This is a genomic window from Mesorhizobium sp. M0848 (genome assembly GCF_040319805.1).
Classification (GTDB): domain Bacteria; phylum Pseudomonadota; class Alphaproteobacteria; order Rhizobiales; family Rhizobiaceae; genus Mesorhizobium.
Genome location: NZ_JAMYOM010000001.1, coordinates 221,260 through 278,346, shown reverse-complemented (window position 1 = coordinate 278,346; position 57,087 = coordinate 221,260). Strand labels below are relative to the sequence as shown.

Here is a 57,087-nt window from a genome sequence, read left to right as displayed (position 1 = left end):
CAGAATCCGGATCTAATGGTGCCACCGAGCACGGATTCGGGTGAACTGCCGAATCTGCGCTTCTCGTTCGACGATGCCCATATCCGACTGTCTGGCGGCGGCTGGACCCGGCAGGTGACCGCACGCGAACTCGGCGTCTCCAAGGACATTGCCGGCGTGATCATGCGCCTGAATGCCGGGGGCGTGCGTGAGTTGCATTGGCACAAGGCCGCCGAGTGGGCCTATGTTCTATACGGGAGAGCACGCATCACGGCGGTCGATGCCAATGGCCACAATTTCGTCGACGACGTCGGCGCGGGCGACCTGTGGTATTTCCCGCCGGGCATTCCGCACTCGATCCAGGGCCTTGATCCAGACGGGACGGAATTCTTGTTGGTGTTCGATGACGGCGACTTCGACGAGGACAACACCTTCCTCTTAAGCGACTTTCTGAAACACACGCCTCCCGAGGTGCTCGCCAAGAATTTCGGCGTTCCGGCATCGAGCCTTGCGCACGTCCCCGATCCGAGCGAGCTTTACATGTTTCCCGCGCCGGTTCCGGGGCCGCTCAGCGCAGACAAGATCGCGGGCGCGGTTGAGGTCCCGCACAGCTTCAGCCACCGCATGATGGCACAGGCTCCGATCAAGATGAAACATGGCACTGCGCGAATTACCGACAGCAACGTGTTCCCAGCTTCAAGAACAATCGCGGCGGCCCTGGTCGAGGTCGAGCCGGGAGCGATGCGCGAGTTGCATTGGCATCCGAATACGAATGAATGGCAGTACTACATTCAGGGTCAGGCCCGCATGGGGGTGTTCGCGGCGTCGGGCGCCGCCCGCACATTCGACTTCCAGGCCAACGACGTCGGCTACGTACCCTTTGCCATGGGTCACTACATCGAGAACACAGGCAACACGACGCTGCGATATCTGGAGGTATTCAAGAGCGACCACTTCGCCGATGTGTCACTGAACCAGTGGCTTGCCCTCACACCGCCGGAGCTGGTTCGCGCCAGTTTGCGTGTCGACTCGCAGTTTCTGCACGCCTTGCGCAAGGAGAAGTCGCCCGTCGTGCCGACTTAGCATCGCGCAGCCGGGTGCGCGAGCCGGTGACGCTGCCCTCGCTTCTCTTGCAGTTCTTGTTGTCGTTCCGGACCCGCTGCTCGGACGCGAAGCATAGTCCAGGATGCTCACGACGGCGTGAGGGAGCTCAGTGATGCCCGGTAGGTCGGATGGACTGCCAGACCGCGAACTGCTTTTGCCGGGTCGTCGATCGACGAGCGCTAGGGTGGCGCGATGCGCCGTCCTCTTGGCGCCGATCGTTTTGGCTGCATGCCAGCCAGCGGTTCTCGATCCGCAAGGGACGGTCGGGATTGCAGAGAAAACGATCCTGATAGATTCGCTCGCCATCATGCTCGCCATCGTGGTGCCGACGATCGTCGTCACCTTTATCTTCGCCTGGTGGTTTCGAGCCTCCAACACACGAGCGACCTACCTGCCGAATTGGGAGTATTCGGGCCGTATCGAGCTCATCGTCTGGTCCATTCCCCTCCTTGTGATCATGCTCCTAGGCGGAGTGGCCTGGATCGGATCCCATGAACTCGATCCCGCGAAACCGTTGACATCAGACACGCCACCGCTGGAGGTCCAGGTGGTCGCATTGGATTGGAAATGGCTCTTTATCTACCCAGGCCAGCGTATAGCGAGCGTGAACCATCTTGTCGTTCCTGCCGGCACTCCCATTCATTTCTCGCTGACGTCCGCGAGCGTGATGAATGCGTTCTTCGTACCGCGGTTCGGCAGCATGATCTACACGATGAACGGCATGACAACGGAGTTGAACCTGCTCGCGGACGCTCCGGGCACCTTCCACGGCCTTTCGAGCCACTATAGTGGCGATGGTTTCTCGGACATGCATTTCGAGGTGCAGGCGGTGTCTGCGCAGCGGTTCGCTGCTTGGATTGATGCCACGCGCGGCATGGGGCCAAGCCTCGATGCCAAGAGCTACGCTGCCTTGGCCAGGCAAAGCGTGAACACCACTCCTTCCACCTTCCGTGCGGCCGATCCTGACCTCTTCCAGCAGATCGTCACACAGCAACTGCCGCCTGGACCTGGCCCGCAGACCGGCCGGCCCAATCCGAGCGTATCCCCACAGACGGAGGACTAGGATGTTGGGCAAACTCAGCTGGGCAGCTATTCCCCTCGACCAGCCGATCCCACTGTTCACGGCCGCCCTGGTGGGTGTGGTGATTATCGGCGTCCTCGCATGGGTCACGCTGAAGGGCTGGCTTCCGTACCTTTGGCGCGAGTGGATCACCAGCGTGGACCACAAGCTGATCGGGATCATGTACATCCTGCTCGCAATGGTGATGCTGCTGCGCGGCTTCGCCGACGCGATCATGATGCGGTCGCAACAGGCACTGGCGTACCGCTCCGAAGGCTACTTGCCACCCGAGCACTACGACCAGATTTTCTCCGCCCACGGCACGCTGATGATCTTCTTTGTCGCAATGCCCTTCGTGATCGGGCTGATGAACTTCGTCATGCCGCTGCAGCTTGGGGTCCGCGACGTGGCGTTCCCGACCCTCAACTCGGTCAGCTTTTGGCTCACCGCCGCCGGCGCGTTGCTCGTCAATATTTCGCTGGTCGTGGGCGAGTTCGCGCGCACCGGGTGGCTGCCGTATCCTCCCCTGTCGGAGATAGCCTACTCGCCCGGCGTCGGCGTCGACTATTATCTTTGGTCGCTCCAGATATCTGGTGTGGGAACCTTGCTCACCGGCGTCAACTTCGTCACGACGGTCCTGAAGATTCGTGCACCTGGCATGACCTTGATGCGAATGCCGATGTTCTGCTGGACGACGCTCGCCTCCAACCTGCTGATCGTCGCGGCATTTCCCATCCTAACGGCGACTTTGGCGATGCTGCTGCTGGATCGCTACGTCGGTTTTCACTTCTTCACCAATGAAGCCGGCGGCAACGTGATGATGTTCATGAACCTGATCTGGGCGTGGGGACATCCTGAAGTATACATCCTGATCCTGCCCGCCTTCGGAATATTTTCGGAAGTGATCTCGACCTTTTCCCGCAAGCCGCTGTTCGGCTATCGGTCGATGGTCATGGCGACGATGGCCATATGCGTACTTTCCTTCACTGTGTGGTTGCACCACTTCTTCACCATGGGGGCCGGCGCCGACGTCAACGCGATTTTCGGTATCGCTTCGATGATTATCGCGGTGCCCACGGGCGTAAAGGTCTTCAACTGGCTCTTCACCATGTATGGTGGCCGGGTCGTCTATTCCCAACCGATATTGTGGTCGATCGCCTTCATGGTCACATTCGTCATCGGTGGGATGACTGGCGTCCTGCTGGCGGTGCCCCCGGTGAACTTCGTCCTGCACAACAGCCTTTTCCTTGTGGCCCATTTCCACAACGTCATCATCGGAGGCGTGCTATTCGGTGCCTTCGCCGGCTACACCTACTGGTTTCCGAAAGCCTTCGGCTTCCGGCTGCACGAAGGGCTTGGCAAAGCATCGTTCTGGTGCTGGATCGTGGGCTTCTACGTCGCCTTCATGCCGCTTTATGTCGTAGGCCTGATGGGTATGACGCGTCGCATGCAGCACTACGATATCCCCGAATGGCGTCCCTGGCTGCTGATCGCGGCCGGCGGCGCGGCCATCATCCTGGTCGGAATAATCCTGCAGATCGCGCAACTCGCCATCAGCATTCGCCGGCGAAAGGAACTTCGCGACGAGACCGGCGACCCCTGGAATGGACGCTCGCTCGAGTGGGCGACACCCTCTCCGCCACCATCCTTCAATTTCGCGGTGCTCCCGAGCGTCGAGGGCGACGAGGCCTACTGGGGCATGAAGCAGCGCGCGCGCCAGCAGGCCATGCCGGGCGAAGAACCTCCCTATGCGGATATCGAGATGCCGAGGAACAGTCCCACGGGCTTCATCTGCTCCTTCTTCGCCACCTTCATGGGTTTCGCACTGATCTGGCATATCTGGTGGATCGTGGCCCTGGCTGCGGTGGGCGCGTTCGCAACCTTTGTTGTCTTCGCCTGGCGGGATGAAGTCGAGTATGTGATTCCGGCTGACGTGGTAGCACGCATCGATCGGGCCAACCGAACCGCGCGCGGCGAGACACTCGCCCTATCGGGGACGGCGCCATGAGCGCGTTCGACGCGGCCGGCGGCCGCGACGTCCCGAACCGGGTCGAGCGTGTCCAGATCTCGCCGGGTCTCCAACACACCGCGAAGCATGCGGCCGGTGCGCTGGCGTCGAAGCGTATCATCGCAGGCTACGGCTTCTGGATTTTCCTGCTGAGCGACATCGTCATGTTCTCCGCCTTCTTCGCGACCTACGCGGTGCTGGTTGACGCGACGGCCGGCGGACCGAGCGGGCGCGGGCTGTTCGACCTCGGCATTGTCGGCATCGAGACGGCCTGCCTTCTCCTGTCGAGCTTCACTTGCGGCCTCGCAGGCATCGGCGCCCGGACGCGCAGCGGATTCTGGTTCTATGGCGCGATGGCCGCAACCTTCATACTGGGGGCTGCATTCCTTAGCATCGAGATCCGCGAGTTCATTGGCATGATTGCGCTCGGGGCGGGCCCAACGCGGAGCGCGTTCCTGTCGGCCTTCTTTACGCTGGTTGGCTGCCATGGCCTGCATGTGGCCATCGGCTTGTTATGGCTGCTTACGATGATGGCGCAGGTGTTCGCAAAGGGCTACCGGGCCGACATTCTGCGGCGCCTGCTTTGCTTCAGCCTGTTCTGGCATGCCCTTGATATCATTTGGGTCGGATTGTTCACAATGGTGTATCTGATGGGAGTCACGCAATGAGCCACGCCGAGCAGGACGAAGACTCGCACTACGTCGACACCGCGCCGGGTGACGAGAGCCTCGACGGATACGAGGCTGCCGAAGAAATCAGGACTTACCTGATCGGGCTAGGGCTCGCAACGCTGCTTACCCTGGTGTCTTTCTTTATCACTCGCACCGCGCTGGTTTGGGAACCGAGCATTCCTGTCGCGCTGGCCGTCCTCGCGATCGCGCAGATGGGGGTTCACCTCGTCTTTTTCCTCCACATCACCACAGGCCCCGACAACGTCAACAACGTCTTGGCGCTTGCCTTTGGGGTGTTGATCGTTCTCCTAGTCATCGTCGGATCGCTCTGGATCATGGCACATATGAACCACAATATGATGCCCATCGATGAGATCATGCAGATGCAAAGTTGACCCAAAGCGAGGCGGACGCGATCTATCGAACCCCCATAGATGCTTGGATCAAGGTTGCACCACAGCGGATCCACACACCCCGACCTCCTTCAGAAGCCCGCGCATCTCGACGGGAGCCGCAAGACAGAAGTTCGAAAAGCTTCCAGGAACCCCAAGGGAATTGGAGGCCGCAGCAGACATTACGGCCCACGGGTATTGCAGCGAACGTCCGCGATGAAGCGGCCAATATCGTCGAAAAAAAAGCGTCCAGATAGAACTGTCGGCGGTTCTGGGAACGAAAAAGAAGAGAAGCAGAACTTTGGTGTGCGATTTTTTCACATAATCTTCCGCAACTGGTTATATTCAGTATCTTATCGATCATTGCCACGGTTCGTGATTTTCGACGCTCGGGAATCGATTGGGTATTACTCACGCTGAACGTCGCCGATAGCAAAAGAACGCTCCCTCAATAGTGGGTCTAACGATGTAGCGCTCTCCCGAGCTTCGACGGCCAATTTGGCCGCACAAGTACGTTCGCCGAACCGACACCCTATGAAGAAGTGCGTGATTTCTTCCACTTCGTCGATAATTATATTCACAATCTCGACGTAGCCGCCGAAAAGCTCGCCGCAAGCATAGGCATTCCGGAGCACGATTCGGGCGCAGCGCTTTCCCGTCATTTGGAAAGCCGGCATCGGGTCCGCGTCCTGCATGCCGCGCCCGACGAGGATATACTGAGACGTTACGATCCTGTGTCGCGGGCGCTGTTCCTCAACCCGCCGGCCGCCACGCGCAGCTTCCAGATGGCCTTCCACATAGCTGCGTTGGAAGCCGACGCGGAAATCTCGTCGATTGCGCGGCGTGCTGAGTTTCGAACGACCGAGGCGTATGAAATCTGCCGTATCGGGCTACAGAATTATTTTGCCGGCGCTGCTCACGCTCCCCTACCAGCACTTTCTGACAGTGGCGAAAGAACTTCGTCACGACCTTGAATTGATGGCGACGCGCTTCGGTGCGAGCCTTGAACAGGTTGCGCATCGACTGTCCACCCTGCAGCGGCCGGGCGCCAAGGGTGTGCCGGTATTCTTCGCCCGCATCGATCGCGCGGGAAACATCACTAAGCGTCACAGCGCCGCGAAGCTGCAATTCGCCCGGTTCGGGGCAGCATGCCCGCTCTGGAATGTACATCAGGCCTTTGAAACGCCGGGCCGGATTATCCGCCAACTGGCTGAGACGCCCGATGGCGCCCGCTACCTCAGCATTGCCACCGAAATTGCCAAGGGCAGCGGCGGATTCAACGCGCCGCAACGACACTACGCCATCGCCCTGGGATGCGAAGTGGCCTATGCGCAAGACTTCGTCTATGCTGATGGGCTGGACCTGAACAAACGCACGACCTTCGAAACCGATCGGCATTTCATGCCGGATTTGCGAGCGGGCGGCTTGTTCTCAGCGGGCCGTACCGCCGCTCAAGGCCCGCCTTGTCATCGACCACCACAACCGTAAGGTTTTGCAGTACGAAATATCGTGATGGTGACGGCCTTGCGTTTGGCCCTCGTCGGCGACAGGAGACCGATTCTTCAAGAAGAGATGCAAGAAGAATGCGCCGCGGCTCGGTGAGGTTAGGGTGGTTTTGAAAGCTGGTGCGGGTGGCCGGGGTGGTACCGGCACTCCTTTCGGAACTGGATTTTGAGTCCGATCGTCTACCAATTCCGCCACGCGGTACATTGCCGCCGATCCTATCCTCGTTGTGCAAATGGGAGTCGCGCGACAATAACGGCGTCTGGCGCGGCCAACCTTTGGCGATGCGTCACGTTCTCCAGGGAGAAGTCAGTTGGGTCCCTGCGAATATGTTTCGCATGGGAGCGGATACTCGGCTGAACGAGCAGGCACGCCGCACTGCGAAATCGGCTGGTAGCAATGTGGTTGCAATCCCGTCGCGTCTAGCACCCCTTCAGCAGGGGCCGAACCATATCTCGTTGATAATATTGGCGTTTTTGGCGCACCCGACAAGATTCGAACTTGTGACCTCTGCCTTCGGAGGGCAAGACCGCCGCTTCCTCGGCTTCGGAGATAGGCTGGGCTCGCTGCACTCATCGGGACAGGCGCACCAGCGCGGAGGTGCCGGCGCCCACATGCGGCCAAAGGCCATTCTTGTCTCGTCGATCTCGGCAGCCATCGACAAGGCAGCGTCGTGTCATCAGCTTTGAGTGGGAGCAGATGACATATGTCTTGGAGTCCCATTTCTGGGCACGCCAGACAGAGTGGTCGAAAATGCTTAGTTTTTTACGTGGAGATTAAGTCGTATGCCACCGATAGCAAAGAACGCCTCTTCGATAGTGGGTCTCGCGACGTAGCGGTCTACCGACTCGAGCCCCCGAACATTTTTGATGCGGCTAATCCTTGTCGCCCATCAGCTCAGAAAGTAGGCCCCTGCTGGGAAGGACGGGCCAGGCGCGACGCCACGTTTTATCCCCTCGCGACCGACCGGCTCGAACATTCGACGTGAAATGGCCTCCTGCTGCTGGCGCAGGTGATCGCTCAGCAGCTTGTTGCGTGTGATGTAGCCCGCATTAACTCCCGGGATCGAGTGGTTCATCAGAAGGTGAACGTCCAGCTCCGCAACGCCCGCGGTTTGAGCGATTGTGCGGAAAGTCTGCCGCAGGTCGTTCCCCCATTTCGACAGATCGCTACGCTTTTCTTTGTGCTCGATAATGTGACCGCTTTTGCTGTCGGCCGGGAACAGCCATTCACGCGATTGCTCGGCGTAGAGAGCTCGGCCAATGCGCATCACTCGAATCAGACAGCGGACCATTGCTCGCGAAAGCGGTATGTCGAATGCTTTGACCTCGCCGCCTTTCGGCCTAGGTATGTGCAGGACACGGGCGCGAAAGTCGACATGCTCGACCCGCGCCTTCCTGATCGCTTCAGGGCGATGGCCCGAGAGCAGCATGAACAAATGGAGCTCCCGACGAACTGGGTTCTTCAATGCTGCGAGTTGGGTGAACCAGCCCTCGAGATCCGAAAGCCCGAGCGCGGTATTGCGCCGATGTTCGGCATTCCAGTCTATGGCTGAGACCGGGTTGTCCGCCGGCAGTGTGCGGGCGACCTTGCGAGCGTGATTGTAGACGGCGCGAAGCGTTCGCATGCAGCCGTTGGCGATGTAGGCGCCGTTCTCCTTGGTGAGTTTCTCGTGCCGCACGGTCACAAGGGAAGGATCGTCGCCGAGCTTGGAAAGGGGCTCGTCTAGCCAGGCGACCAAGAGCCGCTCGATGTGATCACGATAGTTGTTGATCGTCCCATCGCTGCGGCCTTTGTTCTTCATATGCCCGTCGCGATAACGCTCCCAGGCAGTGCGCAGCGTGGGGTTCGAGATCGAGGGTAGATCAACCTCAGCAGTATCGCCGCGCGACTTGCGCGTCGAGGCGCGAGGGTCCACGCCGTTGGCGATCTTGCCGAGAATATCCTTGGCCTTCGCCCGCGCCGCACGCGTTGTGAGTTCTCCAACTTCGGCAACCTTCATCCGGACGGAAAGACGCTCGCCCGCCTTCATTCGATCACCCTGGACGACGAACGTTTTTTTGCGTTTGCCTACAAGCACCATGAAGCCCGGCAGGTCGGTGTCCCGAGCAAAATATTGACCTGAAGCCGCCTGGTGAAGGCATGCTACGGCGCGGTCTGTAAGGGCGATTCTAAGGTCTACCATGAGAACTAGTACGGGATTAGTACGGCAATTGCGCCATGTTCGATATGTTGGTTTCCCTACGCTATCATAGCAGCGCAGTACGAAAACTACAACAACTTGAATAAGTTACACCACCAGAAATCGCACAACGACCGGCATTGGGAAACAATAAGAAAGACCTTATGACAAATTCCTAATCTGTAGGTCACAGGTTCGATTCCTGTCGGGATCACCACGCTTTTCAAAGACTTGGTGAGCCGCCATACTTCTTTGCGAATTGGCCGCTGGAGCGGATGAAACCATCACGCCCTCCTTCTTGCATTTGACAAGAGTCGGGCTTCGGATGTGAAGGGGAACCCTCGCCTGCGCTGGCATTTCGGCATTCGTCTGTTGCATTGGCTCACCGTGATCGCGCTCGCGGCGCAAATCGCCATTGCCTTTGGGCCGATGGACGGGCCGGGTATGGCGACGATGAACTGGCTTCCGCTTCACATGTCGATCGGCGTGACGATCCTTGCCATCATCGTCCTCAGACTTTGCTGGCGCATCTTTACCCGCGCCCCTGTCAGGCAAGCCTCAGAGCCCATGCGGTTTGCGACGGCTTTCTTCCATATGTTTCTCTACGTTGCGATTCTCGCCGTCCTGATAACGGGATGGCTGGGCTACCGACCAATGCCTTTCATGCCTCCCGCGCGGCTTTTCGGAGTCTTGCCTGTACCATTGGCGCCCTCCGTCGGCGCGGCAAGGGCTTTCGCGTTCATCCACGCAAAGCTGGTCTGGATACTGCTTGGATTCGTCGGCGTTCACATCCTCGCAGCATTTGTACATTTCGTGCTGCTTCGCGATGATGTCATGTACACCATGCTCTTTGGACGGCAGAACATCGCTTCGCGCAAAGAGAAAGCGCCGCTTGCTGTCGACGATGAAGCCGGCAGCTCACGCAATCGCCCATAATCCTCCCGCAATGACAGCCGCGTATCGCGCCGCCTTGCCCAAGGTGACGAGAACTACGAACACGCCGAGATTCACCCGTGCCGCGCCTGCCGCGATGGTGAAAGCATCTCCGACAACCGGAAGCCAGGCAAACAGCAGCGTCCACTTGCCAAATCGTCGGAACGTCCGGCTTGCCTGCTCGTAACGATCGGGAGTGACAGGAAACCAGCGTCTGATCCGCAGCGAATCGACGCCACGCCCCAGAATCCAGTTGACCACGGAGCCGAGCGTGTTACCGATCGTGGCGACTGCCAGAAGCAGCGCCGGATCACCACGACCCGATACGATCAGGCCGGCAAGGACCACCTCCGACGAGGCCGGCAGGATGGTTGCAGCGAGGAACGCGCTGACGAACAGCGCGCCATAGAGCGTCACCACGCCGGACTATGCCTACACGTCGACAGTTGCCCGTCATGACGAGCTGCTCTTGCTCGAGGATGTGGCAGTGGGTACATTCTTGGCCCGACCGGTCCTGGCGCGGGGGGTAGCCCGTACCGTCCCTCCGCGCGACATTGACAGCCTGTTTCAGCCAACCCTGACGACAAAATGCTTCGTCACCGGCTCGATGATCTTCCAGATTCCCTTGAAATCGGCTTCCACCACGAAGGCATCGCCGGGGCCGACCTCGACCGGCGTGCCGCCGTCCGGCGTAATGATGATGCGGCCGGCGATCATGTGCACGAACTCATAGTCGGTATAGGTGGCGTGATAGGTGCCGGGCGTCGCGCGCCAGGTGCCCGACAACACCTTGCCGTCCTCGGTCGTGTGCTGGACGGCGGTTTGCATGGTCGGCTTGCCCTCGACGACGATCCAGCCAGCCAGATCGCCGGCGTCCGCGTGTTCGACGGTGCCGAATTTGAGGATTGTCTCGCGTGTCATGTGCTGGGCTCCGTTTGGTGGATTGCGTGGCGTTGTTTGCCTGGCCGGTCAGATAACCGATGCACCTGCCGCGAGCAATGCCGGCGCCATACGGCCGGCACCTTGGCTTACGGAGCATCAAACGAAAAACCCGCCTGTGCGGCGGGTCGCTGGCGCAAATCAGCACCATGGGCAAAAATGTACCATAGCTGAGGTCACCGAGTCAAGAAAAAATTCCTATCTCGGCAAAAATGGCGGGACAAAAGCTGTCAGCACTGGCTGCCACGAGGCCTCTGTTAATCCGGGTTCGGAACCCTGCCCTCCGGCGCACGCCGCGTCCTTGGGCTCTCGACGGGCGGGTCAGGGTTTGTGCCGCGCCGAGACGAGTTCCGCCTTGCGCCTTGCCGTCTCCATTCCCAGACCGATGAAAGCACGCGCGTGCTTGGCCAGCGCCATGTTGTCCGTCCAGAGATTGCGCCAGATCGCGGTCTTCTTCGACAGGTTCTCATCGACGATTTCCGAAGAGAAGGATTCGAAGCTGAGGTCGTCGCTGTAGCCGATGGCCGTCAGCGCATCGAAGATCGCGGCGAAATCGATATTGCCGGTGCCGAGGAAACCGCGATGGCTCTCGCCGATATGGACATAGCCGATCTTATCGGCGGCATGACGGATGGCCAGCCCGACATCGGCCTCCTCGATGTTCATGTGGAAGGTGTCGAGATGCAGGAAGATGTTGTCCGAGCCGGTGTCCTCGATGAAGGCCAGCCCTTGCGCGGCGGTGTTGAGCAGATTGCTTTCGAAGCGGTTGACGATCTCGAGGTTGAGCGTGACGCCGGCCGCCTTGGCTGTCTCGGCAACCTTGGCCAGCGTGCCGGCACTGCGCTGCCATTGATCGCGCGTCGGCGCCTCGACCTGCAATCCGTGGCTGGTGGAGAGAATGCCGGCGACCTTCCGGCCGCCGAGATCGCGCGTCAGCGCGATGGTGTCGTTGAGGATTTCGACGCCGCGCGCGGCAATCGCCTTGTCGGCGCTCGAAATGTTGCCATCAACAGGCAATCCGATGCTGATCGCCACGCCGAGGCCAAGATCGGCGATGCGCCTGGCAAGCCCGCCGATGTCGACATTGGCGGGGTCGAGATAGGAGAATTCGATGAGGTCGAAGCCGGCCTCCCTGGTGTTGGTCAGCGTGCGCTCGAGATCTGCCTGAGCCGAGCTCGCCGACCAGACGAAAGAATGGATTCCAATACGCGACATCATCGTCTCCGGTGCTGACAAGAGGTGCGGCCGGGTCATCCCGGCCGCACCGGCCTTGGGAGGATTTAGCGGGCTGCGGTCCAGCCCTTGTAGTCCTTCAGGTTCTCGGCCGTGATGAGCTTCGGGTCGAGCAGGACGGTCGGCTCCGCCGGCTTCTTGCCGGCCAACAGTTCGGCCGCCATCGTCAGCGACTGGCCGGCCATCACATAGGGATCCTGCGAGGCCGAGGCCTTGATCATCGAGGTGCCGGAGGAGAGTTCCTTCTCGATATCGGGCGCGCCGTCGACGGCGGTGAAGATGAACTCCGAGCGGTTGAGCTGCTTGGCGGCAAGCTGGGCGCCGATCGCCGTCGGATCGTTGATGGCAAACACCGCATCGATCTTGTCGAAGCGGGTGAGCAGCGACTGGAACACCTTCAGGCCGCCGTCGCGCGAGCCTTCGGCATTCTGGTCGTCGGAGAGGATCTTGATGTCGGGATGCTGCGCCAGCACGTTCTTGCAGCCCTTCACCCGCTCCAGAATCGACGACGATGCCGGTCCGTTGAGGATGACGTAGTCGCCCTTGCCGCCGGTGTGGTCGACCAGGTATTGGCAGGCCTCTTCGCCGGCCTTGACGTTGTTGGTCATCACGGTCACGTCGGCGCCCGGCGCCGAAACGTCGAAGGCGGCAACGACGATACCCGCAGCCTGTGCCTTCTTCACCGCCGGCGCGATCGCCTTGGCGTCGACGGCATTGAGCATGATCACGTCGACACCGGCGGCGATGAACGAATCGACCTGCGAAACCTGCTTGTTGAGGTCATAGTCGGCCGACACCGAGGTCACCTCGACCTTTGGGTTGATCTTCTTGGCCGCGTCCTCGATGCCCTTGATGGTGGCGACGAAGAAGGGATTGCCGAGCAGGCCGACCGAGATGCCGACCTTATTGAGGTCCTTGGCCGAAGCAGGCGCGATGGCGAGCGACGCGAGTGCGACGCCGCAGAGCAGTTTGGCGATGGTCTTCATTGCTTTCCTCCGATTGCCCCGCGCCTCTCACGGTGCGTTACATGAAACCGGTCGTTGACGCCGGCGACTAAGGTCAATCACGTTCTTGCTCCTGCCTGGAGCCTGTAGCGGTCGAGGGCGACCGCCACGATGATGACCAATCCCTTGATGATGTACTGCCAGATGTCGGAGACACCGGCCAAGATGAGCCCGTTGGAGAGCACCGCGATGATCAGGCCGCCGATCAGCGTACCCCAGATCGAGCCGACGCCACCGACGAAGCTGGTGCCGCCGAGGATGACAGCGGCAATGGCGTCGAGTTCATAGGACTGCCCGAGCTGCAGCCCGTTGGCGGCATAGAGCCGGGCCGCCGACATGGCGCCGCCAAGGCCGGCCAGCAGGCCGGAAATGCCATAGACGAAGAGCAGCACCAGCGGCACCTTGATGCCGGTCAGCCGCGCCGCTTCGGCATTGCCGCCGACGGCATAGATCCAGGTGCCGAGCACGGTGCGCTTGAGCACCAGCCAGGACAGCACCACCACCGACAGCGCGATGATGACCAGCCACGGAATGCCGAACAGCGAACCGTTGCCGATGAAATCGAACGGCAGGTCCGAATTGAACACCGTGGTGTCCTGGCCGAGCAGGCGGGCGACGCCGCGCACCGCGGTCAGCGAACCCAGCGTGACGATGAAGGGCGGCAGCTTGATATAGGCGATGAGCAGCCCGTTGATGAGGCCGAAGCCGAGGCCGACCAGAATGGCCGCCGGCACACCGAGCAAACCCCAGTCGGGCACCAGCGACACCATCACCGCCACCATCGCCGATGCGGCCAGGATGGCGCCGACGGACAGGTCGATACCGCCGGTCAGGATGACGAAGGTCATGCCGGCCGCCAGCACGATGTTGATCGACGACTGCTGGGTGACGATCAACAGGTTGGTCTCGGTCAGGAAGCGCGGGTTCAGGAACTGGAAGCCGGCCGCCAGCAGGATCAGCACCGGCAGCATGCCAAGGGCAGCGAAAGCCGTGCGCAACCGTCGGCTGGTGCCGGTGGCCTGGCCGCCTGCGCTGATCTCGGTCGCCTTGTCGGTCATTGCTGAGCCGCTCCCGTTGCAAGTTCCATGATTTTTTCCTGGCTTAGCGGTTCGCCTTGCGATGCCGTCACCTCGCCCGATATCGTGCCGTCGCGCATCACCAGCACGCGGTCGGCGACGCCGATCACCTCGGGCAGTTCGCTGGAGATCATCAGGATGGCGATGCCCTGTTTGGCGAGATTGTCGATCAGCCGGTAGATTTCCGATTTCGCCCCGACATCGACGCCGCGGGTCGGCTCGTCGAGGATGACGACCTTCGGCTCGGTTTCGAGCAGGCGGGCGAGCAGCACCTTCTGCTGGTTGCCGCCCGACAGCGAGCCGGCATTGGCCTGCACCGAACTGGTGCGGATGGAGAGACCGGCAACGGCCTTGGAAGCGCGCCTTTCGGCGGCCGCGAAGTCGCGCAAGCCGCCGGCGCGCGAATCCCGCGCCAGCACGCCCATGCTGATGTTGTCGGAAATCGACATGTCGAGGAACAGGCCGAGTTCCTTGCGGTCCTCGGTCAGATAGGCGATGCCGGCATCGAGCGCCTCGCGCGGCGAGCCGATGGTTACAGGTTTGCCGTCGAGTTCCAGCGTGCCTGACACGCGCCTGTCGGCGCCGAAGATCAGCCGCGCAAGCTCGGTACGGCCGGAACCGACCAGACCCGCCAGCGCCAGCACCTCGCCCTTGTGCAGGTCGAACGAACAGTCTTTCAGGAGACGGCCGTCGGACATGCCACGCACCGAGAGCGCCACCGCGCGCTTTTCGTCCGGCGGCCGATGATCCTTCTTGTAGAAAGCCGACAGATCGCGGCCGACCATCATCGAGACGAGGCGCGAGGCGCTGAGGTCGGCACGTTCGAGCGTACCGACATAACCGCTGTCGCGCAGCACGCTGACGCGATCGGCAAGCTGGTAGACCTCTTCCATGCGGTGACTGATGTAGATGATGGCGATGCCTTGCGATTTCAGCGTCGCGATGACCTCGAACAGCCGGTCGGTCTCGCGCGAGGTCAGCGACGTCGTCGGCTCGTCCATGACGATGATGCGCGCATTGGTCGACAGCGCGCGGGCGATCTCGACCAATTGTCGCTCGCCGAGCGACAGGCTGGAGACCATGTCGCGGGCCGAAAAGGAGACGCCCAGACGCGCGATGATCTCCCTGGCGCGCCGGGTGCACTGGTCACGATCGACGATGCCGAAGCGTCGCGGCTCGTTGCCGAGGAAGATGTTCTGCGCCACCGTCAGATTGGGCGCCAGCGACAGCTCCTGATAGATCACCGCGACGCCGCTGGCGCGCGCCTTGATCGGATCGCCGGTCGCGGCCGGCATGCCGTCGATCAGGATCTCGCCACCGGCATCCGGCCGATAGGCGCCTGAAAGCACTTTCATCAATGTCGACTTGCCGGCGCCGTTCTCGCCCATCAAGGCGTGCAGCTCGCCGGCATGGACGCTCAGCGAGACATCGTGCAAGGCACGGATGGTGCCGAACGTCTTGGAGATGTGGCGCATCTCCAGCACCGGCTGGCGCACCGTCTCGGCCTTGGCAATCGCACTCATCGCGCGCCTCCCGCCACCGCACCAGCGACGCCCCGGTCCATGGTGGCGGCACGCCAATTGCCGCGATAGCCTGCCAACCCGGTGAAACGCGACGCGCGCACCGGCTCCGGAACTTCGGCGGCGAATTCGCGCCCAACGCTCTCGAAGGCGAGCGCCGCTGCACCGGTGGCACTGCCCTCCAGCGTGGCGCCCTGCAGGAAAGCCTGGTCGGGACGCAATTGCGCCAGCAGTCCGGCGAGCAGACCGCCCGTATTCAGCCCGCCATCGACGATCACCGTGTTGTTCGAATGGATGAGGTCGAGGCAGAGATCGACCATCAGCGCGACGTAGAGCAGCGCCGTAGCCGCGCGTTCCTCGACATTGGGCGCGCGCCCCGCCAGTCGGCCGGAATGCCCCGTCATCGGCCCGCCCGGCGCGAAGCTCGGCAGCGCCATGATGCCGGCATCGATCACCCGCTGCACCGCCGGGCCGGCGATCTCGCCTTGCCAGCCGGCGCTGATGGTTGCGAATTCACGCCCGCCCATGAAGCGGATGGTCGGCACTGGGCCGCCGCCGACATCGACATTGACCAGCATGTCGCGATCCCGGTCGAGCGCGTCGAGGGGACAGGACGGATTGAGCACGACGACCCAGGTGCCGGTAGAAACGACGGTGACCGGGCCAAGCTCCTGCCGGCGATAGGCATGCAGCGCCGCATTCGAGTCATGGACGCCGTTGTGGATGGCGATCGGGCTTGCCGCAGCGCCGAGGCGCTGCTCGCCGATAACGGTGCCGGCGCGCTCGAAGGCAGGCATCCGGTCACGCCAGCCCTGCGCGTCGACCAGCGAGGAAAAATCTTGGCGGCGCGGCGCCCACAAATGCGAATGGCAGCCGAGATAGGATACTTCCGAGACCGCCCGTCCGCCAAGGCGCCAGCTCCAGTATTGCGGATAGCCGAGGATCGATTTCGACGCAGCGAACGCGTCCGGATCGACCTCCTGCAGCCACAGCATATGGCGGCCGTAATTGAAGCCGAGCGGCAGCCGCGGCGAGAACGTCTCGGAAAAGTCAGGAATGCGGCGGTCGATCCGCGCGGCAATCTCGGCCGGCGGCTCTTGCTCGTAATCGAGGAGAGGATGCGTCAGCGCCGCCTCGTCCACCAAGGCAAAGGTGCAGCCATGGCCCGACACCATGACCCCTTCCACTCCATGACCATCGACCGCATCGGCAACGGCGCTGAGCGCCCAATGGTGGAGCGCCGCCTCGTCGAGCACGCTGAAGCCGTCTTGGCGCACCCATTTCGGCTGTGTCCGGCGCTCGTCGATGATCCGCCCGTCCTGGCCGAAGACGAACAGCTTCGAATTGGTCTTGCCGAAATCGAGGACAGCCACCTTCACTGGATGGCTCCCGAGGCTATCCGCACCATGACGCCGGCATCTTCCAGCATGCGCGCATCGGCGTCGGAGAGGCCGTCATCGGTGACCAGCGTGCCGATGCGGGAAAGCGGCAGCGCGACATTGCGAGCGTGGATCGACAGTTTTCGGCTGTCGGCCAGCACCACGATCTGGTCGGCGCAGAGGCTGAGATCGACGATCGAGCGTACCAGCAGCGGGTGCGATTCCATCACGCCTTCCTGGCCAAGGCCTTGCGCGCCGAGAAAGAATTTGGAGGCGTAGAAGGGCACGGCCTGGGTGAGCGAATGGATGATGCCGGGTTCGCGATGCAGATCACCGCCCGCAACCGTCAGGCTGCAATGGCCGTGGTCGCTGAGATAGGCCGCCAGCGGCATCGAGTTGGTGTAGAGGCGGATGTTGCGCTCGGCGAGCTTGACCCCGAGATGGAAGCAGGTCGAGCCGCCATGCACGATGACGGCGTCGCCGTCCCGCACCATGGTCGCCGCGAGCGCGGCGATCTGCCGCTTTGCCTCGACCGCAAGGTCGCGGTTCTCGTCATAGGGCCGGGCGTAGGCGACACCGGCCTGGGAAGCGCCGTCGAGCGCCGAGATGCCGCCATAGACCTTCCGCGCTTCGCCGGCTTCGTCGATCCTGTCGATATCGCGCCTGACCGTCGCGGCCGAAACGCCAAGCCGTTCCTGCAGCTCGCGCACCGAAGCGAACGGACGATCCCGCAGCAGTTCGACGATCTGACGCTGGCGGCCGGAGTCGCTCAATTCTTTCCTCCCGGATGCCATTTCCATGGCAGTTGGCGCAACTTACTCAACATTAGCCGGATTGCAAGCGGGTTTTGATGATACTAGATCACTATTGACGTAGATCACTCGTATCTGCGATATCAGCGCCAATTCGACCCCGGCAACGGGATTTCGCGCAGGACACGGCCGAGCCGTTGGAGGAAAAGCGCCATGGCGACCCAAGCTGACGCGCAGGAACTGGCGGCCTTGCGGGCGCTCTCGGCCAGCATCGGGCAGAGCCCGCATCTGACCCAGGCGGCAGGCGGCAACACCTCGCTGAAAGCCGGCGACACGCTGTGGATCAAGGCCTCCGGCACCTGGCTGAAGGACGCGCTGGTCGATGACATCATGGTGCCGGTGGCGATGGCGCCGTTGCTGAGAGCCGTCGAACAGCGCGATCGCGCCGCCGACCAGCCGCAGGGTTTCACCATTGCAGCGCTCAACCCGCGCGGCCTGCGGCCGTCGATCGAGACCACGGTGCACGCCCTGATGCCGCAGCGCGTGGTTCTTCACGTCCATTGCGTCGACACCATCTCGCTTGCCGTGCAGGCCGATGGCGAGGCCGAGGTCGCCAGGCGGCTCGATGGCATCGACTGGGCCTATGTGCCCTATTTCCGGCCCGGCCTGCCGCTTGCACGTGGCATTGCTGAAAAACTGCGGCCTGGTGTCGACGTGCTGATCCTTGGCAATCACGGGCTGGTCGTCGCCGCCGAAACCGTCGCCGGGGCGGAGCTTCTGCTGCGCCGTATCAGGTCATTGCTGGCCCGGCCGGCGCGCGCGACCGCCGCACCCGACCTCGATGCCTTGGCGGCGCTTGCCGGCGGCAGCTTCTACAGATTGCCGGCCGATGTCGAAGCGCATGCGGTTGCGCTCGACCCTGAGAGCCGCCGCATGGCGCAGGCCGGCAGCCTCTATCCGGACCACGTCATCTTCCTCGGCCAGGGCTCCATCGTGGCGAAACCAGGCGAGGCGGTGGCCGATGTCATTGCACGACTGGACACGTCGCCTGCGGCGATCCTGTTTCCCGGCGCAGGCGTGCTGATGCGCGGCGACGCCAGTGCCGGCGCCGATGCCATGCAACGCTGCCTCGCCGACGTGACCGCGCGGATCGACGTCGCAGCGCGGCTGAACTATCTCACCGCTTCCGAGAATGACGAACTGGTCAACTGGGACGCCGAGCAATATCGCCAGAAGCTCAACGCGGCTGGCGGCTAGCATGGACATGATGCCACTTGTCATCGGCATCGACCTAGGCACATCAGGTGCGCGCGCCGTCGCCATGCGCCCGGATTTTTCCATAGCCGGGCATTCGGCCGTTCCACTCGACAGGTTTGGCCGCGATGACCGAGCCCCCACGGCATGGTGGCAAGCGGTCAAGGCGGTGCTGACGGACCTGCTTTCCGGCATCGACCGCACGGCGGTCCGCGCCATCGCCATCGACGGCACCTCCGGCACGCTGCTGCCGGTCGACGCCGCCGGGCGGCCGCTGGCCGAACCGCTGATGTACAACGACAAGGTCGATGACGACGACATTCTGGCCGCGATCGACCGCACCGCGCCGGCTGCAAGTGCAGCGCACGGAGCGACATCCGGCCTCGCCAAGGCCCTGCGCTTCCAGCATCTGCCGGGCATTGCGGCGGTGCTGCATCAGGCCGACTGGATTGCCGGAAACTTCTCCGGCCGCTTCGACGTCAGCGACGAGAACAATGCCCTGAAGACAGGCTATGATGTCGAGGCCCGCCGCTGGCCGGAATGGATCGCCGCGACCGGAATGCGCGTGGAGTTGCTGCCGCGCGTGGTCGAGCCGGGCGAAGTCACCGGCGCCCTCACCGCGGAAGCCGGGGAACTGTTCGGCTTGCCGCGCGATGTGGCCGTCGTCGCCGGAACCACGGATGGCTGCGCCTCGTTCCTGGCGACCGGTGCTGCCGCGATCGGCGACGGCGTCACCGCGCTGGGATCCTCGCTGACCATCAAGATCCTGTCCGACCGGCCGATTTCGGCGCCGCGCTTCGGCATCTACAGCCACCGGCTCGGCAACGCCTGGCTGGCAGGCGGTGCGTCGAATTCCGGCGGCAAGGTGCTGGCTCAGCATTTTCCGCTCGCCCGTATCATCGAACTCAGCGCAAAAATCGACCCGGAGACCGACACCGGCCTCGATTACTATCCGCTTCCCGCCACGGGCGAACGATTTCCGATCGCCGATCCGGCGCTGCCGCCTCGCCTTGCACCCCGGCCGGCGGACGACGCCGATTATCTGAAAGCGATGTTCGAAGGCATCGCCGCGATCGAAGCGCTCGGCTATGACAGGCTTGCCGAACTCGGCGCGCCCGCGCTGATATCGGTCAGGAGCGTCGGAGGCGGGGCGGCGAACCCAGCCTGGACGGCAATCCGGCGGCGCAGGCTCGGCGTCGATTTCCTGCCCGCGCTTTCCGACGAGGCCGCCGCCGGCACGGCGCGGCTGGCGCTGATGGGTGCAAGCCGGGCAGGACTCCTATGAGCGCGAAAACGATCGAACGTCTCGACGGCATCGGGCCGCTGGCGGAGCGCTACGACGTGTTCCTGCTCGACCAGTTCGGCGTGCTGCATGACGGCACACGGCCCTATCCGGGCGCGGTGGCAGCGCTGTCGGCGCTGAAGCGCGCCGGCAAGACCGTGGTGCTGGTTTCGAACTCCGGCAGGCGGGCACGACCCAATGAAAGCCGGCTCATAAAACTCGGCTTCGAAGCGGGAAGCTGGGATCATTTCGTTTCTTCCGGCGAGGTGGCGTGGCGATCCTTCAGGGACATGGCGACGTCGGGGAAGCTGCGCCCAGGGACAAAATGCCTGCTGATCAGCCGTGAAGCTGACCGCTCCGCGATCGAGGGCCTGCCTTTTGTGCTGACCGGGTCCGGCGATGAGGCCGAACTGGTGCTGATCGCGGCCAGCGAGGGTGACCGCTTTGACCTCGAGCATTATCGCAGGCTGTTCGCGCCGGCTGCAGAGCGGCGGGTGCCGTGTTTCTGCACCAATCCCGACATCATCATGCTGACGGCCGTTGGCCCTCGCTTCGGCGCCGGCCGTCTGGCCGATCTCTATGAAAGCCTGGGCGGCAGCGTTACCCGCATCGGCAAGCCCGACAAGGCGATTTTCGACGCCGCGCTGGCGCTGGCCGGCGAGCCGGACCGCGGCACCGTGGTCTGTGTCGGCGACAGCGTCGAACACGATATATCGGGGGGAAACAGCACCGGCATCGCCACCGCGCTGGTGCTGAGCGGAATACTGGCGGACACACCGGATCTCGCCGCTGTTTTCGACGAACAGCAGGCCTGGCCGGACTACATCACGGACAGCTTCAGCTTCCGCTGACCGCTTCCAGCATGCGCCGCGCGCTCTCCTCGTCGGTGATCAGGATGGTTGGGGCGATGAGGGTCATGGCGCCGAGCAGCGCTTCGGTTTTCTCCTCGCCACCGGAGGTGAGGATACGGATCGGCGCCTTGCGCAGACGATCGACATCCACCGACATCACGTGGCTGTTGACGGGATGGTCGACCAGATCGCCATTGCGGTCGAAGAAATGGAACAGGAGGTCACCAACGGCGCCACGCGCAAGCAAGGCCTCCCGATCCGCCTCCTTGAGAAAGCCGCCACGAGAGAAGGTGGTGGCGGAGGCGATCCCGCCGACGCTCAGCAGAACGGCATCGAGCACGTCGGCCATTTCGAAAATCTCCTGCAGGCCGCAGCGCTCGATCAGTGCGATCTTGGTCTCGACGCTGTCGACGACGGCTGGTGTCGGCATCAGATAGCCGTCGCCCTGGAATATCTGAGCGAAGCGCCAGGCGAACTCGGCTGGGTTGACCCGGCGCACGACGCCGACACCGCCAAGCAGCGAAATCACCTTGAAGTCGGTGAGCGACTTGGCGCTGATGAAGGGCAGGCTCGAGAACAGCGTCTGCCCCCAGCCGACGCCGACCCGCATCCCGGACTTCATCGTGTCCGACAGGAAACTGCCGGTCTTGGCGCTGATCGCTGGTATCGGATCAGCGTTGGGTGCCGAAAGCGGCGCCACCAGCGCCTGCTGCAGCCCGAACGTCTTCTCCAGCGCGCGCTCAAGCCGCACGATTTCCGACAATTCGCTCTCGATGGTGATCTTCACTTCGTTGCGCGCCCGGGCATCCGCCAGCATGCGCACGATGGTGACGCGACCGACGCCGAGCACGTCGGCGATCTCGTTCTGCGTCATCTGTTCGACGAAATACATCCAGGCGGCGCGAATCCTGAGGCGATCCGTCCGGCTTTCGCTGGCGACCTGCTCGGTTGCCTCGCCTCGACCGTCTTCGCTTTCGCCCTGTCGTCGTCTGCCCAAGTCTGTCTCTCCCCCTGCGGCGACGGACGAGCGCGCTGCCGCCGATTCTGCATGCTGGTCTAGTATCGCCTATTGATCTACCAATCGATAGGAACAATGTAGAGAGTGGCGGCTGCCCCGGTTGGCGGCTATCCGCAGCAAATTTCAAGGCGATCCGCGATGCTCCGACAAATCTCCGAAGATGTCCGCGTCAATCTGAAGGACCGGCTGCGGGAAGTCCGCGAAATCATCCGCCAGAGCCGCCATGACGGCAGCGGCGATGCCAGCATCCTGCGCGAAGCAACCAGCCATCTGCCGCCATTTCCAGGCAAGGGCATCGAAGGCCTGCTCAGCCATGCCGCGAGTGCCGTCGACGAAGCGCTGTCGATCGCTGAAGCTTTCGTCCCGCATGAGCGCCCGATCAAGGTGGACGGCACGACGGTGAAGGGCCTCGGCACCTATTTCCCGGTCGGCAACGAGGATCGCCAACTGGACGCCGAACGCCTGTTCCGGCGCGATATGTATTATCTGACCAAGGCGGTTCTTGCCGGCCTGAACATCGACAATGCCCGCATCCACGAAGCCGATTTCGCGGCCGTCCATGCCACGATGCGCAAGCGGCATGGCGATCTGCTGGCCGCGTTGGCCGCGCCAGGTGCCGGACTGCAGGCAATCGCGGCCACCTGTTCGGCGCTGCTGGTCGAGTGCCTCGGCCAGCGTCCGGTCCGCTTTGCCGAAACGATGTCCGAAACGCCGGCGGTGGTGGGCAGCAGCGCGCTTGACGTAAGCTGCCTGGCACCGCTCGCTTTGGCCTGCGGCCTGGCGACCGCCGGCAGGGACGGCGCGCCGGAGCCGGATATGCTGGAGATCGCGATACTGGCGGCGGATATTCGCCACGACCGCATCGTTCAGGCCTGCGCCAAGGCAAACCCGATCGCTGAACTGACACCGGTGTTCGCCACCTTGCTTGCCCATCTGCCGTAGTTGGCCGGCCTGGGCTAGCCTTCAGCGGCCATGGCCATGATCGCTTTCTTGGCGCGCTGGATGGAAGCCGGGCTCATCGAGAGTTCGGTCAGCCCCATCTTCACGAATGTCGCAATGAGATCCGGACGGCCGGCCGCCTCACCGCACATGCCGACCATGATACCGGCGGCGACGCCGGCTTTTGCCGTCATTTCGATCGCCGACATGACGGCTGGATTGGTGACATCGTTGAGCTTGGCGACGGTCGGATTGAGCCGGTCCGCGGCCATGATGTACTGGGTCAGATCGTTGGTGCCGATCGAGAAGAAAGCGACCTCCTTGGCCAGCGTCGGGGCGATCAGCACGGCGGCCGGGGTTTCGATCATTACGCCGAGATCGAAGGTCGCATGCGGCACGCCTTCGGCTTTCAGCTCGGCCGTGCATTCGTCAACCAGCACGCGCGTCTGCCTGACCTCCGAGAGGTCGGACACCATCGGCAGCATCACCTTGATGTTGCCGTGCACGGCTGCGCGCAGCAGCGCCCGCAGTTGGCGCTTGAAGATGTCGGGCCGGTCGAGACACATGCGGATGCCGCGCCAGCCGAGGAAGGGGTTTTCCTCGTCGGGAAATTCGATGCCGGCAATCGGCTTGTCACCGCCGATGTCGAGCGTGCGTACAATGACCGGATAAGGCGCAAAAGCCTTGGCCAGCGCCGCATAGGTCTCGGCCTGCATGTCTTCCGAGGGCAGATGCATATGGCGCATGAACAAAAGCTCGGTGCGGAACAGGCCGATGCCCATGGCACCAGCCTCTTGCGCCGCTTCGATTTCCTCGAGTGAGCCGATATTGGCCGCGACCTCGATGATCCTGCCGTCGGCGAGCTTCGGCGTCACCGTCTTGAAGATGGTCAGGCCGGCGCGCTCCTTTGCCGCCGCTTCGACGCGGCCGGCGAAATCGGCACGGGTCGCCTCGTCGGGGTCGATGATCACATGGCCGGCATTGCCGTCGAGCGCGACGTCTCGCGCGGTGCGCAAGGCATTGACCTGGCCGCCGAGGCCGAGCACTGCCGGAATGCCGTGCGAGCGCGCGATGATGGCGATGTGCGAGGTGGCGCCGCCATGGCCGCACACCACGCCGCCGATACGCTTCAGCGGCGCGCGTGCCAGATCCCAGGCGCCGATGTCATCGGCAATCAGGATAGCCCCTTCGGGTATGTTTTCGAGGCTGACATCGTCTTGGCCCAGCAACACGAGGCAGATCTGCCGCCCGACCGCATGAACGTCATCCGCCCGCGCGTTGAGATAGTGATCGTCGACCGCGCTGAATTCGGCGGCAATGGTGGAGGCGGCGGTGATGACGGCGGAGACCGCGTCATTGCCGCCCTTGATCAGGCCCTCGGCCTCACCAGTCAGGCTATCGTCGGCGGCGATATCCCTGAGCGCGGCGACGATGCCGCGGTCTCCAGCCGACAGGCTGTCCTGCGCCAACGCATTATCCATACGGGCCTGGACCGCGCCGACGGCCGTGCGGAACCTGTCGATCTCGCCTTCTATCTCCTCGGCCCGCAACACGCGGCCCTGTCCGGCGATATCGGGTGGAAAATGCGCAAAGGCCGGGCCGATGGCGAAACCTTCGCTGGCGGCCACGCCACGCAGGCGGTTTGCCCCGTCAGGTGCCGCCGGCACGGATCCGGGCGCGGGTGCCGCTTCCTGCCCGGCATCGTTCGCCGGGCTCTGCGCCTCCGCTTCATCATCGAGGCCGGCCCGCGGATTCTCGAGATAGCCGATCAGCGCCTCGAGTGCCTCGATGGCATCGGCGCCATTCGCCCGCACCGTGACTTCCTGGTTCTCCTTGACCGCCAGCAGCATCAGCTTGACCGAACTCTTGGCGCTGACCGCCTTGCCGTCCTTGACCAGTTCGACGTCGGATTCGAAGCCCTTGGCGAGCTTCACGAACCGCGTCGCGGGACGGGCGTGCAAACCTTCATGCACTCTGACGATGGTCGAGCGTTCCATGGCAATACTCTGGTTTTGGGCGCCGCTCCCAACATAGGCCACGGCGCGAATGCTGTCAGGCGGCGATGGTGATGATTGCGCCGGTCTTCAGGGCGGCCACCAGCGCTTGCGGGTCGACTTGCGACGCACAGATCTCGCCCGGCCTCTCGGCCTCGGTAGCGCCGTTGAACGAGATGACGACATGGCCCATTTCCAGCACCTTGCTCCACGCGCTGGAGCCGACCGCTGTGATAACAGCGACAACCGGGCCGAGGGTGATCGAAGCGCCCTTGGCGGGCGCTCCGTCACTTGGTCCCTGCTCCGCCTTGTGGAGCACCGAAACCTCGGCAAGCTCCGGCGGCGAGCCATCCGCAAACAGGATGACCACGCCCCCTTCGGCAAGGTCCGCCACTTCGGGGCCGATGGCAGTGACCCGTGTTCTCAACAGAACCGTCATATGGCGAACCTCATTTTCTCAACTTTCCCTAGAGCGGTGAACCGCTCTAACTCTTTGTTTTGACGCAATTTCCAAGGGAAAGCATTATGCGCTTTTCCCAGAGTTGCCTTAGAACACGATCAGGCTGACGACCCAGGCGATCAGCACCGAGACCGGCCCCATGATCTGGCGGCTGATGAGCACCGCCGGAACGCCGATTTCGATCGTCTTCGGCTTGGCCTCACCGAGCGCCAGGCCGACGGGGACGAAGTCGCAGCCCACCTGGGTATTGTAGGCAAACAGCGCCGGCAGTGCCATTGCCGGCGAAATCGTGCCGTTGGCGATCTGCGGGCCGATGATGGCGACGCCGATGACCTGCGCGATGACAGCGCCTGGCCCGAGAATGGGCGACAGGAACGGCAGGCCGCAGATCGCCGAGATGATCAGCAGGCCGACGATGTTGTTGGCCAGCGGACCCATCGGCTGCGCCAGCACATCGCCGATGCCGGTATACAGGATCAGACCGATGAGCATGGTCACGAAGGCCATGAACGGCAGCACGTTGCGGATGACCTGGTCGATGGTGCGGCGGCCGGCATTGAAGAAGATGCCGACGATACGTCCCATGACCCGGCCGATCGTGCTGATGAGGCCGATCAGCCCACCCTCGCTCGGCAGCGGCTGTGGTGCCGCGGCCGCATTGTTGCTTGAACTCATCGCTGCTGCTCCCCCTGCAGTCGTGACCGTTTCGGATCCGTCCGCCATTGTGATGTTGGCCGGCTTCACGCCCGAAACGTAGATGTCCTCGGTGATGAACTGGGCCAGCGGCCCCGATTGACCGACCGGCGTCAGATTGACGGTCGGGATGCGCTTGCGCGGATAGACGCCGCATCGTGCGGTGCCGCCGCAATCGACGACCACCACCGCCATCTCGCTTTCGATCGGCGGCGCCCTGAAGCCGTCGACGGCTTCGCCACCGGTCATGTCGGCAATAAGCTGTGCCACCGGGTGGATGCCACCACCGGTGACGGAAACAACCTTGCTGCGCTGTTCGGTCGGCTCGATCACGAGCGGGCCACCCCAACCGGTCTTGCCCCGGGAGATGCGTACGGCTTTATATGTCTTGGCCATGATGTCCTCCCCGCCCTTACAGCTCGACGCCCTGGCGGCGTGCCATGATGGCGGTGATGCGTTCGGTCAGCATGCCCTTGAGCAGGATGACGACGAGACCGACGATTGCGTACCAGATCGCCACCTTGACGTGGTAACCGGCAACGACGACGCCCTTCTTTTCCAGCTCCAGCAGCGCAACGAGAATGCCGCCCCAGACGAAATACTCGCCGGGATTGATGTGCGGGAACAGGCCGAGCGGCGGGTGCACATAGGACACGGCCGCGTCATAGAAGGCCGGCTTGTGCTTTTCTTCCAGGAACGATCCGAACGTATAGGCCATCGGATTGGTGAGGAAGAACACCGCCAGCAGCGGCAACAGCGTGTAGCGCGTCAGCGCGATCCGGCCGGCGCCGCGCGCCAGGCCATGCACGCGCTCTTCGCCGACCAGTTCGGTGACGGCGTAGAAGGCCGTCATCAGCACCACCAGCGTCGGGATGATGCCGGTGACGAAGCCGGCGAAGACCTCGCCGCCCTTCTGGAAGATGCCGATGAAGTACTTGCCGATGGCGGTCAGCCAGCCGAGCTGCTCTTCCTGCTGGACGTCCTTCAGCTTTTCCTTGAACTGATCGACGGTGATCGGTCCGCTGTCCGCTTGTGCGAGGACAACGAGATGGTCGGAGGCATGCTCGACTGCGAGCTTGCCATGCAATGCGGCATCCGAGACCATGGCACCTGCGACATGCAGATTGTGCACGGCCATGTCGGCATGCTGCGCCAACAACGAAAATACAGACATTTCTCCTCCTTATGCCACCCGCCGGTTGATCCCAGTCGGTGCGCGGCGTCCTCTATCCCTTTGATTTAGAGCCCGAAATCCTGCGGCCCTAAGCCCTTGCTATGTTCAAGCCGGACAGGCCCGGCTTCTTCCCCGGCTCCGACCGTGTCTTGTCGATCTGCTCGATCGCCCGTTTCACGGCCTCGGCCACACCGGGTTCCCCCTCCCCCATGATTGCAGGGTTGGACCGGAGTTTATCGAGGGGAACACCCTCGAATTCTTCATGTCTTTTGAATTTGGTGAAGACGGAACGGCCGCTCATCACCATCAGGCGGCGCACGACCAGATCAGGCGTCACCACGACGAGCGCGATGGTGCCCTTGGCCAACCGGCCGCGAAAATTGCCGGCTCCGACGAAGCCATCCTTGTACTGGTCGGTGACGCCCCTGAAGACATCCGAATAGTGCCGCATCTGCAGCCAGACGCCGAGCGACTGCAGCGCCCACACGATAACCAGCAGAAGCAGTCCCCACTGCCAAATCGCCATTCGGTTCTCCTCCCGAAGCCTCAGTTGAACCGCACCTTGGACCGGCGCGTGACAACAGCAAAGTGAGAACATTTGTTTCCGAGAATGTCAATATGTATGATATTGGCCTCGGCTGCGGTCATCTACAAGGGCGCTGACCGATTTCGGCCGTGGCGCTGTTGTGCTAGGCTGACCGGGAAACAGGATACGAGGAACATGGAGCTGCCCTTCAGGGACGAGCTGGCCTTGATGCCGGATCTTCGCCATCGGCTGCGGCAGCTGCGCTGGTTCCGCGCCACCTTTCGCGGCAGCGCCAAGGTGGTCTCGGACACGTTCGGCGTGCGCTTCGAGATCGACGAGGCCAAGCTCACCAGAGCCTTTCTCGACTGGGTCGAGATCATGGAAGCGCAGAAGCGCTTCGCCGCGATCGACCGCGCCGACTTCATCGTCTTTGCCGCCGGCCTCGTGCTGCGCGAGTTGATAAAACAGGCGCCGGCAAAAGAAATATCCGGCCTCACCCAACTGATCGAGACGGAAACGAACGCCGGCACGCTGGAAATCGTCCGCTTCTGGCCGGAGGGTTTCCTCTACACCAACTACTGCGTCTCGGTGATTTCGGCGATCCACGAGCAGGAATTCGGCACGGCACCCGGCATCGACAAATGCGCCGACGATTTGCGCACATGGTGGTCCTATCGCGAGAATGTGACCGAGATGCCGGCCTATGCGGTGGCTTTCCTCGACCGCTTTCTCGGCGCCGAACCGAACTGGATCACCCCAGATCGCGCGCAGTCCCGGCAAGCCATGCAACGGGCGCTCGGGTCGTCCCGTGCGAGCGATGCGTTGCGCCAGCTTTGAGCCCGCTCTTCGCGCCCCCAAAACGCACGCGCTATTGAACATTTGACTTTTTGCCGATAGCGATGTGCGAAAATTGACTCGAGAGGGAAACGCGTGGCGCGACCAAGGCCTATTATTTTCGATTGCGACGGCGTTCTTGTCGACAGCGAGCCGCTGGCCGCCCGCGCCTATGAGCGCGTCTACGAAAAGCACGGCATGCCCGGTGTCAACACCAGCATCATCGCCCAATGCGTCGGCATGAAGCAGTCCGATATCATCGCCAGGATCAAGGAATTGACCGGGCACCAATTTCCGGCGGCGGCGGACGGCGACATCTGGGCCGAGACCAAGGTGCTGTTCTCGCAGGAATTGAAGCCGACACCGGGAATCACTGCGTTTCTCGCGACGCTTGCGGGCGACCGCTGTGTCGCCTCGTCCTCCTCCGTCGAGCGCATAAACCACAGCCTTGCCGTGACCGGGCTGGCGCGTTTCTTCGGCGACGCGATCTACAGCTCCTCGATGGTCAAGAACGGCAAGCCCGCGCCGGACATCTTCCTCTTCGCGGCGGACAAGATCGGCGCCAATCCCGTTGACTGCATCGTCATCGAGGACTCGCCCTTCGGCATCCAGGGCGCTGTCGCCGCCGGCATGACGGCGATCGGCTACACCGGCGGCGGCCATACCTATGCCGAGCACGCCGCGCGGCTGACAGCTGCCGGTGCCGATTTCGTCTGCGCCGACTGGCAAGAAGTTAGCCGGCAATTGGCTAGGTTTGGTGTGCCGGCCTAGTTTAGGCGATACTTTGTGAATCCACGGCTGGCCCATTCGCCAGGCGGCACCAATGAGCCCACACGGAAGTTGAAGGACAGGACCTTGGTCGCATCGGCGTCGACTTCGCATCGGAAATTTAGGTTATACCAGGCGTTTCTGGTGCTGAAGGCGGCCTGCGGAGGATTGAGAACATTGCCTTTGTCCAGCGTGATGGTTGGCACCCATTTGACCGTATAGTCGGCAGTTTGCAATTCCCGGCTCAGAACGTTGCCGCAAAGGGTGGCCACGCGCTGACCGCGCGGCACATTCTCCATGGAGCTTGTAGCGAACGCATTGCCGGTGGCCCCTTGCGAGTAAAGCTTTCTGACGCCCGGAAGGCCGGAATAGATCGGTGATCCTGCAACGTCGTTGTTGGTGGGATTTGACCTTCCAGCATTCCCGATCGGCGCTTTGAAAGCTCTTGCGGGTTTGAACGTCATTGTCTTGGCAGGCTTGGCTTTGGGCTTTGCCTTTTCGGTCGAGGCTGGAGGCGCCGGCTTGTCACCGGTCTCAGCCGCCAATGGCTTTGGCGTCACGACGGCGTGCTTTTCGGCGGGTTGCGGTGCGAGTTCTTGTTTGTCCGGCTGCTGTTTGTCAGTGTCCTCGGTCGCCTGCTTCTCCTCGCTTTGCGCGGGCTTTTCGTCCGGCGCAACGGTGGCTGGCTTCTCGTCAGACTTGCTGGGCTCTGCCTTCTGCTGTGGCGTTGCAGCCGGGGCGGGCTGGGTCGGCGCGGGTGTCGGTGCTACAGGCGGCTTCGGCGCCTCATCCTTGGCCGGCGACGGCGTGTTGGGTTTAGCGCTGCTTCCGTCGAGCGATTTCTCCGGCCCGGTATCTTTCTGGCCGTACTGGAAAACGCGCTTCAAAACCTGGTCGTCTGGCGGTTTCGGCGGTTCCGGAGGCGGCTTTTGTTCAGGCGGCTTTTCAGCCTTCTTTTCAGGTGTCGGCTCCGGTGGCTTTGGAGCAGGTTTCGGCTTGGGCTTTTCGGGCGGGGGCACGATCGCGACATTGACGGGCTGTTCCTGCTGAGCCGGCTGCTGCTCGGGTCTCGGCAGGCCATAGACCAGAAACGCCGCGATGAGTGCATGCAGGATCAGCGATGCGGGCAAAGCCCACAGCAGATGCCGCCGCCGTTCTCCTGTTTCGCCCTTCATCCGCACCGATGTGGAATGAAATGGCGGCGGCTTCAAGCATAGGTAGTGGATTGGCTTGATTTAACCGCTGACAGGTTGGTGATCGGATGACGACGCGCGGATCAGCGCCGGTGAGATATGGCGCGACTCAAACCACCTCCACAATCCGATTGAAGCCCTGAGGTCAGCCAGTTTGCCGCTGGCGCGCGATCCCGTCCAGAAACCGTTCGTCCAGCCGTGTCTCGCCAAACCAGTTCAGCCGAATGATGCTGATGAAGCCGGCATCGATCGCCTCGTTCTCGTCGCCCGGCTGGCTGTCATGAGCCCGACCGCGCGGCACCGTGATGACAGTGCGATCGCCGTCGCTTTCAACGATTTCGGCTCTGCGGGCGATCTTGTCGCGACCGATGCGCGGCTGTCGGATTTCGGCCGGCAGCAAGGTCGGCAGGTTGATGCTCAGCCAATGACCCTCAGCGGCCCAGTCGGCGCGCGATTGCCACAATGAAGCGATCAGCGCGCCAAGCCATTGGTCGTCGCCATCGGTGAAATCAGGATTCTTCACGCGGGAGAAGCCGATGGCTGGAACGCCCCAGAAAGTCGCCTCCCGCGCAATGCCGAGCGTTCCGGAATAGGCAAGGTCCTCGGCAACGTTGCGGCCATCGTTGACGCCCGACAGCACAAGGCCCGGTTTCTCGGAATCGGCGAACAGCCAGGTCATAGCGCTTACCACGCAATCGGCCGGGGTGCCGGAACAGGAGTACCAGTTCGGCTTGACGCGCCGCATGGTCAACGGCCTGGCAATCGTTAATGACGAGCTGGCAGCGGTGCGCTTGCCGTCGGGCGCGACCACCCAGACATCGTCGCTCAACGTGCCGGCGGCCTTGACGAGACGGGCAAGCCCCGGCGCTTCGATGCCATCGTCGTTGCAGATCAGAATTCTCATCGTTTTCTTGCCTCCGACACCACTATGCGCTGGCCGGTGCGGCACTGCGTGCGCAGCGACGGGATGTTAGTTTGCAGATCGCCGAGAAGGTCCGGCGTGCAGGAATGACCGAGTGCTGCGGGACGGCCGGCCGTTTCCCAGATGTCGACATTGCCCGACAGCGTCGGATGGGTCGGCATGCGCACCCAGTCCGCCCGGCCGGCCTTGTGCAACAGATCGCCCGGCGAACCTGACGGCAGATGGCCGGTAAGCAGCACCGGAAAACCGGAATGGTCGGCACGCGGCAAGAGGCGCGACGACGGGCCGGCCTCACCCATACCGTCATCCGCCAGCAACGGCATTGGCGGCAGGGGATCGGCATCGGTCCAGTCGGCTGCGTCTTGCAGGCGGCGAAGCAAGAGTTCTGAGACACCTGGCAACAGGGATGCGGTGGCGCCGATCTGCGCTTCCAGCGACGAACGCATGCCGGCATGGATCGCGAACGGCCCAGGCAAGGCCGCGATCAGCTCCAGCGACCGACCCGAGAGCGGCGTCGGCAAAAGACACCCGCCCGAATGCCTCGCAACCCACTGCGAGATTTCGAGCGCCCGCGCCGCCCCCGGCACCGGATCGGCGCCATAGGAAGCATCGAGGACAAGCAGGTCGCAGTGCGGGATCGTGTCCATGACGAAGACATTGCTGTCCGGCACCACGTCGGCGGAATAGGCAACGCGGCTCTCGCCATCGTCCACGGCAAACCAGACGCCGCCCACGACATGCCCGGAGCGTCCCGTCCGGATCGTGAGGTTGCCGCTCTTCAGCGTATCGCCGGGTTCGAACAATTCGATGCGGTCTTCGGGAAAAGGGAACCGCCTGAAATCCTCGGGCTCAGCATAGCCCGCGAGCGTGGCAGGCGCCTCATTGCGGGTCTCGGCCGTCATGAAGATCGGGCCGGCATAGCCGCGCGACAGCAGCCAGCTCAGCGCGCCGATATGATCCTCATGGGCATGCGATACGAACAGCGCGTCGATATCGGTGACCGCCCCCTTCAGCGCCGGATGGTAGTCCGCGCCCGACGCGCCGACCTTGATGCCAACGTCGAGCAGGATGCGATCCTTGCCGCTGCTCACAGCAAGACTGGTGCGGCCCTTTTCGCCAAAGCCGCCGAGCAGGTCGAGCATCATCACGATGCCGCCCCCACCGCCGGGATCAGCCAGCCGGACCTTATGCGCAGACGCGCCCGGGACCCGCTTTCCAGCATGACTGGGTCGGGCTGTTCGAAGTGCAAGGTGATGTCGGGACTGGTCGAAGGCGTGAATTCGATACGCGCCGAGCCACCCTGATAGATCACCCGCTTGACCAGGCCATCGAAGCCGGGACCATCCGGCGACACCTCAAGATCGGCTGACCGGCAGCAGATCTTGGCGCCAGCGCGCGGCCGCTCGCCAGGCCGGCAGCGGACAACCAGTTCCGCGCCGAGAACCCGGACCTTGCAGTGGCCTCTTTCTTCCACACTCAACACATCCGCAGGCAGCAAAATGCCTTGCGAAATGAAGGATGCGACCATTTCATTTGCCGGCTCATGATAGAGCTCGCGCGGCGTCGCCAGTTGGGCAAGGCGCCCGCCATCCATCACCGCGATGCGGTCGGCCAATGCCATCGCCTCGGCCTGATCATGGGTGATGTAGACGATAGTGGTGCCGGTGCGCTTGTGGAAGGATGCGAACTCGTCCTCCATCGATGCCCTCAGATGCACGTCCAGATTGGCGAGCGGCTCATCGAACAGCACCAGCGAGGGCGCGGCGACAAGGCAGCGCGCCAGCGCCACGCGCTGGCGCTGGCCGCCGGAAAGATTGGCCGGCCGACGCTCGCCCAGCCCTTGCAGATCGACAAGGGCCAGTGCGTCTTCAACCTTCCGGCGGGCGACGGCCTTGTCGAGCTTCGCCACCTTCAGCGAATAGCCGATGTTCTCGGCCACCGTCATATGCGGCCACAGCGCATAGTTCTGGAAGACGATGCCGACGCGCCGCTTTTCCGGCGCGACGCTGCCGCTCTTGCCCGACACGACCTCGCTGCCGATGCGGATTTCGCCCGACGTCACTTTCTCGAATCCGGCGACGAGCCTCAGCAACGTCGTCTTGCCGCAGCCGGAAGGGCCGAGCACTGCCAGGAACTCGCCGTCGGCGACGTCGATCGACACGTCCTTGACGGCATCGAAATTGGCGAAGCTCTTGGTCACATTGTCCAGGCTCAATCGCGCCATGGCAGCACTCCGGTCGGAAGGTAGGGGGCAAGCAGATTGGTCACCAGCATGAGCACGAAAGTGACCGCCACGGTGATGACCGACATCGCCGCCGCATAGTTGGAATCGCCGCCCTGCTCGAAGGAGAACATCACCACGCCGATCGTTTCCGAGCCCGACGACCACAGCAGTGCGGAAACGGTAAGTTCGCTTAAGGCCGTCATGAAGATCAGCAGGCCGCCGGCGATCGCCGCCGGTGCCACCAAGGGAAAGATGATCGTGCGCATGCGGGTGAACAGCCCGGCGCCTGCCACTTGCGCCGCTTCCTCCAGCGCCCGGTCGATCTGGTGATAGCCGCTGATGGTTGGCCGCAGCGCCAGCACCAGGAAGCGGGCGAGATAGGCGTAGAGGATGATCCAGACCGTGTTGTAGAGCTGGATGCCGGTCAGCGGGATCGGCCGCAGGAACATGAGCAGCGAGGCGATCGCCAGCACCACACCGGGCAGAGCATAGGGCAGTTCCACCGACAGATTGAGCAGCCGCACCCAGCGCTGCTTGCCCCAGGCGATCAGATAGCCGATCGGCACGGCAACCAGGACCGCGAAGAAGGCAGCGGCGATCGACAGCCAGAAGCTGTTGAAGAAGGCGCGACTGGCAGCATCATGCTCGAACAGCACGAAGCGATAATTGTCGAAGGTTGCCGTCTTGGTGGTGAGCGCAACGCCATAGCCCGGCACCAGCGATGTCAAGACTAGCCCGAACAGCGGCAGGAACAGCACAACAACGATCAGCAGCCACATGCCAGCCTGCACGGCGGGCCGCCAGCGGCCGAGCTCATAGGGCTCGGCCGAAAGCGACGTGGAGCTGATGCGATAGTCGCGGCGGCGGCTCATGATCTCCTGGGCAAGGATGCCCGCCATGGCGATGATACCGATCAGCACTGACAGGAATGCGGTTTCGCCGAGCACGGCGGGGCCGCCGCCGGCCAGCTTCTGATAGATCAGCGTCGGCAGCACGAGATAGTTGGCGGGAATGCCTAGAAAGGCCGGGATGCCGAAATTGCCGACGCAAGAGACGAAGGCGAGTGCGGCGGCGGCCATGATCGAGGGCGTCATCAACGGCAGCACGATGGTGACCAGCATGGTGAACCAGCCGGCACCGCCCGCCCGCGCCGCTTCGATCAGTTCGCGCGGCAGCTTGCGCAGGCCGGCGCGCACCAGCAGGAAGACCAGCGGGCCATACTGCACGCCGAGCAGCAGGATGATGCCCGAGGTGGAGTAGAGCGGGTTTTTGGTACCGAGCGGCGGTGCCGCCCCGAACAGTTTCAGGAATGGACTTGCCGGGCCGAACAATTGCAGCCAGGCCAGCGCCGTCACCTGCGGCGCGATCATCAAGGGCATGACGTAACAGAGCACCATGGCGCTGCGAGAGCGGATATCGGTCAGGGTGACGAGGACGGCCACCAGCGTTCCCGACAGCACCGCAAGCAGGGTGCCACCGATGCCGACGACCAGCGTGTGCCAGGTGGCGATCCAGGTCGCCGGGCTGGCGAGACCCGCTTTTATCGCGACGGTCGAGAGCGTGCCGCCGGGCGCCACGATCTCCTTGATCAGGCGCAGCATCGGCAGCAGCGAAAGCAGCACGATGACGACGGCCACCGCCGCCGTCAGGGCCATTTCCTGGCCCCGGCTTTCCCTGATCCGTGTTGACATGATTGTTTTTCCTGGGATCGATCGGCCGATGCGATCGGGTTTCGCCCGTCAGGGATGCCGCTGGGACGGCATCCCGCCGGGAATGCCGGCTCAGCCGCCGAACAGTTCCGAGAACTTCGCCTTGTCGGCGTCGGTCGTGGCGACGATTGCCTTGGTGTCGAACGGCATCACCTTGACCTTGACGCCTTCCGGCAGCCATTCGGGGCGGCCGACCGAAGCACGCGCCGGCAGATAGCCCATCGAAAGCGCCAGCTTCTGGCCGTCATCAGAAAGAATGAAGTCGACGAACTTCTTGGCGCCGTCCACGTTTTTGGCGGTCTTCATGATGGCAACCGGCTCAGTGACCGCCGGCACGCCTTCTGAGGGGAACACGAATTCGACCGGCGAGCCTTTCTTCTTGGCGTTCATCGCCATGAAATCGACCAGGATGCCATAGGGCTTCTCGCCTGATGCCACCGACTTCAGCACGGCGCCATTGCCGCGCACGCTGACGGTGTTGTTGGTCTTCAGCTTCTGGAAGAAGTCCCAGCCATAGTTGGCGTCGCCGACAAAGCCCGAAAGCAGGTAGGCGGCCGCACCCGAATAGAGCGGGCTCGGCATGACCAGGCCATCGGTATAGGCCGGCTTGGCGAGATCGGCCCAATGCTCCGGCTTTTCGGCTGCGGCGGTGTTGTAGACGATGCCGGTGGTGATCAGCTTGCTGCCGAAATAGGTCTTGTCGGCGTCATAGGCATCCGCCTCGATGCCATCGAGCTTTGCCTCGGGATAGGGCAGCAGCCGGTCGTCCTTCTTCAACAGCTCCATGGAGACCGCGTCGGCGATCAAAAGCACATCGGGCTGCGGGCTGCCGGCGGCAAACTCTGCCGCCAACTTGGTCAGGATGTCGCTGGTTCCGGAGCGATAGATGGTCACGTCGATGCCGGGCTGCGCCTTCTTGAACGCATCCACGGTCTTGGCCGCGTCGGCTTCCGGCTGTGATGTATAGAGCGTCAGCGTTTCGGCGTTTGCCACGCCGGCAAACAAAGTTGCCGCGAGCGCCAGCTGGCTGGCCAGCAGCTTGATGAAATGCGTCTTCATGAGACCTCCTGTCTTGTCTGTGCATGACCGGTCCGGCTCCTGGCCGGTCCCCGTCTCTTCCTCCCTGCACGGCGCATATGACTGGTGGATGACACAGCGCGTGAAACCCACAAAATATGTTCATATGTACAATGTCAATTACAAATGAACAGGATTGTGCGACAATCGCGCGCCGGAGAAAGCCGGTATCAGTTGACATCAGGCCGGCGTTTCTCCGATGAGGCACCGGTCAGGCCACGGCTCATGAGGGACAGGAACCGATGACCACCGAAAAACCCCGACCGGCTCGCCCGGGATTGCCGATGGTCTCGTCGGATCTCAACGTCAAGACGGCTTGGCTCTACTATGTCGAAGGTTTCACGCAGGAGCAGATCGCCGAAAAGCTCGATGTCTCCAGGGTGAAGGTCATGCGCACGCTGGCCGCCTGCACCGCCGAGGGCATTGTCGTCACCATGATCAACGCGCCGACTGCCGGGCAGGTCGCGCTCGAACGGGAACTGGAAAAGCGCTGGGGTCTCAACGCCGCCGTCGTCATCCCGACGCCTTCGGTGCATGACCATCTGGAGAAGGCGATCGGCCATGCCGTCGCGGCCTATCTCGGCGAACAGATGCAGGACGGCATGACGCTGGCGATCGGCGGCGGCGCGACGCTGCATGCCAGCCTCGGCTTCCTTGCACGCCGGCAGTTGAAGCGCGCCTCGGTGGTGGCGCTCGTCGGCAGCCTGCCGCACTCGCAATGGATCAATCCATCCATCGTCGCCGCCAAGGTCGCCGATGTCTTCGAGGTCGACAGCTATCAGATCACCGCGCCGGTGATGGTGGACAACTCCTCGTTGCGCGATCTGCTGTGGGCGCAACCGACCCTGCAGGATGTGCGTCAACGCGCGGCCGCCGCCGACATCGCGCTGCTTACAGTCGGCGACATGTCGCCCGACGCCACTATCTTCCGGCACGGTATCGTGCCGTCGTCGCTGATCGCTCCGCTGAAAGCGAAGGGCGCGGTCGCCAACATGCTGTGCTATTTCGTCGACGCCGCCGGCAGGCTGGTCGACCACGAGGTCAACAAACGCGTCATGGCCATCGATCTTGATGTGGTCGGCCAGGTGCCGAATGTGGTTCTCGCCGCCGGCGGCAAGCGCAAGGTTGCGGCGATCCTCGCCGCGCTGAAGGCCGTCAGCACCAATGTCCTGATCACCGACAGCGATACGGCGACGGCACTGTTGGCCAGGAGCGGCTGAGCCGGCTCTCGGTTTAGATAAGCCCGCGCTCGCGCAAAAAATCCTCGACGCCGACATGGGTCATGGATTCGAATTCGGCGACCGCCTCGGCCACCCGCTTGCGCTGCGCCGCCAACAGCGTGAAAACCTGCTTCATCTCGCCGGAAACACCAAAACGGCTCCAGCGCTCGGCGATATGCGTGGGCAAGCCGATATCGGCGCAGAACGCGTCCAGGCTGTCATAGCCGAGGCTGGCGACAAGCTGCCTGGTCTCCTCCGCCGACATGCGCGGCTCGAAGGCATGATCGTGCAGGCGCTGCGCCACAAGCTTGATGTCGGATGGCGACGCGCCCATGACCTTGCCGAACAAGGTTTTGACGTCAGACGGGTCGAATGCAGGCATATTTGGCCTCCCTGGGTCGCAGTCCAGATAGAACATGGGTCAAGGGTTGGCGCCTGACAAGTCGTTTCTGTTTGTGAGCCGGCGCATGATTTGGCACCGGCTCCCGACAGGACCTAGACCAGCATGCCCATCGGATTCTCGATCAGGCGCTTGAAGGCGACCAGCAGTTCGGCACCCAGCGCGCCGTCGACGGCGCGATGGTCGGTCGACAGCGTCACCGACATCACGGTGGCGATTTTGATCTCGCCGTTCTTGACCACCGCCCGCTCCTCGCCGGCACCAACGGCCAGGATCGTCGCATGCGGCGGATTGATGACGGCGGCAAAATCCTTGATGCCGAACATGCCGAGGTTGGACACCGCCGTGGTGCCGCCCTGATACTCTTCCGGCTTCAGCTTGCGGCTGCGCGCGCGGCTGGCCAGATCCTTCATCTCGTTGGAGATGGTGGACAGCGTCTTCTCATCGGCCTTGCGGATAATCGGCGTGATCAAGCCGCCCGGGATCGACACCGCGACGCCGACATCGGCATGCTTGTGCTTGACCATGGCGCTTTCGGTCCATGAGGCATTGGCATCCGGCACCGCCTTCAGCGCCATCGCCATCGCCTTGATGACCATGTCGTTGACCGACAGCTTGTAGGCCGGAGCGTCGCCCTTATCGGTCTTCTTCACCGGGGCAGCCGCATTGATTTGCGTGCGCAGCGCCAACAGCGCATCAAGTTCGCAGTCGAGCGTCAGGTAGAAATGCGGGATGGTGGTCTTGGCCTCGACCAGGCGCCGCGCGATGGTCTTGCGCATATTGTCATGCGGGACGAGGTCGTAGGAGCCCTGTTCGAACAGCTTCAGCACCTGATCGTCCGACATCGCCTTCACCGCAGGCGCAGGAGCGCCAGCAGGAGCCTTGGCGGCAGGCGCCGCCTGGGCGCCTCCACCGGCAATCGCCGCATCGACATCCGCCTTCACCACCCGGCCATGCGGGCCGGTGCCGGCAATGCTGGCAAGGGCAAGACCCGCCTCGCGGGCCAGGCGTCGGGCAAGCGGTGTTGCACGGCCGGCGGATGGGGATTGGCCAATCTCCCCCCTTGTGGGGGAGATGCCAAGTGGCGGCAAAGAGGGCAGGGCAGAGGGGGGCGTGACAGAATGCGACGTTGGCTGGGCAGCGCCCCCCTCTGTCGGCTTCGCCGACATCTCCCCCACGGGTGGGGAGATTGGCGCTTTGTCCTGCTTTGTCGCAGCGACATCAGCCCCATAAGCCTCATCGTCAGCATAAATCCACGCGACGGCAGCGCCGACCGCAATATCGACACCTTCCTTGCCGCTGACATCGCGCAGGACGCCGCTGGCCGGCGCGTCGATCTCCATCGCCGCCTTGTCGGTCTCGATCTCGAACAGCACATCGCCCTTCTTGACGCGCGCGCCCTCCTCGGCGAACCAGCGCGAGATCTGTCCGGTCGCCATGTCCATGTCGACCTTGGGAAGAATGACTTCGGTCGGCATTTCTCAGCGAACCCCTTTCACGAGGTCGCGCGCGGCGGTGATGATGTCGGGAACCTGCGGCACCGTCGCTTTCTCAAGTTCCGGATTGTAGGGGATCGGCGTTTCGGCGCCGCCCAGCCGCACGATCGGCGCATCGAGATAATCGAAAGCCTCGCTCTCGGCGATCATGGCACTGACTTCGGCGCCGATGCCCAGCGTCTTGACCGCTTCGTAGACGCATAGCAGCCGCGACGTTTTCTTGACGCTGTCGATGACGGTCTGCTTGTCCATCGGCCGGATGGTCCGGAGATCGACGACTTCGACGTCGATGCCTTCGCTCTCCAGCGCGGCAGCCGCGTCGAGCGCCTTCTGCACCATGATCGAGGTGGCGACGATGGTCAGGTCCCGGCCCTCGCGGCGGATATCGGCCTTGCCGATCGGCACGGTGTAATAGCCTTCGGGCACCGGTCCCTTCATCTTGTAGAGCAGCTTGTGCTCGAAGATCATGACTGGATCGGGATCGGCGACCGCCGCCAAAAGCATACCCTTGGCATCATAGGGGGTCGCCGGCTGGATGACTTTCAGACCCGGCACATGGCCGAGCCAGGCCTCGAGGCTCTGGCTGTGCTGAGCCGCCGCACCAGTCCCGGAACCGGCGGGAAAGCGCATCACCACGGGAACCGAAACCTCGCCGCCCAGCATGAAGCGCATCTTGGCCGCCTGGTTGACGATCTGCTCCATAGCAAGCGTGGCGAAATCGGAAAACTGGAACTCGAAGATCGGCCGCATGCCGGTGAGGGCAGCGCCCACCGCAACGCCCGCGCCGCCCAGTTCCGAAATCGGTGTGTCGATGACGCGGTCAGCGCCGTAACGTTCGACCAGGTCGCCGGTGACCTGGAAGGCGCCGCCATAGACACCGATATCCTCACCCATCAGGAAGACGCGTTCGTCCATGTCCATGGCGATCGCCATGGCTTCCTGGATCGCCTGGGCGTAGCTCAGTTCACGCACCATCGCGTCCATCACGCCTGCTCCGTATACACGTAATTTCCGGTCTCGCTGATATCGGGCGATGGGCTCGCCTTGGCGAACTCGATGCCCTCGGCGATCTCTTGCGCCACGGCATCGCGAATGGCCTCGATGCCCTTGTCGTCGATGAAGCCGAATTCCCTGAGCTCGCTTTCGAACAGGGTGATCGGATCGCGGTTCGACATCCAGTCCTCGATCTCTTCCTTGGTGCGATAGCGGTTGCGGTCGCTTTTGGAATGGCCGCGATGGCGGTAGGTCTTGGACTCGATCAGCGTCGGCCCCTCGCCGGCGCGGGCTCGGGCGATGGCCTGATGAGACGCCTCGGCGACCTCGGAGAAGATGTTGCCGTTGACGATGACGCCGGGCATCGAATAGGCGGCGGCGCGCTCGGCGATGTTCTTGACGGCGGTCGAGCGGGCCGTCGATGTCGACATGCCATAGCCATTGTTCTCGCAGACGAAAATGACAGGCAGCTTCCAGACCGCCGCCATGTTGAGCGCCTCGTGGAAAGCGCCTTCATTGTTGGCGCCATCGCCGAAGAAGGAGACCACGACCTTGCCGGTCTTCATCATCTTGGAGGACAATGCCGCCCCGACGGCGATCGGGATGCCGCCACCGACGATGCCATTGGCGCCGAGATTGCCCTTGCCGACATCGGCGATGTGCATCGAGCCGCCACGGCCCTTGCAATAGCCTGTGGTCTTACCGAAGAACTCGGCGAACATGCGCTTGACCTCGGCACCCTTGGCTATGCAGTGGCCATGACCGCGATGCGTCGAGGTGATCTGGTCATCCTCAGCAAGCGGCATGCAGATGCCCATGGCGCTGGCTTCCTGGCCGATCGACAAATGCATGGTGCCGTGGATGAGACCGCGCGTGTAGCACTCCTCCGCGCCCTCTTCGAAGCGGCGGATCAGGTACATCTTGTGGAGCACCTCCCTGAGCTGCTCGGCGCTGTAGTGGCGGTAGACGAAGGGCAGATTGGCGCGACTGTCAGTGACGGCTTTGCTGGCTGTGGCCATGATCACGCTCCCACGGCCCCATAGACAAGCTTGTCCTGGCGGGCGCGCAGTTCGGCGATCTTGGAGCCCGCCGCGGGCGCTGCATTCGCGTAGGTTATGAGCTCGCCCTTCTTGATCGGCGCGGTGACCGAGCCGCCCTGCAGCAGGCCGCAGGGAATGGCCTTGGCGGCGCGCGCCTCAGGCGTCGTCATGATCCAGGCACGGTAGCAATATTCGCCGATCGCATCGAGCTTCTCGCCGGGCTTCATGTCCTTCTTGGCCACGGCGGCGACTTCGGCCACCGGTTTGGCCAGCGGCACCATGTCGGCCTTGCCGTAGAGCACGACGCGGGCGCAGGTCAGCGGCACTTCGAGCGAGGTAAGGTGATAGGGACGATGGAAAGTGAAATACGGGCCTTTGCCCATCTTCAAATCTTCCATGCGCTCGGAGATACGCGGATGCGACATGTCGGCAACGACGAAGACGCCTGGCGCGACACCCTTGCCGATCGAATAGTCGACGACGCCGACCCTCGACAGCACGCCGCCATCCTTCTGCGGCACCAGCACCTTGGACAGTTCGCCAAGCGTCGCCGCCGGGCCATGCATGCCGGCCTTGTCTGGAACCAGGCCGGTGGCATTGGCGATTGCCGCCATCTCGACCATGGTCTTGGAGCCGTCGACGAATTCGACCAGCATCCGCACGTTCATGTGCCGGCGCTTGGCTTCCTCCTCATAGTCTGGGGGAATGGCGTCGATGTTGAGCGGATTGTTCTTGCCCTTGCCTGCGGCAACGATCGGATGGCCCATGGCCGAAACGAATTCGATGAGTTCCATGCAGGAGGACGGCTCGTCGCCGGCGCCCAGCGAATAGGTGACGCCGAGCCGGTCGGCCTCGCTCTTCAGATAGGCGCCGATGGTGACGTCGGCCTCGACATTCATCATCACCAGATGCTTGCCATGTTCCATGGCGCGCAGCCCGATCTCGGCGCCGACGGCGGGAACCCCGGTGGCGTCGATGACGACGTCGATCAGATCGTTGTTGATGACCAGATTGGCGTCGTTGGTCACCGCGACCTTGCCGGCTTCCATCGCCGCGGTCATCGCCGAAGCGTTGGACACTTCGCGCGCATGCCCGGTTTCCTGGAAGGCGATATCGACCGCCTTGCTGGCGGCAGGCAGGTTCAGTTCGGAAATGGCGCCGATCTCGATGCCCGACATATGGGCGACACGGGTGACGATGTCGGTTCCCATCTCGCCCGAGCCGATCAGGCCGATGCGGATAGGCTTGCCCGACTTGGCGCGTTCCTCGAGATCGCGGGCAAGGCCCGTCAACGAAACATTGGAAGCCATACCGCTCGTTCCTCCCAAAAATGCAGGCTTGTTCGATTGCCTGACGGGTATTGAACATCTGTATTTCTGTCAAGACTAATGTCCAAAATCGATGCCTTTTTGACACGCTTTCGGGGAGGCGCGGCGACCCCAGGCAAAGGCGGCCGCACAGCGGGGTGCATACCGGTGGGCAGGCGCGGGGGCGAGTTTCCTGACGCACGGAACAAGGAGACCGGTCCATCCTCGTAACGATCGCCATGACGGCGGCCACCTCAAATGCGGAGGGCCCTACGGAGCTCGATCAGGTGCCGGCGCTGACGCCATCACGCGCTGCCCCACGGCCTGACTTGTGAGAAAGTAGGCTTCGGCCTAATAAAGCCGCAGCTCATTCAGAGCCTGGGGGAATTGTATGAGCTGGAACCCGAGGAGGGTCCTTATCGATCTGCTGAACCAGAACCGGCCTGTCAGAGCCGCCAAGGCATTGCGAAATGCCTTGATTGAACGCAACGTCCGCGGACGCGGTGTTGCGGAAGGCCTGAAGTTCGCCGACGAAGTCCGGCGAACCGGTGATCGGCGATTTTGTTTTGTCATTGCCTTCAACACCCCTTGGGTCATCGACGCGATGGCCCGCTCCTGGGAGCTGTATTCGTCCGGAATGACGCTGGTCGTTGTCGACAACTCTCCAAAGCAATCGGCTCGCACCCGCATCGAGGAAATCTGTCGAGCGCGAGGCGTCGCCTATTTCAGCTTGCCCCGAAACTGGGAGCGTCATCCCAATCGGTCGCACGGAACGTCCATGAACTGGATCTTCCACAATATCATCCGGCCGATGCAGCCGGAGCTGTTCGGCTTTCTGGATCACGACTGCTTTCCGATCATCCCCGTGGACATTCCCGCGACGATGGAAGGAAAAGCCGTCTATGGCTCAAAGCGCTGGTCAACTTCGGATCACCAAGCGTGGTTTTTGTGGGCAGGGTTCTGCTTCTTTCGCTTTAGCGCCATGGAGAACGTGGACATGGACTTTAACCCCCGCTTCATCCACGGGATGGACACCGGCGGAGGCAATTGGGCTGGGCTCTATCGCCTGCTCGGCGAAAACGACGTAGTGGATGTGCCAGCCACTACGGCTCATCTGAACCTCGGCGAGGCCGACTCCGGTCATCAAATGTTGGGCAGCGCCTTTTTGCATATCGGCGGCGCTGGCTACCGTAAGTTGGTTAACGCCGAGCGATACCGGCGGCTGGTCTCCAACTATTTGTGGGAGACCTATCTGCAGGGCGATGAGAACCGCCTCGTCAAGGAACTTTGACCAAGCTCAGGCTGTAGCCTTTACTTCGCCAGCCTTTGCTGCGCCGTCCAGCCGCCGTCCCCTGACAGGGTGGTCTGCAAGGCTGGATCCCAAATACCGGACCGCGTCAGCACCGCACCTTGACCGATCATGAAATAAAAATACCGGAATATAAAACTATAAAATTTATCTTTCATGGCGTCTTCTCGCGTGCTAGCGTCGTGCCACGACTGGAAATGGAGTGCGCTTCCTGGGGTGGCATTTTCCGGTCTGTTCCAAATAGGTCTGCCAAGGGACGTGCGGTCGATGAAGACGAAAACGCCTGGCGGGAAGGCTGTGTCCGGAGAGACCGAGGTGGCCAGTGCGCTGGAAGCCAGGTTGCGTGAGGGCTGGCTGGATTTCGCCCGGACCGAGCAGGCAATCGCGCGATACCTGCTCGCCAACATCCATGACATTCCCTTTGAAACTGGCGCCACCATTGCCGTCGGCGCCGGTGTAAGCGAGGCAAGCGTCACCCGTTTCGTACGGCGTCTCGGCTACACCGATCTCAAGGAAATGAAGCGTGGCCTGCGCTCCGCACCGAAAGCCGGAGGCCCGGGCCTGGACAGTGCCGAGTTGCGTTTCCGCATCGGCGGCGAAAAGCGGGAGCGGTTGGCTCGCAGCCTGGAGATGGAGCAGCAGGCCTTGACCGCGGCCTATGGCCTTGCCCAGGGCGAGATGTGGTCCGAAATCGTTCATCTGCTGAGCACCTGCGATCGCGTGAACTGCGTCAGCTTCCAGGCAGTGAAGGGATTGGGGCTCGATTTCGCGACGCGTCTGCGCTGGGTGCGGAGCGATGTCCGCTTTGCCGAAGGTTTGGGCGGCACGTTCTCGGAAATCCTCACCGATAGCGGCGAAAATTCTTGCGTGCTGCTGATCGACACGGCGGAATACGCAGCGATGAGCTTTCGGCTGTGTGCCCAGATCAAGCGCCGGAAGATTCCTCTGATCATCGTTACCGACAAATACAGTCATTGGGCATCTGAATACACAAAACTGGCGCTCGAAGTATCGACGCGCGTCGACCTGTACTGGGATTCGACGGCCGCGATAAGTTCGGTTCTGAACCTCCTCACGCATTCCGTTGCCGAGAAACTCGGCAAATCGGCCGAGACGCGGATGAATGAGCTGGAGGATATCGCCGGGATCCTGCGAACCTTCCACAAACCGCCACGGCGCGTCGCACGGCACATCAAAGAGGAAGAAGTCGAAGAATGACGATGCATCACCCGTTGCTGAAACCGTGGACTGTCAGGGCAAGCGCATGAAGTTGACGGAATACGCCGCCTATGACGGCGTTGGTCTGGCCGAGCTCCTGCGCAAGCGGGAAGTTACGCCGCGCGAACTGGGAAACTGCATCATTTCAGGGATCGCCGCGGTCAATCCGCAGCTCAATGCCGTGATCGAAACCTATGCCGATGCGATCGAAGCGCTCGGCGAGGTCCCCGGACCCGCACCTTTCCACGGCACGCCGACATTGACCAAGGATTTCCCCATCGAAGCTGGCCGGCCGGGAGAGTTCGGCAGCGTTCTCGCCAAGGGTTTCATCTGCGGCGACGATCACGCCTTCTGGGTGAAAATGCGATCCGGCGGCCTTGCCAATATCGGGCGTACCACCACGTCGGAATTCGGCATAGCGGCGGCAACCGAATCCTCCCTCTATGGTGCGACACGCAACCCCTGGGATACCAGCAGGGGTGTTTCGGGATCGAGCGGCGGCGCAGCGGCAGCCGTTGCCGCCGGCATCGTTCCTTTCGCGCAAGGCGCCGATGGTGGCGGCTCCATCCGCACCCCCGCCGCCTTTTGTGGTGTCGTCGGCCTGAAGCCCTCTCGTGGCCGGATCAGCGGCGCGCCGGAATCGAATGCGCCAATGCTGGGTCTCGCCATTTCATTCATGCTGACACGCTCGATCCGCGACACGGCGGCTTTGCTTGATCTGGGGTCTGGTGCGCTTCCCGGCGACAGCTATGAGATCGTCCCTCCAACCACCAGCTATGCCCAGGCGATCAAGACGCCACCCAAGGCTTTGCGCATTGCCCTGTGCACAACGTCCTGGTCCGGCTTTCCGCTCGACACCGAGGTGAAGGCGGCAGTTCTCGAAGTGGGCAAGAGGCTGGAGCAACTGGGCCACAAGGTCGTCGAAGCCGGGCCTGTGTTCGATTATGAGCGCTATCTGGCGGCACAGAAAGTGATCTGGGCAGCTTCTACGGCGCAGTCGCTCGACGAGTTGGCGGGCTTGCTGCGACGGCCAGTCGAAGAGGCCTGCCTGCAGCAGACGACACTTGCTGTCTATCGCCATGGCCGAACGCTGGACGCGGCAAGCCTGATCGCGGCCCTCGCTGTTTATGACCAGATCACGCGGACGGTTGGCGAATTCCTGGCCGTCCATGACGTGCTGGTGACGCCGACTTGCGCGATCTCGCCGGAGTTGCTCGGCACGTACAACCCGGATCGTCCCGGCCGCGACATCGATACGGTGTTCGCCGATCTGGCGCCGAAGGAGACGTTCAGCGCGCTCTTCAACGGCACTGGATCGCCGGCGATATCCCTGCCGCTCGGCTGGACGCAAAACGGCCTGCCGATCGGCGTGCAGTTTGTCGCCGCATTCGGACGCGACGATCTGCTGCTACGGCTAGGTGCGGTGCTTGAGGCCGACTACGCCTGGCACCAGCGCAAACCACCTGCCCACATCACCAAGACTGCTTGAACCAACAAGGACTGCTTGAACCAACAAGCATGGAACCGCCCCGGGAACATCATCAACGAAAATGGGAGATTGTCATGGACCGCAGAGTATTCCTCAAAAGTGCGGCGTTTGCCGGCTTCAGCATCGCGACGTTGCCGGCCACATTGCTTCGAGCCAATGCTGACGGCAGCAAGATACTGCGTATGGCCTATGGGGCCGAGGTTCTCACCCTGGACCCGATCAAAACCACTTACGGAGCCGATATCCTTATCCAGGGCATGATGTATGCACGCCTGCTGCATGCCAATGCCGATCGCACAGAAGTCGGCCCGGGCCTTGCCGAGAGCTGGGACATCGCGGATGACGGCAAGACCTATACCTTCCACCTGCGCGAGGCCAAATTTTCCGATGGGTCGCCGATCACGGCCGAGGACGTGGCGTTCAGCTGGAACCGCATGCGCTTCCAGAAGGATTCCGCCTATGCGGCGCCGTTTCAGCCCCTGACCAAGGTCGAGGCAAAGGACGCCAGGACAGTGGTGATGACGCTCGACCGCAAATTCACGCCCTTCCTGACGCTGACCGAAATCTGGAATACCGGCATCGTGCCGAAGGCAGCGGTCGAGAAAATGGGCGACGACGCTTTCGCCAAGGCGCCGGTCACATCAGGGCCGTTCAAATTCGTCGAATTGAAGCCGGGAGACCGCGTGGTCCTTGGCCGCAACGAGCATTATTACCGCCAAGGCGAGCCCAAGATCGACGGCGTCGAATTCCGCTATGTCCCGGACGACAACACCAGGGTCTCGATGTTGCAGGCGGGCGAACTCGACGTCTGCCTCGCAGTTCCGGCCCCGCGCATGGCCGAGTTGAAGGCCGCCGGCTTCCGGGCCGACCCTGAACCTTCGAGCACCACCTATGACATGCTGATCAACCATTCGGCAGAACCCTTCAACGACCTCAAATTCCGCCAGGCCGTCAGCTATGGCATCGACCGCACGGCCATCAATGCCGCGGTGACGCTGGGTCTCGGCACGCCGGCCAGTTCCATCATGAGCCCGACGCTCGATTTCTTCGACAAATCGCTGCCAGTCATTGCCCGAGACGTCGAAAAGGCCAAGGCCCTGCTGGCAGAATCCGGCAAGACCGGAGCCAGTTTCGAACTCATCCAGAATGCCGGAAGTGCCGACGAGGAAAAGGCGGCGGTGCTGATCCAGGCGCAGTTGGCGGAAGTCGGCATCACCGTCAACATTGCCAAGATCGATTCAACCCAGGCATGGACCCGCCTCGCCGATGGCGAGTATCAGGCGGAAATGAACTGGTGGTACAACGAGACGCGAGATCCCGACAACGCATTGCGCTGGTGCGTCTGGGGCGCGGGCGACAACAAGTCCTACTACACCCGCTACAACAACGAAACGGTCGACAAACTGATCGATGAAGCCTCGGGTGAGGCGGACAATGCCAAACGGGCCGAGCTCTATGCCCAGATCCAGAAGACCGTGGTGGACGAGGTGGCGCAGGTGGCGCTCTATCACCCGACGTGGCTCAACGCCTACGCCCCGAGCGTGAAAGGGTTGGTCCTGAACGTCGGCCTGCAATTCTCGTCCATCGGCGGGACCAGCCTGGATTGATCAGCACAGGATGCGAGACGGGGACGAGACACTTCGTCCCCGTCTCGCATCGATTTGACACCAGGATCCCGACCATGAATCGATTCTCCTTCGTGCTTAGACGGCCGATACAGTTGATCCCCGTGCTGCTGGGTATCAGTGTGATCACCTTCCTGCTGCTGCAAATGACACCCGGCGATCCGGTTCGCCTCATGCTTGGCCCCAAGGCCAGTCAGGAGGCGATCGAATTCGTGCGGGCGCGATACGGTCTCGATCAGCCCATCCCCGTGCAGTATTTCTATTACGTGCTGAATTGCCTGCGCGGCGATTTCGGTCAGTCGATCGCCTTCCGGGGTCCCGTCAGCGGCGTCATCGCGGCACGGATCGCGCCAACGGTTTTCTTGATCCTCTACGGCCTCGTGATCTCGCTGCTGTTGACATTCGCGCTCGCGGTCACCGCTGCCCGGCAGCGCGGACGGTGGATCGATCACCTCATCCGTCTCGTCTGCGTCGCGGGCGTCGGCGTGCCGTCCTACTTTGTCGGCCTGCTGTTGATCATGGGCTTCTGCCTGCGGCTGAAGATTTTCCCGGTATCCGGTTACGGACCGACCTTTATCAACAATCTGTGGCATCTGTTCTTGCCGGCCCTGACGATCGGTATCGGGGTGACGCCGATCCTCGCGCGCAATCTGCGCGCGACCTTCATTCAGCAGCTGGACAAGGATTATGCGATCGCCTGCCGCTCCAGGGGCCTGCCGGAAAGCTACATCTTTTCCCGGCATGTGTTCTGGAATTCCCTGTTGCCGACAGTCAATCTGCTGGGCGTCGTGGTCGCCTTCCTGATCGGCGGGACGGTCGTTGTCGAAAATGTCTTCAACATTCCAGGGCTCGGCAACCTGCTCATCCGCGGCGTTCTCACGCACGACCAGTTCGTCGTCCAGGCAGTGGCCCTGCTGCTTGCCGTAGGTGTCGTCATTTCGAATTTTGCCGTCGATGTCTTGACCGCCATTCTCGACCCAAGGGTGGAATTATGAGCGATGTGATGCAGGGCAGCGGCTCCTTGGCCATGGCGCGGATCCGGACGATGCCGGCAACCTTGGCCATCGGCGGCGCCATCACCTTGGCCTGGATCGTCGTGGCCATTCTGGCGCCGGTGCTGACCAGTTTCGACCCGATCAAGGTCGATGTGATGCAGGCGCTGAAACCACCTGGCGCCGAGCATTGGTTTGGCACCGACGCCATCGGCCGCGATGTCCTGGCGCGGACACTGTTTGCCGCACGCTACGATCTCGCCATGGCCTTCTTCGGCGTCGTCGGTCCGATCATCCTGGGGACGATCATCGGCCTTATCGCCGGCTATCTGGGTGGCCGGATCGATGCGGCGCTGATGCGCATCCTCGAGGTCACCGTATCATTTCCCTATTTCGTCCTCGTGATCGCCATCGTGGCCGTGCTGGGGCCCGGCCTCAAGAGCTACTTCATCTCGCTCACCTTGGTGAACTGGGTCAGCTATGCGCGACTTGTGCGGAGCCAGGCGCTGGTGCTGCGCGGCGTAGATTTCGTGCTGGCGGCACGTGGCATGGGTTTTGGGCATTTGCGCATCATGCTGTTCCACATCCTGCCGAATGCCATCGTCCCATCGATCGTCTTCGTCATGACCGATGCCGTGCTGGCCATCGTGCTCGGATCATCATTGGGTTTTCTCGGCCTCGGCGTACAACCGCCGACGCCCGAATGGGGCGCCATGATCGCGGACGGGCAGACCTACCTGACGACCGCATGGTGGATTGCGATCTTCCCAGGCATCGCCATCTGCCTTCTGGCGCTGGGCCTCTCGTTGACCGCTGATGGTCTCGCCCGCCTCCTGAACACGGAATCCTGAGATGAGCGACCTCGTCAGCGTCGAGAACCTCACCATCGACTTCGCCACCAATTTTGGCGACGTCCACGCCCTGCGCGGCGTCAGCTTTTCACTAAAAGCGGGAGAGGTCCTTGGGATCGTCGGTGAATCCGGATCGGGCAAGACGGTGGCCTGCAGGGCCATCCTCAAGCTGATTGCCGGCAACGCACTGGTGAAGTCGGGCCGGATCATGTTCGAGGGCAGCGACGTCCTCGCCATGAAGGATGCCGAGCTGGGCCGGCTGCGCGGCGGGCAAGCGGCGATGATCTTCCAGAACCCGTCGACGCATCTTGATCCGATCATGACGGTCGGGCGTCAGGTGGGCGAGGCGATGGTGGTCCATCAGGGCATATCCTGGCGGCAGGCCAATGCGCGGGCGGTCGGACTGCTCGAAGACATGCATATCAAGGACGCGTCAAGGCGCGCGGGCGCCTATCCTCACGAGCTGTCCGGTGGCATGCGTCAGCGGGTGATGATCGCGGCGGCCCTTGCCTGCGAACCGAAACTGCTGATTGCCGACGAGCCCACGACGGCGCTTGATGTCACGGTGCAAGCTCAGATACTCGACCTGCTCCGCGGCATCCGGCGTGAACGCAACCTGTCGGTCATTCTGGTCTCTCACGACCTTGGCGTGATCGCGGAAATGTGCGACCGCGTCGTCGTCATGAAGGACGGTGCGGTGCTGGAAATCGGCTCGGTCGATCAGATCCTGCGTGACCCCGCCCATGAATACACGAAGCGCCTGATCGCTTCCCAACCCTCGCTGATGAAGCCGACCACGCATGCCTGCCCCGTGGCGACGGAACCGCATCTCCTGGTGAAGAACCTGTGCGTGAACTTCTACCCTGGGCAGAGCCTTGCGGCCTGGGCGACGCGCAAGCCGCCGCAAATCGTGCGCGCCGTCGACAATGTTTCGCTGGCATTGCGGCGCGGTGGGGCGCTGGGGATCGTCGGCGAGTCCGGTTCCGGCAAGAGCACCATAGCCCGGGCTATTGCAGGCCTTGTGCAGCCGCAACAAGGAGAGATCGAGGTGGACGGCCAATCGCTCGATCGCGCACTGAGGCAGCGCCGACCGGAGCAGGTTCGCAAACTGCAGATGGTGTTCCAGGACCCGTTCATGTCCCTCAACCCGGCGTTTACGGTTGCGCGAACTCTGGCCGAACCGCTGCGGCAACAGAACATCTGCCCGGAAAGAGACATCCCGGAGCGGATCCGTGAGCTGATGGAAAAAGTGGAATTGCCACGCCAGTTGCTGGACCGACGCACCACGCAGCTTTCCGGCGGCCAGCGGCAGCGCGTCGGCATCGCCAGAGCCCTGGCGCTGGAGCCCGAGATCTTGATCGCCGATGAAGTCACCTCCGCTCTGGACGTCACCATCCAGGCCCAGGTGCTCGGCCTCTTTGCGCGGCTGCGCCGCGAATTGTCGCTGACGCTGATCCTGATTTCCCACGATCTGGGCGTGGTGCGTTATCTCTGCGAGCACGTTGCGGTCATGCAGCACGGCAAGCTGGTTGAGTATGGCAATACGGAAGACGTTCTGGATCGTCCGCAGCAGGCCTATACCCAAGAGTTGATCGCCGCTATCCCGAAACTCTCGCGTCGAACGAGCAGCGGAATCCAACCAGGAGACACCCCGCTACTGGCCGCCGGAAGCAAATGCTAGACTAAAGCCTTCAGGGCCGAGCGTGATCGAGCACGGCAGCGTCAGCACTCAGGCAAGCAGCAAATTGCGTCGGGCGTTGCCGGAACGATGGCGGCGAACGGTTCCGGCTGCAATGGGGCGGCGCTGCGCACGCCGAAGGCGGGCAGGAACCACTTCGCACTGCCCGATTGTTCCAGCGGATGATCCGGTCTCGGAATGCCCGCCTCGCTGGAACTATACCACCATGTCCCACTCCAGATGCATTGCAGCAAAGAACTGGGAAGAACGCTATGGCCGCACGATGAACCCTGTGTGACGCCGGCGAACCGCGTTGACGCACAGGCCTGGCCGAAAAGCGGGTGGGCGACCTATTTGGCAATCTCGAGCAGGGACGATACCAACAGCTCGCGCTCGTCTTTCGACAGGACATCCGAATCGAAGAGGTTCATGCTGCGCAATCCCTCGATGGCGAGATAGCAGATCAATAGCGATTTGAGATCCGGCGTTTCGCCCTTCAGCCGCTCGAAAAGCTGCCGCTTGAAGGTCTTTATCGGCATCATGAAATCGGGATCCTCGGCGATGGCCGAGAAGATCCAGGACGCCGACGGCTGCTTTTCCTCGCAATCATTGGCCGACAGCCTGATGTAGACGGCCAGGGGATTTTCGTCCTTGTCATTTGTGCGGGCGGATTCAAGCGCTTGCTCGAACTCGCGCAGATAGCCTTCGACCAGACCCTGCATCAATTTGGCCTTAGTCGGAAAATTGTAGAGAAGCCCGCCCTTCGATACACCGGCGCGGCTGGCGACCGCTTCCAGCGACAGGCTGCCGGGTCCGGATTCCCGCGCAACATCGGCCGCCGCAGCGAGAATCTTCTCGCGCGAGTTCGTTCGTTGGGCTCTCATGGCGCCTCCCTTCGCAAGTCTAGGCCCAATTGACAAGACCGTCCAGACGGTACAGTAAGACCGCCATTGTTTGAAATCGGGACCCGCAGTCGATATGTGTCCCGATATCCGCGCTTTGCGCCGGATTTCGACTGAGGGGACTTCCTTGTTCAAGCGCATACTCCGTATCTTTATCATCGTTCTGGTTCTGGCCGTGCTCGTCGTCGTGGTCGGCGGCATCGTCGGCTTCAACTTCCTGCGCGACAACGGCATCAAGCAGTATTTCGCATCGATGAAGCCGCCGGCGGCAACCGTTTCGACCACCATCGCCAAGCCTTCGGCCTGGACGCCAGGCGTCGAGGCTATCGGTACGGTCAAGGCTGTGCGCGGTGTCGACCTGGCGGTTGAGACCACCGGCATCGTCAAGGACATCCTTTTCCATGCCAACCAGAAGGTGGCCGACAATGCGGTTCTGCTGCAGCTCGATGACGCTGTCGAGCGCGCCGATCTCGACGCCCAGAAGGCGCAGGCCGCGCTCGATCAGGCATCGCTTGCCCGCGCCATCGAACTGACCAGGCGTGGCGTTGGCTCCGACTCGACGCTGGACACGGCGCGTGCGGCGGCCTCGGCCTCGGCGTCTCAGGTCACCAAGCTGCAGGCCGTGCTCGAGCAGAAGCAGTTGACGGCGCCTTTCGGCGGCACGGTGGGCATTCCGAGGATCGATATCGGCCAGTATCTGGCGCCCGGCACCGCCGTGGTGACATTGCAGGATCTCGACACGATGCGGGTCGATTTCTCGGTTCCCGAACAGCAACTCGCCTTGCTCAAGATAGGCCAGACGATTCGATTGGGCTTTGGCGGTGAGGACAGGCCATTCGCAGGCGCCATTCGCGGCATCGACCCGAAGATCGACTCGTCCAGCCGGCTGGTGAACATCCGGGCGGAAGTCGCCAATCCCGATGGCAAGCTGACCCCCGGCCAGTTCGTGCAGGTGCGTGTCGAGCTGCCCGAAGAGCAGAACGTGCTGACCCTGCCGCAGACGGCGCTGACGACAAGTCTCTATGGCGACTACATCTTCGTGGTGCAGCCAGCCAAGCCCGCCGAGGCGGCGCCAGCTGCCAAGCCGGAGGAAAAACCCGCCGCGCCGGCAGCCGACAAATCGGCTGATGCCAAGCCTGCGGACACCAAGCCGGCCGATGCCATGAAGCCGGCGGCTGATGCTGCCAAGCCCACCGCCGATGCGGCAAAGCCGACTGACCAGGCTCCCGATGCGGCCAAGCCGGCGGCGGAAGGTGACAAGCCCGCGCTCGTGCTGTCGCAGGTGTTCGTCAAGCCCGGCCGCCGCAATCAAGGCATGGTCGAGATCGTCGAGGGGCTGAAGGCTGGCGACGAAGTCGTCACCGCCGGTCAGAACCGCCTCTTCAACGGCATGTCCGTCGTTGTGGACAACACCATCGACCCGACCAAATCGGCAAACAAGCAGGCCGACCAGCAATGAGCATTTCCGATCTCTTCATTCGCCGGCCTGTTCTTTCGACGGTCCTTGGCTGCATGATCCTGCTTCTGGGTTTCCAGGGCATCTTCAACCTGTCGATCCGGCAGTATCCGAAGGTCGACGAAACGGCGATCACCATCACCACGGCCTATCCGGGCGCCAGCGCCGATCTGATCCAGGGCTTCATTTCCGCCCCGATCGCGCGCGCCGTCGCCTCGACCGAAAACATCGACTACGTCACCTCGTCCAGCCGCCCGTCCTCCAGCACCGTGACGGTGCAGATGAAGCTCGGCTCGAACCCCGACGTCGCGCTGACCGAAGTTCTGTCCAAGGTCCAGGGCGTGCGCGGCACCTTGCCGGACGCATCGAAGGACCCTGTCATCGTCAAGGGCACCGGCCAGCAGTTCGCGATGATGTACATCTCGATGCAGAATCCGAACATGACGAAGGAGCAGCTGACCGAGTATATCGAGCGCGTCATCAGACCGCGCATGTCGACGGTCGAAGGCGTCGCCGACGTGCAGATCTTCGGCGCCCAGGAATACTCGATGCGCGTCTGGATCGATCCGGTCAAGCTTGCCGCGCGCGGCGTGACGGCCTCCGAACTGCTGACGGCGATCAACAATTCCAACTTCCTGTCGGCGCCCGGCAACACCCAGAACGAGTATGTCGTTTCCTCGATCACCGTGCGCTCGACATTGCAGACGCCGGAGGCCTTCGCCGAGCTGCCGCTGCGCTCGACTGACGGCAATGTGGTGCGGTTGCGCGACGTGGCCCGCGTCGAACTCGCCGCCGAGAACACCGACACCAGGGTCTCGTTCAACGGAAAGCCCGGCACCTTCCTCGCCATCTTCCCGACGCCGGCGGCCAATCCGCTGACCACGGCGGCTGCGCTCACCAAGCTGGTGCCACAGATTCAGGAGACACTGCCGAAGGGAATGACGATCGAGGTCGTCTACGATGCGACCGGGCAGATCAGCGCCTCGATCGAAGAGGTGTTCAAGACCATCGCCGAGGCGGTTGCCATCGTCATCGTCGTCATCCTTCTGTTCCTTGGCTCCTTCCGGTCGGTGATGATGCCTATCATCACCATCCCGTTGTCGCTGATCGGCGTCTGCTTCCTTTTGTTTGCGGTCGGCTACTCGATCAACCTGCTGTCGCTGCTGGCCATGGTTCTGGCGATCGGCCTGGTCGTCGACGACGCCATCGTGGTGGTGGAGAACATCCATCGCCATATGGAAGAAGACCACATGTCGCCGATGCAGGCCGCGTTCAGCGGTATGCGCGAAATATCGTCGGCCATCGTTGCCATGACCATGACGCTGGCCGCCGTGTTCGCGCCGCTGGCCTTCACCGGCGGCCTGACCGGCGCGTTGTTCCGTGAATTCGCGGTCACGCTCGCCGGCTCGGTGGTGCTGTCGGGTGTCATTGCCATCACCATCACCCCGATGATGTCGGCACGCCTCTTGAAGTCCGGCACGCCGGGCCGTTTCCAGCGCATTGTCGACGGCACCTTCGCGCGCGTCGAGCATGGCTATGAACGGGCCGTCACCGGATCACTGAACTATCGCCCATTGACGCTGATCATCGTGCTTGCGCTTGTCGGCGTCACCGGCTTCATGTTCACCAAGACCTCAAGCGAACTGGCGCCGGAAGAAGACCAGGGCTTTCTGCTCTCGATTGTGACGGGGCCGCGTTATGCGACCTCCGATTACACCGAGACATACGTCAACCAGATCCTCGGCCTGGTGAAGGATATTCCCGAAACACGGGCGCAGTTCTCGGCCGTGGCCTTCGGCGGCACGACAAACAGCGCCTTCGTCGGCTATGCCTTCAAGGACTGGGCGGAACGTAAGCGCAATTCGAAGGAACTGCAGGCCGACATTACGGCCCGTATCGCCAAAGTGGCCGGTGTCGAGGCTTTCGTCTTTGCACCGCCGACGTTACCGGGCTCCGGCGGCGGCCTGCCCATTTCCATGGTGGTGCGATCGACGGGCGCTTCCTCGGAGGTGTACGAGGTGGCCGAGCAGATCAAGAACAAGGCGCAGGCCTCCGGCCGCTTCATCGTCGTGCAGAATTCGATGGCCTATGACGCGCCGGAGGTGACGGTGACCATCGACCGCGACCGCGCCGCAGCGCTGAACCTGCCGATCGCCGATATCGGCCGCACGCTGACCTTGCTGGTCGGCGGCGCCGAAGTGGCGCAGTTCGACCGCGACTCCAACAGCTACGACATCATCCCGCAGGTGCCGCAAGAGTTTCGCGACAACCCCGACAAGCTCGGCGAATACTTCGTGCGCAGCGTGACGGGCGAGATGGTGCCGCTATCGGCGGTGGTCAAGATTTCGACCAATGCGGCGCCGGCGGCAATCGAGCAGTTCAACCAGCTGAATTCGTCGACGATTTCGGCGCTCCCGCTGCCCGGCGTCACGACCGGCGACGGGCTGAAGGCGCTGGA

General features: G+C 62.6%; 50 protein-coding genes, 1 tRNA gene and 1 pseudogene (2 of these 52 cut by a window edge). 23 read left to right on the top strand and 29 right to left on the bottom strand.

Annotation, left to right across the window (positions count from 1 at the left end):
- From NKH95_RS01430 to NKH95_RS01405, 6 genes and pseudogenes are all read left to right on the top strand, one after another.
- Positions 1-1,062, top strand: the 3' portion of a protein-coding gene (locus NKH95_RS01430) for an oxalate decarboxylase family bicupin (protein ID WP_352890674.1). It extends 165 nt beyond the left edge of the window; only the last 1,062 of its 1,227 coding nucleotides appear in the window; its start codon lies beyond the left edge, outside the window; the stop codon is at positions 1,060-1,062.
- A gap of 226 nt (positions 1,063-1,288) precedes the next feature.
- Positions 1,289-2,146: a ubiquinol oxidase subunit II gene (cyoA, locus tag NKH95_RS01425; RefSeq protein WP_352890672.1), complete on the top strand. Its 858-nt coding sequence runs from the start codon at positions 1,289-1,291 to the stop codon at positions 2,144-2,146.
- A 1-nt stretch (position 2,147) separates the two neighbouring features.
- Positions 2,148-4,151 (top strand): cytochrome o ubiquinol oxidase subunit I, encoded by a 2,004-nt coding sequence (gene cyoB, locus NKH95_RS01420; RefSeq protein ID WP_352890670.1) that lies wholly within the window; start codon positions 2,148-2,150, stop codon positions 4,149-4,151.
- Positions 4,148-4,819 carry a cytochrome (ubi)quinol oxidase subunit III gene (locus tag NKH95_RS01415; RefSeq protein ID WP_352890668.1) on the top strand — a complete coding sequence of 224 codons (672 nt, stop codon included), beginning with the start codon at positions 4,148-4,150 and terminating at the stop codon, positions 4,817-4,819. The genes cyoB and NKH95_RS01415 overlap by 4 nt, the downstream gene beginning before the upstream one ends.
- Positions 4,816-5,217 (top strand): cytochrome o ubiquinol oxidase subunit IV, encoded by a 402-nt coding sequence (gene cyoD / locus NKH95_RS01410; protein WP_352890666.1) that lies wholly within the window; start codon positions 4,816-4,818, stop codon positions 5,215-5,217. Before NKH95_RS01415 ends, cyoD begins: the two co-directional genes overlap by 4 nt.
- Positions 5,218-5,690: 473 nt before the next feature.
- Positions 5,691-6,727 (top strand): annotated as a pseudogene (locus NKH95_RS01405) (helix-turn-helix domain-containing protein); the annotation flags it as partial.
- Positions 6,728-7,194: 467 nt separating this feature from the next.
- Here the strand turns inward: NKH95_RS01405 and NKH95_RS01400 are convergent.
- Both NKH95_RS01400 and NKH95_RS01395 read right to left on the bottom strand, forming a co-directional pair.
- A tRNA-Arg gene (locus tag NKH95_RS01400) sits at positions 7,195-7,305 on the bottom strand.
- 304 nt (positions 7,306-7,609) lie between these two features.
- Entirely contained in the window at positions 7,610-8,902 is a 1,293-nt protein-coding gene (locus tag NKH95_RS01395) for a tyrosine-type recombinase/integrase (protein ID WP_352890664.1), read from the bottom strand.
- A gap of 324 nt (positions 8,903-9,226) precedes the next feature.
- Between NKH95_RS01395 and NKH95_RS01390 the strand changes: the two genes are divergently transcribed.
- The gene (locus tag NKH95_RS01390) at positions 9,227-9,835 is read left to right on the top strand and encodes a cytochrome b (RefSeq protein WP_352441764.1); all 609 of its coding nucleotides are present in this window, start codon (positions 9,227-9,229) and stop codon (positions 9,833-9,835) included.
- Here NKH95_RS01390 and NKH95_RS01385 read toward each other — a convergent pair.
- The 8 genes from NKH95_RS01385 to NKH95_RS01350 all read right to left on the bottom strand — a co-directional run bounded on the left by NKH95_RS01385 (position 9,818) and on the right by NKH95_RS01350 (position 17,756).
- The gene (locus NKH95_RS01385; protein ID WP_352890662.1) at positions 9,818-10,252 is read right to left on the bottom strand and encodes a YqaA family protein; all 435 of its coding nucleotides are present in this window, start codon (positions 10,250-10,252) and stop codon (positions 9,818-9,820) included. The two genes, NKH95_RS01390 and NKH95_RS01385, sit on opposite strands and share 18 nt — an antisense overlap.
- 147 nt (positions 10,253-10,399) lie before the next feature.
- Positions 10,400-10,753 (bottom strand): cupin domain-containing protein, encoded by a 354-nt coding sequence (locus tag NKH95_RS01380; protein ID WP_352890660.1) that lies wholly within the window; start codon positions 10,751-10,753, stop codon positions 10,400-10,402.
- Between the two features lie 339 nt (positions 10,754-11,092).
- Complete coding sequence (locus NKH95_RS01375; protein ID WP_352890658.1) at positions 11,093-11,986, bottom strand: sugar phosphate isomerase/epimerase family protein; 894 nt, start codon at positions 11,984-11,986, stop codon at positions 11,093-11,095.
- Between the two features lie 65 nt (positions 11,987-12,051).
- A complete protein-coding gene (locus NKH95_RS01370) occupies positions 12,052-12,990 on the bottom strand; it encodes an ABC transporter substrate-binding protein (protein ID WP_027038073.1) in 939 nt (312 codons plus the stop codon).
- 77 nt (positions 12,991-13,067) lie between these two features.
- Positions 13,068-14,066, bottom strand: a complete 999-nt coding sequence (locus NKH95_RS01365; RefSeq protein ID WP_352611812.1) for an ABC transporter permease subunit — start codon at positions 14,064-14,066, stop codon at positions 13,068-13,070.
- The gene (locus NKH95_RS01360) at positions 14,063-15,607 is read right to left on the bottom strand and encodes a sugar ABC transporter ATP-binding protein (protein WP_352442064.1); all 1,545 of its coding nucleotides are present in this window, start codon (positions 15,605-15,607) and stop codon (positions 14,063-14,065) included. The genes NKH95_RS01365 and NKH95_RS01360 overlap by 4 nt, the downstream gene beginning before the upstream one ends.
- Complete coding sequence (locus NKH95_RS01355) at positions 15,604-16,983, bottom strand: FGGY-family carbohydrate kinase (protein ID WP_352722413.1); 1,380 nt, start codon at positions 16,981-16,983, stop codon at positions 15,604-15,606. Before NKH95_RS01355 ends, NKH95_RS01360 begins: the two co-directional genes overlap by 4 nt.
- A complete protein-coding gene (locus NKH95_RS01350; RefSeq protein ID WP_127266683.1) occupies positions 16,980-17,756 on the bottom strand; it encodes a DeoR/GlpR family DNA-binding transcription regulator in 777 nt (258 codons plus the stop codon). The genes NKH95_RS01355 and NKH95_RS01350 overlap by 4 nt, the downstream gene beginning before the upstream one ends.
- A 192-nt stretch (positions 17,757-17,948) precedes the next feature.
- On the opposite strand from NKH95_RS01350, the gene NKH95_RS01345 reads away from it, so the two are divergent.
- From NKH95_RS01345 to NKH95_RS01335, 3 genes are read left to right on the top strand one after another with little or no spacing between them, the layout of a single operon-like run.
- Positions 17,949-18,992 (top strand): class II aldolase/adducin family protein, encoded by a 1,044-nt coding sequence (locus tag NKH95_RS01345; protein WP_352554462.1) that lies wholly within the window; start codon positions 17,949-17,951, stop codon positions 18,990-18,992.
- A gap of 7 nt (positions 18,993-18,999) precedes the next feature.
- The gene (locus NKH95_RS01340) at positions 19,000-20,274 is read left to right on the top strand and encodes an FGGY-family carbohydrate kinase (protein ID WP_352611814.1); all 1,275 of its coding nucleotides are present in this window, start codon (positions 19,000-19,002) and stop codon (positions 20,272-20,274) included.
- Positions 20,271-21,122: a TIGR01459 family HAD-type hydrolase gene (locus NKH95_RS01335; RefSeq protein WP_352890655.1), complete on the top strand. Its 852-nt coding sequence runs from the start codon at positions 20,271-20,273 to the stop codon at positions 21,120-21,122. The genes NKH95_RS01340 and NKH95_RS01335 overlap by 4 nt, the downstream gene beginning before the upstream one ends.
- On the opposite strand, the gene NKH95_RS01330 is transcribed toward NKH95_RS01335, so the two are convergent.
- Positions 21,109-22,119 (bottom strand): sugar-binding transcriptional regulator, encoded by a 1,011-nt coding sequence (locus NKH95_RS01330; protein ID WP_127269653.1) that lies wholly within the window; start codon positions 22,117-22,119, stop codon positions 21,109-21,111. The genes NKH95_RS01335 and NKH95_RS01330 overlap by 14 nt on opposite strands.
- A 159-nt stretch (positions 22,120-22,278) precedes the next feature.
- Between NKH95_RS01330 and NKH95_RS01325 the strand changes: the two genes are divergently transcribed.
- Entirely contained in the window at positions 22,279-23,082 is an 804-nt protein-coding gene (locus NKH95_RS01325) for a hypothetical protein (protein WP_023811046.1), read from the top strand.
- 14 nt (positions 23,083-23,096) lie between these two features.
- Here NKH95_RS01325 and ptsP read toward each other — a convergent pair whose 3' ends face one another.
- The 5 genes from ptsP to NKH95_RS01300 all read right to left on the bottom strand — a co-directional run bounded on the left by ptsP (position 23,097) and on the right by NKH95_RS01300 (position 27,926).
- On the bottom strand, positions 23,097-25,076 hold the full coding sequence (gene ptsP / locus NKH95_RS01320) for a phosphoenolpyruvate--protein phosphotransferase (RefSeq protein ID WP_023811045.1): 1,980 nt from the start codon (positions 25,074-25,076) through the stop codon (positions 23,097-23,099).
- A gap of 55 nt (positions 25,077-25,131) precedes the next feature.
- A complete protein-coding gene (locus tag NKH95_RS01315) occupies positions 25,132-25,512 on the bottom strand; it encodes a PTS glucitol/sorbitol transporter subunit IIA (protein ID WP_023811044.1) in 381 nt (126 codons plus the stop codon).
- 108 nt (positions 25,513-25,620) lie between these two features.
- Positions 25,621-26,622 carry a PTS glucitol/sorbitol transporter subunit IIB gene (gene srlE, locus NKH95_RS01310; protein WP_023811043.1) on the bottom strand — a complete coding sequence of 334 codons (1,002 nt, stop codon included), beginning with the start codon at positions 26,620-26,622 and terminating at the stop codon, positions 25,621-25,623.
- Between the two features lie 16 nt (positions 26,623-26,638).
- The gene (gene srlA / locus NKH95_RS01305) at positions 26,639-27,400 is read right to left on the bottom strand and encodes a PTS glucitol/sorbitol transporter subunit IIC (protein WP_013529328.1); all 762 of its coding nucleotides are present in this window, start codon (positions 27,398-27,400) and stop codon (positions 26,639-26,641) included.
- Between the two features lie 88 nt (positions 27,401-27,488).
- A complete protein-coding gene (locus NKH95_RS01300; RefSeq protein ID WP_023811041.1) occupies positions 27,489-27,926 on the bottom strand; it encodes a transcriptional regulator GutM in 438 nt (145 codons plus the stop codon).
- A 195-nt stretch (positions 27,927-28,121) separates the two neighbouring features.
- Here NKH95_RS01300 and NKH95_RS01295 point away from each other — a divergent pair, with 195 nt between their 5' ends.
- Both NKH95_RS01295 and NKH95_RS01290 read left to right on the top strand, forming a co-directional pair.
- Positions 28,122-28,763 (top strand): hypothetical protein, encoded by a 642-nt coding sequence (locus NKH95_RS01295; protein WP_023811040.1) that lies wholly within the window; start codon positions 28,122-28,124, stop codon positions 28,761-28,763.
- 93 nt (positions 28,764-28,856) lie between these two features.
- Positions 28,857-29,531: an HAD family hydrolase gene (locus tag NKH95_RS01290; protein ID WP_023811039.1), complete on the top strand. Its 675-nt coding sequence runs from the start codon at positions 28,857-28,859 to the stop codon at positions 29,529-29,531.
- Here NKH95_RS01290 and NKH95_RS01285 read toward each other — a convergent pair.
- The 6 genes from NKH95_RS01285 to NKH95_RS01260 form a co-directional block, all read right to left on the bottom strand.
- A complete protein-coding gene (locus NKH95_RS01285; RefSeq protein WP_352890653.1) occupies positions 29,528-30,703 on the bottom strand; it encodes a DUF930 domain-containing protein in 1,176 nt (391 codons plus the stop codon). The genes NKH95_RS01290 and NKH95_RS01285 overlap by 4 nt on opposite strands.
- A 163-nt stretch (positions 30,704-30,866) precedes the next feature.
- A complete protein-coding gene (locus NKH95_RS01280; protein WP_352890651.1) occupies positions 30,867-31,625 on the bottom strand; it encodes a 5'/3'-nucleotidase SurE in 759 nt (252 codons plus the stop codon).
- The gene (locus NKH95_RS01275; RefSeq protein ID WP_352890858.1) at positions 31,622-32,788 is read right to left on the bottom strand and encodes an MBL fold metallo-hydrolase; all 1,167 of its coding nucleotides are present in this window, start codon (positions 32,786-32,788) and stop codon (positions 31,622-31,624) included. The genes NKH95_RS01280 and NKH95_RS01275 overlap by 4 nt, the downstream gene beginning before the upstream one ends.
- On the bottom strand, positions 32,788-33,867 hold the full coding sequence (locus NKH95_RS01270) for an ABC transporter ATP-binding protein (RefSeq protein ID WP_352890648.1): 1,080 nt from the start codon (positions 33,865-33,867) through the stop codon (positions 32,788-32,790). The genes NKH95_RS01275 and NKH95_RS01270 overlap by 1 nt, the downstream gene beginning before the upstream one ends.
- Positions 33,855-35,558, bottom strand: a complete 1,704-nt coding sequence (locus NKH95_RS01265) for an ABC transporter permease (RefSeq protein ID WP_352890646.1) — start codon at positions 35,556-35,558, stop codon at positions 33,855-33,857. The genes NKH95_RS01270 and NKH95_RS01265 overlap by 13 nt, the downstream gene beginning before the upstream one ends.
- Positions 35,559-35,648: 90 nt before the next feature.
- Positions 35,649-36,635, bottom strand: coding sequence for an ABC transporter substrate-binding protein (locus tag NKH95_RS01260; protein ID WP_352890644.1), 987 nt, complete (start codon positions 36,633-36,635; stop codon positions 35,649-35,651).
- A gap of 260 nt (positions 36,636-36,895) precedes the next feature.
- Here NKH95_RS01260 and NKH95_RS01255 point away from each other — a divergent pair, with 260 nt between their 5' ends.
- On the top strand, positions 36,896-37,873 hold the full coding sequence (locus NKH95_RS01255) for a sugar-binding transcriptional regulator (protein ID WP_352798820.1): 978 nt from the start codon (positions 36,896-36,898) through the stop codon (positions 37,871-37,873).
- Between the two features lie 13 nt (positions 37,874-37,886).
- Here NKH95_RS01255 and NKH95_RS01250 read toward each other — a convergent pair whose 3' ends face one another.
- From NKH95_RS01250 to NKH95_RS01230, 5 genes are all read right to left on the bottom strand, one after another.
- Complete coding sequence (locus NKH95_RS01250; protein ID WP_352798821.1) at positions 37,887-38,255, bottom strand: hypothetical protein; 369 nt, start codon at positions 38,253-38,255, stop codon at positions 37,887-37,889.
- Between the two features lie 113 nt (positions 38,256-38,368).
- Positions 38,369-39,751, bottom strand: a complete 1,383-nt coding sequence (locus tag NKH95_RS01245) for a pyruvate dehydrogenase complex dihydrolipoamide acetyltransferase (RefSeq protein WP_352890642.1) — start codon at positions 39,749-39,751, stop codon at positions 38,369-38,371.
- A 3-nt stretch (positions 39,752-39,754) separates the two neighbouring features.
- Complete coding sequence (locus NKH95_RS01240) at positions 39,755-40,753, bottom strand: alpha-ketoacid dehydrogenase subunit beta (RefSeq protein WP_128305050.1); 999 nt, start codon at positions 40,751-40,753, stop codon at positions 39,755-39,757.
- Positions 40,753-41,781 carry a thiamine pyrophosphate-dependent dehydrogenase E1 component subunit alpha gene (locus NKH95_RS01235; RefSeq protein ID WP_127261511.1) on the bottom strand — a complete coding sequence of 343 codons (1,029 nt, stop codon included), beginning with the start codon at positions 41,779-41,781 and terminating at the stop codon, positions 40,753-40,755. Before NKH95_RS01235 ends, NKH95_RS01240 begins: the two co-directional genes overlap by 1 nt.
- A gap of 2 nt (positions 41,782-41,783) precedes the next feature.
- Positions 41,784-43,112, bottom strand: a complete 1,329-nt coding sequence (locus NKH95_RS01230; protein ID WP_128305049.1) for an NAD(P)H-dependent oxidoreductase — start codon at positions 43,110-43,112, stop codon at positions 41,784-41,786.
- A gap of 388 nt (positions 43,113-43,500) precedes the next feature.
- Between NKH95_RS01230 and NKH95_RS01225 the strand changes: the two genes are divergently transcribed.
- On the top strand, positions 43,501-44,400 hold the full coding sequence (locus tag NKH95_RS01225) for a hypothetical protein (RefSeq protein ID WP_352890639.1): 900 nt from the start codon (positions 43,501-43,503) through the stop codon (positions 44,398-44,400).
- A 20-nt stretch (positions 44,401-44,420) separates the two neighbouring features.
- On the opposite strand, the gene NKH95_RS01220 is transcribed toward NKH95_RS01225, so the two are convergent.
- The gene (locus NKH95_RS01220) at positions 44,421-44,576 is read right to left on the bottom strand and encodes a hypothetical protein (RefSeq protein WP_352890635.1); all 156 of its coding nucleotides are present in this window, start codon (positions 44,574-44,576) and stop codon (positions 44,421-44,423) included.
- 109 nt (positions 44,577-44,685) lie between these two features.
- Here NKH95_RS01220 and NKH95_RS01215 point away from each other — a divergent pair, with 109 nt between their 5' ends.
- From NKH95_RS01215 to NKH95_RS01190, 6 genes are all read left to right on the top strand, one after another.
- Entirely contained in the window at positions 44,686-45,636 is a 951-nt protein-coding gene (locus NKH95_RS01215) for a MurR/RpiR family transcriptional regulator (RefSeq protein ID WP_352890633.1), read from the top strand.
- Positions 45,637-45,682: 46 nt separating this feature from the next.
- Positions 45,683-47,125: an amidase gene (locus NKH95_RS01210; RefSeq protein ID WP_352890630.1), complete on the top strand. Its 1,443-nt coding sequence runs from the start codon at positions 45,683-45,685 to the stop codon at positions 47,123-47,125.
- A 74-nt stretch (positions 47,126-47,199) separates the two neighbouring features.
- The gene (locus tag NKH95_RS01205) at positions 47,200-48,732 is read left to right on the top strand and encodes an ABC transporter substrate-binding protein (RefSeq protein WP_050592685.1); all 1,533 of its coding nucleotides are present in this window, start codon (positions 47,200-47,202) and stop codon (positions 48,730-48,732) included.
- 74 nt (positions 48,733-48,806) lie between these two features.
- Positions 48,807-49,745 carry an ABC transporter permease gene (locus NKH95_RS01200; protein ID WP_023811025.1) on the top strand — a complete coding sequence of 313 codons (939 nt, stop codon included), beginning with the start codon at positions 48,807-48,809 and terminating at the stop codon, positions 49,743-49,745.
- The gene (locus tag NKH95_RS01195) at positions 49,742-50,593 is read left to right on the top strand and encodes an ABC transporter permease (RefSeq protein WP_292695968.1); all 852 of its coding nucleotides are present in this window, start codon (positions 49,742-49,744) and stop codon (positions 50,591-50,593) included. The genes NKH95_RS01200 and NKH95_RS01195 overlap by 4 nt, the downstream gene beginning before the upstream one ends.
- A gap of 1 nt (position 50,594) precedes the next feature.
- Complete coding sequence (locus tag NKH95_RS01190) at positions 50,595-52,274, top strand: dipeptide ABC transporter ATP-binding protein (RefSeq protein WP_352798824.1); 1,680 nt, start codon at positions 50,595-50,597, stop codon at positions 52,272-52,274.
- Positions 52,275-52,621: 347 nt separating this feature from the next.
- Here the strand turns inward: NKH95_RS01190 and NKH95_RS01185 are convergent, their stop codons facing one another.
- Positions 52,622-53,155 carry a TetR/AcrR family transcriptional regulator gene (locus NKH95_RS01185; protein ID WP_352890628.1) on the bottom strand — a complete coding sequence of 178 codons (534 nt, stop codon included), beginning with the start codon at positions 53,153-53,155 and terminating at the stop codon, positions 52,622-52,624.
- A 145-nt stretch (positions 53,156-53,300) separates the two neighbouring features.
- Here NKH95_RS01185 and NKH95_RS01180 point away from each other — a divergent pair, with 145 nt between their 5' ends.
- Positions 53,301-54,632, top strand: coding sequence for an efflux RND transporter periplasmic adaptor subunit (locus NKH95_RS01180; protein ID WP_352890626.1), 1,332 nt, complete (start codon positions 53,301-53,303; stop codon positions 54,630-54,632).
- Positions 54,629-57,087: the 5' portion of an efflux RND transporter permease subunit gene (locus NKH95_RS01175; RefSeq protein ID WP_352772779.1), read on the top strand. It continues 625 nt past the right edge of the window; the window shows 2,459 of its 3,084 coding nt (coding positions 1-2,459); the start codon lies at positions 54,629-54,631; its stop codon lies off the right edge, out of view. Before NKH95_RS01180 ends, NKH95_RS01175 begins: the two co-directional genes overlap by 4 nt.

What these genes read in the sequence shown, in the direction of transcription:
- cyoB (WP_352890670.1), top strand. Translation starts at nt 2,148, where the DNA reads ATGTTGGGCAAACTCAGCTGGGCAGCTATTCCCCTCGACCAGCCGATC.
- NKH95_RS01415 (WP_352890668.1), top strand. Translation starts at nt 4,148, where the DNA reads ATGAGCGCGTTCGACGCGGCCGGCGGCCGCGACGTCCCGAACCGGGTC.
- cyoD (WP_352890666.1), top strand. Translation starts at nt 4,816, where the DNA reads ATGAGCCACGCCGAGCAGGACGAAGACTCGCACTACGTCGACACCGCG.
- NKH95_RS01395 (WP_352890664.1), bottom strand. Translation starts at nt 8,902, where the DNA reads ATGGTAGACCTTAGAATCGCCCTTACAGACCGCGCCGTAGCATGCCTT.
- NKH95_RS01380 (WP_352890660.1), bottom strand. Translation starts at nt 10,753, where the DNA reads ATGACACGCGAGACAATCCTCAAATTCGGCACCGTCGAACACGCGGAC.
- NKH95_RS01375 (WP_352890658.1), bottom strand. Translation starts at nt 11,986, where the DNA reads ATGTCGCGTATTGGAATCCATTCTTTCGTCTGGTCGGCGAGCTCGGCT.
- NKH95_RS01370 (WP_027038073.1), bottom strand. Translation starts at nt 12,990, where the DNA reads ATGAAGACCATCGCCAAACTGCTCTGCGGCGTCGCACTCGCGTCGCTC.
- NKH95_RS01365 (WP_352611812.1), bottom strand. Translation starts at nt 14,066, where the DNA reads ATGACCGACAAGGCGACCGAGATCAGCGCAGGCGGCCAGGCCACCGGC.
- NKH95_RS01360 (WP_352442064.1), bottom strand. Translation starts at nt 15,607, where the DNA reads ATGAGTGCGATTGCCAAGGCCGAGACGGTGCGCCAGCCGGTGCTGGAG.
- NKH95_RS01345 (WP_352554462.1), top strand. Translation starts at nt 17,949, where the DNA reads ATGGCGACCCAAGCTGACGCGCAGGAACTGGCGGCCTTGCGGGCGCTC.
- NKH95_RS01340 (WP_352611814.1), top strand. Translation starts at nt 19,000, where the DNA reads ATGATGCCACTTGTCATCGGCATCGACCTAGGCACATCAGGTGCGCGC.
- NKH95_RS01335 (WP_352890655.1), top strand. Translation starts at nt 20,271, where the DNA reads ATGAGCGCGAAAACGATCGAACGTCTCGACGGCATCGGGCCGCTGGCG.
- NKH95_RS01325 (WP_023811046.1), top strand. Translation starts at nt 22,279, where the DNA reads ATGCTCCGACAAATCTCCGAAGATGTCCGCGTCAATCTGAAGGACCGG.
- ptsP (WP_023811045.1), bottom strand. Translation starts at nt 25,076, where the DNA reads ATGGAACGCTCGACCATCGTCAGAGTGCATGAAGGTTTGCACGCCCGT.
- NKH95_RS01315 (WP_023811044.1), bottom strand. Translation starts at nt 25,512, where the DNA reads ATGACGGTTCTGTTGAGAACACGGGTCACTGCCATCGGCCCCGAAGTG.
- srlE (WP_023811043.1), bottom strand. Translation starts at nt 26,622, where the DNA reads ATGGCCAAGACATATAAAGCCGTACGCATCTCCCGGGGCAAGACCGGT.
- srlA (WP_013529328.1), bottom strand. Translation starts at nt 27,400, where the DNA reads ATGTCTGTATTTTCGTTGTTGGCGCAGCATGCCGACATGGCCGTGCAC.
- NKH95_RS01300 (WP_023811041.1), bottom strand. Translation starts at nt 27,926, where the DNA reads ATGGCGATTTGGCAGTGGGGACTGCTTCTGCTGGTTATCGTGTGGGCG.
- NKH95_RS01295 (WP_023811040.1), top strand. Translation starts at nt 28,122, where the DNA reads ATGGAGCTGCCCTTCAGGGACGAGCTGGCCTTGATGCCGGATCTTCGC.
- NKH95_RS01285 (WP_352890653.1), bottom strand. Translation starts at nt 30,703, where the DNA reads ATGAAGGGCGAAACAGGAGAACGGCGGCGGCATCTGCTGTGGGCTTTG.
- NKH95_RS01280 (WP_352890651.1), bottom strand. Translation starts at nt 31,625, where the DNA reads ATGAGAATTCTGATCTGCAACGACGATGGCATCGAAGCGCCGGGGCTT.
- NKH95_RS01275 (WP_352890858.1), bottom strand. Translation starts at nt 32,788, where the DNA reads ATGATGCTCGACCTGCTCGGCGGCTTTGGCGAAAAGGGCCGCACCAGT.
- NKH95_RS01270 (WP_352890648.1), bottom strand. Translation starts at nt 33,867, where the DNA reads ATGGCGCGATTGAGCCTGGACAATGTGACCAAGAGCTTCGCCAATTTC.
- NKH95_RS01265 (WP_352890646.1), bottom strand. Translation starts at nt 35,558, where the DNA reads ATGTCAACACGGATCAGGGAAAGCCGGGGCCAGGAAATGGCCCTGACG.
- NKH95_RS01260 (WP_352890644.1), bottom strand. Translation starts at nt 36,635, where the DNA reads ATGAAGACGCATTTCATCAAGCTGCTGGCCAGCCAGCTGGCGCTCGCG.
- NKH95_RS01255 (WP_352798820.1), top strand. Translation starts at nt 36,896, where the DNA reads ATGACCACCGAAAAACCCCGACCGGCTCGCCCGGGATTGCCGATGGTC.
- NKH95_RS01250 (WP_352798821.1), bottom strand. Translation starts at nt 38,255, where the DNA reads ATGCCTGCATTCGACCCGTCTGACGTCAAAACCTTGTTCGGCAAGGTC.
- NKH95_RS01245 (WP_352890642.1), bottom strand. Translation starts at nt 39,751, where the DNA reads ATGCCGACCGAAGTCATTCTTCCCAAGGTCGACATGGACATGGCGACC.
- NKH95_RS01240 (WP_128305050.1), bottom strand. Translation starts at nt 40,753, where the DNA reads ATGGACGCGATGGTGCGTGAACTGAGCTACGCCCAGGCGATCCAGGAA.
- NKH95_RS01235 (WP_127261511.1), bottom strand. Translation starts at nt 41,781, where the DNA reads ATGGCCACAGCCAGCAAAGCCGTCACTGACAGTCGCGCCAATCTGCCC.
- NKH95_RS01230 (WP_128305049.1), bottom strand. Translation starts at nt 43,112, where the DNA reads ATGGCTTCCAATGTTTCGTTGACGGGCCTTGCCCGCGATCTCGAGGAA.
- NKH95_RS01225 (WP_352890639.1), top strand. Translation starts at nt 43,501, where the DNA reads ATGAGCTGGAACCCGAGGAGGGTCCTTATCGATCTGCTGAACCAGAAC.
- NKH95_RS01220 (WP_352890635.1), bottom strand. Translation starts at nt 44,576, where the DNA reads ATGAAAGATAAATTTTATAGTTTTATATTCCGGTATTTTTATTTCATG.
- NKH95_RS01215 (WP_352890633.1), top strand. Translation starts at nt 44,686, where the DNA reads ATGAAGACGAAAACGCCTGGCGGGAAGGCTGTGTCCGGAGAGACCGAG.
- NKH95_RS01210 (WP_352890630.1), top strand. Translation starts at nt 45,683, where the DNA reads ATGAAGTTGACGGAATACGCCGCCTATGACGGCGTTGGTCTGGCCGAG.
- NKH95_RS01205 (WP_050592685.1), top strand. Translation starts at nt 47,200, where the DNA reads ATGGACCGCAGAGTATTCCTCAAAAGTGCGGCGTTTGCCGGCTTCAGC.
- NKH95_RS01200 (WP_023811025.1), top strand. Translation starts at nt 48,807, where the DNA reads ATGAATCGATTCTCCTTCGTGCTTAGACGGCCGATACAGTTGATCCCC.
- NKH95_RS01195 (WP_292695968.1), top strand. Translation starts at nt 49,742, where the DNA reads ATGAGCGATGTGATGCAGGGCAGCGGCTCCTTGGCCATGGCGCGGATC.
- NKH95_RS01190 (WP_352798824.1), top strand. Translation starts at nt 50,595, where the DNA reads ATGAGCGACCTCGTCAGCGTCGAGAACCTCACCATCGACTTCGCCACC.
- NKH95_RS01185 (WP_352890628.1), bottom strand. Translation starts at nt 53,155, where the DNA reads ATGAGAGCCCAACGAACGAACTCGCGCGAGAAGATTCTCGCTGCGGCG.